General features: G+C 65.3%; 54 protein-coding genes and 1 pseudogene (1 of these 55 running past the window's edge). 36 read left to right on the forward strand and 19 right to left on the reverse strand.

Going from position 1 to position 54,829, the window contains the following annotated elements; genetic code table 11:
• Window positions 1–175, reverse strand: the 5' portion of a protein-coding gene (locus THL1_RS08145; RefSeq protein ID WP_069082791.1) for a YchJ family protein. It extends 296 nt beyond the left edge of the window; only the first 175 of its 471 coding nucleotides appear in the window; its start codon is at window positions 173–175; its stop codon lies beyond the left edge, outside the window.
• Between the two features lie 3 nt (window positions 176–178).
• On the reverse strand, window positions 179–676 hold the full coding sequence (locus tag THL1_RS08150; RefSeq protein ID WP_069082792.1) for a DUF6231 family protein: 498 nt from the start codon (window positions 674–676) through the stop codon (window positions 179–181).
• A 130-nt stretch (window positions 677–806) separates the two neighbouring features.
• Here THL1_RS08150 and THL1_RS08155 point away from each other — a divergent pair, with 130 nt between their 5' ends.
• The 4 genes from THL1_RS08155 (at window position 807) to THL1_RS08165 (ending at window position 2,885) form a co-directional block, all read left to right on the forward strand.
• On the forward strand, window positions 807–1,499 hold the full coding sequence (locus THL1_RS08155) for an OmpA family protein (protein WP_069082793.1): 693 nt from the start codon (window positions 807–809) through the stop codon (window positions 1,497–1,499).
• A gap of 96 nt (window positions 1,500–1,595) precedes the next feature.
• The gene (locus tag THL1_RS30975; protein ID WP_257785018.1) at window positions 1,596–1,727 is read left to right on the forward strand and encodes a hypothetical protein; all 132 of its coding nucleotides are present in this window, start codon (window positions 1,596–1,598) and stop codon (window positions 1,725–1,727) included.
• 125 nt (window positions 1,728–1,852) lie between these two features.
• Window positions 1,853–2,131, forward strand: a complete 279-nt coding sequence (locus THL1_RS08160; RefSeq protein WP_069082794.1) for a DUF1145 domain-containing protein — start codon at window positions 1,853–1,855, stop codon at window positions 2,129–2,131.
• The gene (locus THL1_RS08165) at window positions 2,124–2,885 is read left to right on the forward strand and encodes a hypothetical protein (RefSeq protein ID WP_069082795.1); all 762 of its coding nucleotides are present in this window, start codon (window positions 2,124–2,126) and stop codon (window positions 2,883–2,885) included. Before THL1_RS08160 ends, THL1_RS08165 begins: the two co-directional genes overlap by 8 nt.
• A gap of 33 nt (window positions 2,886–2,918) precedes the next feature.
• Here the strand turns inward: THL1_RS08165 and THL1_RS08170 are convergent, their stop codons facing one another.
• Window positions 2,919–3,383: a CopD family protein gene (locus THL1_RS08170; protein WP_069082796.1), complete on the reverse strand. Its 465-nt coding sequence runs from the start codon at window positions 3,381–3,383 to the stop codon at window positions 2,919–2,921.
• Window positions 3,384–3,481: 98 nt separating this feature from the next.
• Here THL1_RS08170 and dinG point away from each other — a divergent pair, with 98 nt between their 5' ends.
• From dinG to pdxH, 5 genes and pseudogenes are all read left to right on the forward strand, one after another.
• A complete protein-coding gene (gene dinG, locus THL1_RS08175; RefSeq protein ID WP_069082797.1) occupies window positions 3,482–5,626 on the forward strand; it encodes an ATP-dependent DNA helicase DinG in 2,145 nt (714 codons plus the stop codon).
• 164 nt (window positions 5,627–5,790) lie between these two features.
• Window positions 5,791–8,082: a beta-galactosidase gene (locus THL1_RS08180; RefSeq protein WP_069082798.1), complete on the forward strand. Its 2,292-nt coding sequence runs from the start codon at window positions 5,791–5,793 to the stop codon at window positions 8,080–8,082.
• 82 nt (window positions 8,083–8,164) lie between these two features.
• Entirely contained in the window at window positions 8,165–9,313 is a 1,149-nt protein-coding gene (locus tag THL1_RS08185; RefSeq protein ID WP_069082799.1) for a serine hydrolase domain-containing protein, read from the forward strand.
• A 191-nt stretch (window positions 9,314–9,504) separates the two neighbouring features.
• Window positions 9,505–10,164: pseudogene (locus THL1_RS08190) on the forward strand (OmpA family protein); the annotation flags it as partial.
• Between the two features lie 51 nt (window positions 10,165–10,215).
• Window positions 10,216–10,863 (forward strand): pyridoxamine 5'-phosphate oxidase, encoded by a 648-nt coding sequence (gene pdxH, locus THL1_RS08195; protein WP_069082801.1) that lies wholly within the window; start codon window positions 10,216–10,218, stop codon window positions 10,861–10,863.
• A 6-nt stretch (window positions 10,864–10,869) separates the two neighbouring features.
• Here the strand turns inward: pdxH and THL1_RS08200 are convergent, their stop codons facing one another.
• Window positions 10,870–11,109 (reverse strand): hypothetical protein, encoded by a 240-nt coding sequence (locus THL1_RS08200; protein ID WP_069082802.1) that lies wholly within the window; start codon window positions 11,107–11,109, stop codon window positions 10,870–10,872.
• Between the two features lie 160 nt (window positions 11,110–11,269).
• Between THL1_RS08200 and THL1_RS08205 the strand changes: the two genes are divergently transcribed.
• The 8 genes from THL1_RS08205 (at window position 11,270) to THL1_RS08240 (ending at window position 18,681) form a co-directional block, all read left to right on the forward strand.
• A complete protein-coding gene (locus tag THL1_RS08205) occupies window positions 11,270–11,734 on the forward strand; it encodes a glycine zipper 2TM domain-containing protein (protein ID WP_069082803.1) in 465 nt (154 codons plus the stop codon).
• A gap of 232 nt (window positions 11,735–11,966) precedes the next feature.
• Window positions 11,967–14,762, forward strand: coding sequence for a monovalent cation/H+ antiporter subunit A (locus tag THL1_RS08210; RefSeq protein WP_069082804.1), 2,796 nt, complete (start codon window positions 11,967–11,969; stop codon window positions 14,760–14,762).
• Window positions 14,762–15,097 (forward strand): Na+/H+ antiporter subunit C, encoded by a 336-nt coding sequence (locus THL1_RS08215; RefSeq protein WP_069082805.1) that lies wholly within the window; start codon window positions 14,762–14,764, stop codon window positions 15,095–15,097. The genes THL1_RS08210 and THL1_RS08215 overlap by 1 nt, the downstream gene beginning before the upstream one ends.
• The gene (locus tag THL1_RS08220) at window positions 15,094–16,593 is read left to right on the forward strand and encodes a monovalent cation/H+ antiporter subunit D (RefSeq protein ID WP_069082806.1); all 1,500 of its coding nucleotides are present in this window, start codon (window positions 15,094–15,096) and stop codon (window positions 16,591–16,593) included. The genes THL1_RS08215 and THL1_RS08220 overlap by 4 nt, the downstream gene beginning before the upstream one ends.
• Complete coding sequence (locus THL1_RS08225; RefSeq protein WP_069082807.1) at window positions 16,590–17,090, forward strand: Na+/H+ antiporter subunit E; 501 nt, start codon at window positions 16,590–16,592, stop codon at window positions 17,088–17,090. Before THL1_RS08220 ends, THL1_RS08225 begins: the two co-directional genes overlap by 4 nt.
• Window positions 17,075–17,344: a K+/H+ antiporter subunit F gene (locus THL1_RS08230; RefSeq protein ID WP_069082808.1), complete on the forward strand. Its 270-nt coding sequence runs from the start codon at window positions 17,075–17,077 to the stop codon at window positions 17,342–17,344. The genes THL1_RS08225 and THL1_RS08230 overlap by 16 nt, the downstream gene beginning before the upstream one ends.
• Window positions 17,341–17,688 (forward strand): Na+/H+ antiporter subunit G, encoded by a 348-nt coding sequence (locus THL1_RS08235; RefSeq protein WP_083245846.1) that lies wholly within the window; start codon window positions 17,341–17,343, stop codon window positions 17,686–17,688. The genes THL1_RS08230 and THL1_RS08235 overlap by 4 nt, the downstream gene beginning before the upstream one ends.
• A gap of 87 nt (window positions 17,689–17,775) precedes the next feature.
• Entirely contained in the window at window positions 17,776–18,681 is a 906-nt protein-coding gene (locus tag THL1_RS08240; RefSeq protein ID WP_069082809.1) for a DMT family transporter, read from the forward strand.
• Window positions 18,682–18,762: 81 nt separating this feature from the next.
• Here the strand turns inward: THL1_RS08240 and gap are convergent, their stop codons facing one another.
• Complete coding sequence (gene gap / locus THL1_RS08245; RefSeq protein WP_069082810.1) at window positions 18,763–19,761, reverse strand: type I glyceraldehyde-3-phosphate dehydrogenase; 999 nt, start codon at window positions 19,759–19,761, stop codon at window positions 18,763–18,765.
• A gap of 71 nt (window positions 19,762–19,832) precedes the next feature.
• On the reverse strand, window positions 19,833–20,504 hold the full coding sequence (locus tag THL1_RS08250; RefSeq protein WP_069082811.1) for a COG3650 family protein: 672 nt from the start codon (window positions 20,502–20,504) through the stop codon (window positions 19,833–19,835).
• Between the two features lie 69 nt (window positions 20,505–20,573).
• Between THL1_RS08250 and THL1_RS08255 the strand changes: the two genes are divergently transcribed.
• Entirely contained in the window at window positions 20,574–20,969 is a 396-nt protein-coding gene (locus tag THL1_RS08255) for a DUF488 domain-containing protein (RefSeq protein ID WP_069082812.1), read from the forward strand.
• 7 nt (window positions 20,970–20,976) lie between these two features.
• On the opposite strand, the gene THL1_RS08260 is transcribed toward THL1_RS08255, so the two are convergent.
• A complete protein-coding gene (locus THL1_RS08260; protein ID WP_069082813.1) occupies window positions 20,977–21,576 on the reverse strand; it encodes a short chain dehydrogenase in 600 nt (199 codons plus the stop codon).
• Between the two features lie 120 nt (window positions 21,577–21,696).
• On the opposite strand from THL1_RS08260, the gene THL1_RS08265 reads away from it, so the two are divergent.
• On the forward strand, window positions 21,697–22,611 hold the full coding sequence (locus tag THL1_RS08265; RefSeq protein ID WP_069082814.1) for a LysR family transcriptional regulator: 915 nt from the start codon (window positions 21,697–21,699) through the stop codon (window positions 22,609–22,611).
• Window positions 22,612–22,863: 252 nt separating this feature from the next.
• Here THL1_RS08265 and THL1_RS08270 read toward each other — a convergent pair whose 3' ends face one another.
• Window positions 22,864–23,820 (reverse strand): LysR family transcriptional regulator, encoded by a 957-nt coding sequence (locus tag THL1_RS08270; RefSeq protein WP_069082815.1) that lies wholly within the window; start codon window positions 23,818–23,820, stop codon window positions 22,864–22,866.
• 179 nt (window positions 23,821–23,999) lie between these two features.
• Here THL1_RS08270 and THL1_RS08275 point away from each other — a divergent pair, with 179 nt between their 5' ends.
• The 5 genes from THL1_RS08275 (at window position 24,000) to THL1_RS08295 (ending at window position 29,288) form a co-directional block, all read left to right on the forward strand.
• Window positions 24,000–25,508: an efflux transporter outer membrane subunit gene (locus THL1_RS08275; RefSeq protein ID WP_069082816.1), complete on the forward strand. Its 1,509-nt coding sequence runs from the start codon at window positions 24,000–24,002 to the stop codon at window positions 25,506–25,508.
• Window positions 25,509–25,517: 9 nt separating this feature from the next.
• Window positions 25,518–27,737: an FUSC family protein gene (locus tag THL1_RS08280; RefSeq protein ID WP_069082817.1), complete on the forward strand. Its 2,220-nt coding sequence runs from the start codon at window positions 25,518–25,520 to the stop codon at window positions 27,735–27,737.
• Complete coding sequence (locus THL1_RS08285; protein WP_069082818.1) at window positions 27,727–27,927, forward strand: DUF1656 domain-containing protein; 201 nt, start codon at window positions 27,727–27,729, stop codon at window positions 27,925–27,927. The genes THL1_RS08280 and THL1_RS08285 overlap by 11 nt, the downstream gene beginning before the upstream one ends.
• Window positions 27,928–27,934: 7 nt before the next feature.
• Window positions 27,935–28,846 carry an HlyD family secretion protein gene (locus THL1_RS08290; protein WP_069082819.1) on the forward strand — a complete coding sequence of 304 codons (912 nt, stop codon included), beginning with the start codon at window positions 27,935–27,937 and terminating at the stop codon, window positions 28,844–28,846.
• Window positions 28,847–29,024: 178 nt separating this feature from the next.
• On the forward strand, window positions 29,025–29,288 hold the full coding sequence (locus THL1_RS08295) for a DUF2790 domain-containing protein (RefSeq protein WP_069082820.1): 264 nt from the start codon (window positions 29,025–29,027) through the stop codon (window positions 29,286–29,288).
• 371 nt (window positions 29,289–29,659) lie between these two features.
• On the opposite strand, the gene THL1_RS08300 is transcribed toward THL1_RS08295, so the two are convergent.
• Window positions 29,660–30,448, reverse strand: a complete 789-nt coding sequence (locus tag THL1_RS08300; protein WP_069082821.1) for a helix-turn-helix transcriptional regulator — start codon at window positions 30,446–30,448, stop codon at window positions 29,660–29,662.
• Between the two features lie 134 nt (window positions 30,449–30,582).
• On the opposite strand from THL1_RS08300, the gene THL1_RS08305 reads away from it, so the two are divergent.
• Both THL1_RS08305 and THL1_RS08310 read left to right on the forward strand, forming a co-directional pair.
• Entirely contained in the window at window positions 30,583–31,398 is an 816-nt protein-coding gene (locus THL1_RS08305) for a carbon-nitrogen hydrolase family protein (RefSeq protein WP_069082822.1), read from the forward strand.
• Window positions 31,399–31,485: 87 nt separating this feature from the next.
• Window positions 31,486–32,808 (forward strand): APC family permease, encoded by a 1,323-nt coding sequence (locus THL1_RS08310; protein ID WP_069082823.1) that lies wholly within the window; start codon window positions 31,486–31,488, stop codon window positions 32,806–32,808.
• A 40-nt stretch (window positions 32,809–32,848) separates the two neighbouring features.
• Here the strand turns inward: THL1_RS08310 and cra are convergent, their stop codons facing one another.
• Window positions 32,849–33,829, reverse strand: a complete 981-nt coding sequence (cra, locus tag THL1_RS08315; protein ID WP_069082824.1) for a catabolite repressor/activator — start codon at window positions 33,827–33,829, stop codon at window positions 32,849–32,851.
• 204 nt (window positions 33,830–34,033) lie between these two features.
• Between cra and ptsP the strand changes: the two genes are divergently transcribed.
• From ptsP to arfB, 4 genes are all read left to right on the forward strand, one after another.
• On the forward strand, window positions 34,034–36,895 hold the full coding sequence (ptsP, locus tag THL1_RS08320; RefSeq protein ID WP_069082825.1) for a phosphoenolpyruvate--protein phosphotransferase: 2,862 nt from the start codon (window positions 34,034–34,036) through the stop codon (window positions 36,893–36,895).
• Complete coding sequence (gene pfkB / locus THL1_RS08325) at window positions 36,895–37,851, forward strand: 1-phosphofructokinase (protein ID WP_069082826.1); 957 nt, start codon at window positions 36,895–36,897, stop codon at window positions 37,849–37,851. The genes ptsP and pfkB overlap by 1 nt, the downstream gene beginning before the upstream one ends.
• Window positions 37,848–39,593, forward strand: coding sequence for a PTS fructose-like transporter subunit IIB (locus tag THL1_RS08330; RefSeq protein ID WP_069082827.1), 1,746 nt, complete (start codon window positions 37,848–37,850; stop codon window positions 39,591–39,593). Before pfkB ends, THL1_RS08330 begins: the two co-directional genes overlap by 4 nt.
• A gap of 119 nt (window positions 39,594–39,712) precedes the next feature.
• Window positions 39,713–40,126, forward strand: a complete 414-nt coding sequence (arfB, locus tag THL1_RS08335; RefSeq protein WP_069082828.1) for an alternative ribosome rescue aminoacyl-tRNA hydrolase ArfB — start codon at window positions 39,713–39,715, stop codon at window positions 40,124–40,126.
• A gap of 108 nt (window positions 40,127–40,234) precedes the next feature.
• Here the strand turns inward: arfB and THL1_RS08340 are convergent, their stop codons facing one another.
• From THL1_RS08340 to phhA, 3 genes are all read right to left on the reverse strand, one after another.
• Window positions 40,235–41,428, reverse strand: a complete 1,194-nt coding sequence (locus tag THL1_RS08340; RefSeq protein ID WP_069082829.1) for an amino acid aminotransferase — start codon at window positions 41,426–41,428, stop codon at window positions 40,235–40,237.
• Window positions 41,425–41,781 (reverse strand): 4a-hydroxytetrahydrobiopterin dehydratase, encoded by a 357-nt coding sequence (locus THL1_RS08345; RefSeq protein ID WP_069082830.1) that lies wholly within the window; start codon window positions 41,779–41,781, stop codon window positions 41,425–41,427. The genes THL1_RS08340 and THL1_RS08345 overlap by 4 nt, the downstream gene beginning before the upstream one ends.
• Window positions 41,782–41,901: 120 nt before the next feature.
• Complete coding sequence (phhA, locus tag THL1_RS08350) at window positions 41,902–42,693, reverse strand: phenylalanine 4-monooxygenase (RefSeq protein WP_069082831.1); 792 nt, start codon at window positions 42,691–42,693, stop codon at window positions 41,902–41,904.
• Between the two features lie 259 nt (window positions 42,694–42,952).
• Between phhA and THL1_RS08355 the strand changes: the two genes are divergently transcribed.
• Window positions 42,953–44,512 carry a sigma-54-dependent transcriptional regulator gene (locus THL1_RS08355; RefSeq protein WP_069082832.1) on the forward strand — a complete coding sequence of 520 codons (1,560 nt, stop codon included), beginning with the start codon at window positions 42,953–42,955 and terminating at the stop codon, window positions 44,510–44,512.
• 268 nt (window positions 44,513–44,780) lie between these two features.
• Here the strand turns inward: THL1_RS08355 and mdtI are convergent, their stop codons facing one another.
• The 3 genes from mdtI to THL1_RS08370 all read right to left on the reverse strand — a co-directional run bounded on the left by mdtI (window position 44,781) and on the right by THL1_RS08370 (window position 46,758).
• The gene (mdtI, locus tag THL1_RS08360) at window positions 44,781–45,110 is read right to left on the reverse strand and encodes a multidrug/spermidine efflux SMR transporter subunit MdtI (protein WP_069082833.1); all 330 of its coding nucleotides are present in this window, start codon (window positions 45,108–45,110) and stop codon (window positions 44,781–44,783) included.
• Window positions 45,107–45,463 (reverse strand): multidrug/spermidine efflux SMR transporter subunit MdtJ, encoded by a 357-nt coding sequence (locus THL1_RS08365; RefSeq protein WP_069082834.1) that lies wholly within the window; start codon window positions 45,461–45,463, stop codon window positions 45,107–45,109. The genes mdtI and THL1_RS08365 overlap by 4 nt, the downstream gene beginning before the upstream one ends.
• Window positions 45,464–45,876: 413 nt before the next feature.
• Window positions 45,877–46,758 (reverse strand): LysR substrate-binding domain-containing protein, encoded by an 882-nt coding sequence (locus THL1_RS08370; protein ID WP_069082835.1) that lies wholly within the window; start codon window positions 46,756–46,758, stop codon window positions 45,877–45,879.
• Between the two features lie 139 nt (window positions 46,759–46,897).
• On the opposite strand from THL1_RS08370, the gene THL1_RS08375 reads away from it, so the two are divergent.
• The gene (locus tag THL1_RS08375; RefSeq protein WP_069082836.1) at window positions 46,898–47,536 is read left to right on the forward strand and encodes an FMN-dependent NADH-azoreductase; all 639 of its coding nucleotides are present in this window, start codon (window positions 46,898–46,900) and stop codon (window positions 47,534–47,536) included.
• A 10-nt stretch (window positions 47,537–47,546) separates the two neighbouring features.
• Window positions 47,547–47,852, forward strand: a complete 306-nt coding sequence (locus tag THL1_RS08380) for a DMT family transporter (RefSeq protein WP_069082837.1) — start codon at window positions 47,547–47,549, stop codon at window positions 47,850–47,852.
• 148 nt (window positions 47,853–48,000) lie between these two features.
• On the opposite strand, the gene THL1_RS08385 is transcribed toward THL1_RS08380, so the two are convergent.
• Window positions 48,001–51,105: a transglycosylase domain-containing protein gene (locus THL1_RS08385; protein ID WP_083245847.1), complete on the reverse strand. Its 3,105-nt coding sequence runs from the start codon at window positions 51,103–51,105 to the stop codon at window positions 48,001–48,003.
• Between the two features lie 96 nt (window positions 51,106–51,201).
• On the opposite strand from THL1_RS08385, the gene THL1_RS30285 reads away from it, so the two are divergent.
• The 3 genes from THL1_RS30285 (at window position 51,202) to THL1_RS08400 (ending at window position 52,762) form a co-directional block, all read left to right on the forward strand.
• Complete coding sequence (locus tag THL1_RS30285) at window positions 51,202–51,441, forward strand: hypothetical protein (protein WP_069082838.1); 240 nt, start codon at window positions 51,202–51,204, stop codon at window positions 51,439–51,441.
• Window positions 51,442–51,455: 14 nt separating this feature from the next.
• The gene (locus tag THL1_RS08395; protein WP_083246049.1) at window positions 51,456–51,863 is read left to right on the forward strand and encodes a VOC family protein; all 408 of its coding nucleotides are present in this window, start codon (window positions 51,456–51,458) and stop codon (window positions 51,861–51,863) included.
• 77 nt (window positions 51,864–51,940) lie between these two features.
• The gene (locus THL1_RS08400; RefSeq protein ID WP_069082840.1) at window positions 51,941–52,762 is read left to right on the forward strand and encodes an aldo/keto reductase; all 822 of its coding nucleotides are present in this window, start codon (window positions 51,941–51,943) and stop codon (window positions 52,760–52,762) included.
• Between the two features lie 126 nt (window positions 52,763–52,888).
• Here THL1_RS08400 and THL1_RS08405 read toward each other — a convergent pair whose 3' ends face one another.
• Together THL1_RS08405 and THL1_RS08410 are read right to left on the reverse strand one after the other, a co-directional pair.
• Complete coding sequence (locus tag THL1_RS08405) at window positions 52,889–53,116, reverse strand: hypothetical protein (RefSeq protein WP_069082841.1); 228 nt, start codon at window positions 53,114–53,116, stop codon at window positions 52,889–52,891.
• A gap of 235 nt (window positions 53,117–53,351) precedes the next feature.
• Window positions 53,352–54,791: a multiheme c-type cytochrome gene (locus THL1_RS08410; RefSeq protein WP_069082842.1), complete on the reverse strand. Its 1,440-nt coding sequence runs from the start codon at window positions 54,789–54,791 to the stop codon at window positions 53,352–53,354.
• Between the last annotated feature and the right edge of the window lie 38 nt (window positions 54,792–54,829).

Raw genomic sequence — 54,829 nt, forward strand, 5'->3', positions numbered from 1 at the left:
CGCGCTGGGCGGGCAGTGTGGTTTCCACCAGATAGTCCACCAACCCCAGCACGTAGGCGCAGTAGCGGGAGCGCATCAGGGCTTCGGCGCTGGCGGCAGGGTGACCAGCGTGATGACGGCCGCAGCACACCTCCAGGAGATTGCCGCTACCGCAGGGACAGATTGCAGTGCTCATGGCTTACCACCAGTACTTGCCGAAGTTTTCCGGGTTGGCCCAGAACTTGGCGTTCAGCCAGTCGGGGACCTGCTTGTACTCGCGCAGGTCGTAGGTGAACAGGGTCAGGGTCTGCTGGTCGCGGTGGAAGCGTTCGCTGGCCTGCAGCGCCAGAGAGAAGAAGTCGGTGTCTTGCCAGCCGCAGGCCCCGAGGTCAGCCAGCACCGCTACCCGGCTGGCGTTGAGGTTGCGGATACCACCCAGCAGTTCAAGGCCGGTGCGCTTGGGCAGGTGTTCCAGGCAGTCCGCCAGCAGCGCGAGGTCGAAGCGGCGTGCGGCTTGCTCCGCCGGCAACGGCCCGGCAGGGACTTGCACCACCTGGCTGGCAGGGTGTGCGGCGGCGAAGGCTTCCAGCGCCGGGAGCGGGCTATTGCCGACCAATAGCAGGCTTTGCGGAGCGGAGCGTTCGAGCAGGGCGGCCAGTGCCTGCTGAGGTGTGCGTGAAGAGAAGCTGTCAGTCATCGAAAATCCTCGAACAAGTGGGTCAAGACTAGCCTGAAGGCGAGACATGGCCTAGTGCTGGCGGTTTCCGGGGCTGGCGTCTTTACTCCCTAGTTGTCGGTATGGGCCGATTCTAAGAGGAGACTCGCTTATGAGCATTACACGGACAGCTTTACCCCTGCTTCTTGTGACCAGCTTGCTGACTGGCTGCGCCGGCCTGCAGAAGACCGACTGGCCCAAGTGTGCAGCTGTCGGGGGTGTGGTAGGTGCGGGATTGGGTGCGATTGAAAGCAGCACCTATGCGGGTTGGGGCGCCTTGATCGGTGCCGGTACGGCAGCAGCCTATTGCTGGGTACACGGCGATGGCGACGAGGATGGTGATGGCGTACCTGATAGCCGTGACAAGTGCCCCGGCACGCCGCCCGGCACGCCCGTGGACGCCGATGGCTGCCCGCCGAAGGAAGAGCCTGTGGCTGAAGAAGTCGTCGTGGTCGAGCACGAAACCATCGTGGTTCGCGACCTGCTGTTCGCATTCGATTCCGCCAAGCTTGATCCGGCCGACGAAGCCACGCTGGATAACGTTGCCAGCCGCCTGAAAAACGAAGCGCCGGATGCCAAGCTGACCGTCACCGGTCACACCGACAGTGTGGGTTCCGATGCCTATAACCAGAAACTTTCGGAGCGCCGCGCCAATGCAGTGGCCGACTACCTGGTTCGCAGTGGCATCCCGGCGTCCAACATCGTCAGTGTCGGTGGTGCAGGTGAAAGCCAGCCAGTCGCTGACAACTCCACCAAAGACGGCCGTGCGATGAACCGGCGGGTGGAAATCCAGATCGACCGCTAACCCCCGGCATACCTGCGGCGCGCGCCTTGTGCGCCGCGGGCCCCGGGTCTTTACTCCTGTGTTACCGGCCTGGCCGGTGACACAGGAGAGTCCATCATGAGCAACCAACTCCCTCGGGTTGCGATTTCCCTTCTTCTGGTCAGCAGTTTCCTTTCTGCTTGTGCGTCCACGTCCAGCGATGGCGGTCGCGCGAAGAATCGCCGGGTCGAGATCCACATCGATCGCTGAGTGATTCGATGGCCTCGCGTGCGAAGGCTGGCCTTGACCTCCGCGCATTTTCCGGCGACGCACTGGTGCGTCGCCGGGCTTCGGCGTATGTTCCGCAAAACTAGAAAAATGCCAGGAGGAGAGGCATGCGTTTATTCATGGGGCTGGGCAAGGTCATTGCCCTGTTGTTCTGGCTGGTGGTCATCGCCAACCTGCTCTCACCGTTCACCAGACCGTTTGAAATGCTGCTCAATGGCGCCGGAATCCTGCTGATCCTGGTGCATCTGCTGGAAATCATGCTGTTCAATTCGCTGCTGCGCGATCGTGCCAGTCCCTGGATGGATCGTCTGCAACTGCTCCTTTTCGGCGTCTTTCACCTGCTCAGCATTCCTCGCCACCGTACCCAGGGGGCCGGCCATGCGTAAGCTATTACTGCTGACTGCGTTGATCGCCCCTTTGGCTCTGGCAGAGGGGCAGGTCAAGGTGGATGCCCACAACTTTCTCAAGCTGCCGCATCGTACCGGCAGCCTCAGTCTCGACCACGTCGAAGTCGCCGATTACGCCACCCTGTTGATCCCGGCGGGTGTCACCGAATTGCGTATCGGTGAGCTGCGTATGGGGCGTGAGGCGCGCCTGGGCATTGCCCCGGCCGAGCAGCCATTCCGCCTGGAGGTGCAACGCGGCGAGATTGGTACCGGAAGCCACATTACTGCGTCGGGTTCGGCTGGCAGCATGAGCAGGCCGGCCAGCGGCGGGCGTCATCTTGATTTGCGCTTCGTGGATGTCCAGGTGAGCGAGATGACCCTGGACGTGCGCGGCGGCATCGGCGCGCCGGGGCGTCCGGGGCTGGATGGCGCCGATGGCGATGCTGCTGGATGCCTCTGGGGCCAGGCGGAGCGCGGTTGGGATGGTCAGTCGGGGAGCGATGGCCAGACTGGCGGTGCGGGCGGGCAGGTCCGTCTGGAGGTTCCTGAAACCTTCCCGGTCGAGCTGTTGCGCGTTCGTCTGGACGGTGGCGCTGGCGGTGCCGCAGGCGAGGGCGGAGCCGGCGGCCTTGGCGGTTCCGGCAAGGGCTGCCTGATTTATCGGGCCGACGGCGCGAAGGAAGGCCGCGCTGGCCAACCCGGCTTGCCTGGTGCTGCCGGTAGCGCCGGCAGCCTCAAGGTCGTGCGTTTCTGATCAGCCAGGGACGCACAGGGATGTGCGTCCGATTCAGAAGCTGGGTCGGATGGCGACGATAGTCACCAACGCCATCCCGATCAGCAGGTTGAACCCCACCACACGACGGATGCGACCCAGCACCGCGCCACCTTCTGGCCAGTTCTCCGCGTTTACCGCGGCCCGCAGTTGCGGCAGCAGCAGCGCGCTGACCCGCAGGAACAGCGCAAGCATGGCCACATAAAGGCCAATCATCATGTGCACGTAGCGCGGCGCCGCCTCCATGCTGGCGTATGACAGGTGCAGCATGCCGACCCCGGTGAAGGGCAGTACCAACACTGCCGGCCACACCCACAGGAAGAAGCGACGAAACACATCCAGCCACAGGCGCAGCCGGGCGGGTGGTTCCAGAACCTGCACAGCAGCTGGCCTCAGGATCATCCAGGCGAAGAACATGCCGCCGACCCAGATCAGGGCGGCCAGCAGGTGCAGGGCATAAAGGGCGGCGTGGGCAGTCATCCGGTCAGCTCCATTCGGCGGGTAAAAGAAGGCGCGCTATCATAGCCGTCCTGTTAAAGTACTGAAAATTTATCCAGCTATTCCCGCCGCAATCACCCATGCTCAGCACCGAACTCAAGTCCCAGATCCAGGGCGCCTACAGCCGTTTCCTCGAAGCCAAGGGGCTCAAGGCCCGTTATGGCCAGCGCCTGATGATCGCCGAGGTGGCCAAGGTCCTGGGCGCCATTCCCGTGGATGACGAAGGGCACCGCGAAGGCGAGCCTGCTGTCGTGGCGGTGGAGGCGGGCACCGGTACCGGCAAGACGGTGGCCTACAGCCTGGCGACCATTCCCGCGGCCAAGGCCGCCGGCAAGCGTCTGGTGATCGCGACCGCCACCGTGGCGCTGCAGGAGCAGATCGTTCACAAGGACCTGCCGGACCTGATGCGTAACAGCGGGCTCAACTTCAGCTTCGCCCTGGCCAAGGGCCGTGGTCGCTACCTGTGCCTGTCCAAGCTCGACATGCTTTTGCAGGAAGGCCAGGCGCAGAGCGCTACTGCCCAGTTGTTCGCCGACGAAGGCTTCAACATCACGGTCGATGAGAATGGGCAGAAACTGCTCAACCAGATGATCGAACGCCTGGCCGGCAACCGCTGGGATGGCGACCGCGACTCCTGGCCCGAAGCCATCGAGGACCAGGACTGGGCCCGTGTCACCACCGATCACAGCCAGTGCACCAAGCGCCACTGCCCTAACTTCCAGCAATGCGCTTTCTATAAAGCGCGGGAAGGCATGACCAAGGTGGACGTCATCGTCACCAACCACGACATGGTGCTGGCCGACTTGGCGCTGGGCGGCGGCGCCGTGCTGCCTGACCCGCGCGATACCCTCTACGTCTTCGACGAAGGCCACCATCTGCCGGACAAGGCCATCGGCCACTTCGCCCATTACACCCGCCTGCGCTCTACCGCTGACTGGCTGGAACAGGTGGCCAAGAACCTGACCAAACTGCTGGCGCAAAACCCCTTGCCGGGTGATTTCGGACGCCTGGTCGAGGGCGTGCCCGAGCTGGCGCGGGAAATTCGCACCCAGCAGCAGTTCATGTTCAACGCCTGCGAAGAGATCGCTGATTTCCGTGCCGGTGAAGACATGGAAGGGCGTGACCGTCCCCGCCACCGTTTCGAGGCAGGTGTGATTCCCGAGCACCTGCGGGAGCTGGGCATCGAGCTGAAGAAGGGTTTCTCCAGACTTCATGACGTTTTCACCCGTCTTACCGAACTGCTCAAGGAAGCGATGGACGGGGAGGGCAGCATTGGCATCGCCGGCCACCAGGCGGAAGAGTGGTACCCGCTGTTCGGCAGCCTGCTGACCCGTGCCCAGGGCAACTGGGAACTGTGGACTGCCTTCACCACCGAAGACCCGGAGAACAGCCCGCCTATGGCGCGCTGGCTGACCCTGGCGGAAAGCGGCGCGCTGCACGATATCGAAGTCAACGCCAGCCCGATCCTGGCCGCCGAGACCTTGCGCCGCAATTTGTGGAACGTCGCCTACGGCGCGCTGGTGACTTCCGCGACCCTGACCGCCCTCGGCAAGTTCGACCGTTTCCGCATGCGCGCCGGCCTGCCGAAGATCGCCGTTACCGCCGTGGTGCCCAGCCCCTTCCATCATGCGGACGCCGGCCTGCTGCGCGTGCCGGACCTCAAGGCCGATCCTCGCGACGCGGCTGCCCATACCGCAGCCATCGTGCGTGAGCTGCCGGGCCTGGTAGAAGGCGCGCGCGGTACCCTGGTGCTGTTCGCCTCGCGCCGGCAGATGCAGGACGTGTTCGAGGGCCTGGAGCGCGACTGGCGCAAGCGTGTGCTGATCCAGGGCAACCTGTCCAAGCAGGAAACCCTGAACAAACACAAGGCGCGGGTGGACGACGGCGAGGCGAGCGTGCTCTTCGGTCTGGCCAGTTTTGCCGAGGGCGTCGACTTGCCGGGCGCCTACTGCGAACACGTGGTGATCGCCAAGATTCCCTTTGCCGTACCGGACGACCCGGTGGAGGCCGCGCTGTCCGACTGGATTGAAGCCCGAGGCGGCAATCCCTTCATGGAAATCGCCGTGCCCGACGCCTCCCTGCGCCTGGTGCAGGCCTGCGGTCGCCTGCTGCGTACCGAAGCCGACCGCGGCACCATCACCCTGCTGGACCGACGCGTGGTGACCCAGCGTTATGGGCGCGCCATCCTCGATGCGCTCCCGCCCTTCCGTCGCGAGATCGCCTGACACAGTACTGCCCTTGACGCTGTGCGCCCCCCATCTGCGATGATGCCGGGGTTTATGCGGGTGCCCACCGCCCCCGCCTTGTCCCGCTTCGTTTTGTCGCACCTTTGGCGAGATACGAATTTTTTGCGGTCTATGCACAGCATTCTCTTGGGAACTCCGGTCCGATGCTTTCGACACCCAAACGCCCCCTCGTCCTGGCCATCCTCCTCGGGATGTCGGGAATCCCCCTGGCTGCGCAGGCAGAGACCCTGTTCAACTTCGTCCGCCCGCTGGACGCCGTGCAGGTGGTGACCCAGGACGCCAACCTGCCGAGCGTGACCGCCGAATCCACCGCCAATGGCGAAATCCTTCGCCGGCTCACCTTCAATGCCGCCGAGAAGCCCAGCCTGCGCCTGACCCCGCAGTCGGGAAGCTGGGACTGGTCCAAGGCCGAGGCCATGAGCCTGCGCATCCAGAGCGCGCAGGATTGGGCCATTACCCTGGATGTCGCCATCGAAAGCACCGACGGCAAGGTCCTGACCACGCAAGTGGCGCTGCCGGCCGGTCCGGCCCAGACAGTGCTGATTCCCCTGGCTGCAACATCGCCCAACGTCCACGGCATGCGTGCAGCGCCGCCTGTGCCCTGGACCCGTGACGGCAAGCGCTGGCTGCCGGCCACGCTGGTGAACGGCGAACTGGATCGCAGCAAGGTCGCCTCCGTGACCCTTTCGCTGAACCAGCCGAGCGCGGCCCAGAACGTGCTGCTCGGTCGCTTCGGCACTGAACAGGATGATCAGCAGGAGGCGCTTTACGACGGCCTGATGGACGCTTACGGCCAGTACGCCCGTGCTGACTGGCCGGGCAAGGTGAAGAACGACGCGCAACTGAAAAGGGGCGCCGAGGATGAGGCGAAGCAAGTCGCCGGCTGGATGGCCAAGTTGCCGCAGCAGGACACCTATGGTGGCTGGCTGGGCGGCGAGACCTTCGAGGCCAGTGGCTTCTTCCGCACCGAGAAACGCAACGGCCGCTGGTTCCTCGTGACCCCCGAGGGCCATCCATTCTTCTCTTTGGGCGTCAACGCGGTGACACCCGGCCTGAGCCAGACCTACGTCGAAGGCCGCGAGGCGATGTTCAAGGCCCTGCCCAAGGACAACGAGCCCCTGGCTACTCACTTCGGCAAGGGCGACGACCGTGCCGACACGGATGCCAACCAGGGTCGCGCATTCAACCAGGGCCGCTGGTACGACTTCTACGGCGCCAACATCGAGCGCACCTACGGTAGTAACGATCCGCAGCGCTGGGTCAGCCACAGCCTGGATCGCCTGAAAGCCTGGGGCTTCAATACCGTCGGCAACTGGAGCGATGCGGCCTTCAATTCCAGCCAGCGCATGCCCTATACCTTGCCGCTGTCCATTCATGGTGACTACGCCACCATCAAGACCGGCTTCGACTGGTGGGGCGGCATGCCCGACCCCTTCGACCCACGCTTCGCCATGGCGGCGGAAAGGGCTATCGCCATTGCTGCCCGCGACCACCGTGACGACCCCTGGCTACTCGGCTTCTTCGCCGATAACGAACTCGCCTGGGGTGGCCATGGCGAGGACCCGAAAGCCCGCTATGCGCTGGCCTACGGCACCCTGCGCCTGACCACCGATGTGCCGGCCAAGCGCGCCTTCCTCAAGCAGTTGCGCGACAAGTACCGCAACCAGCAAGGGCTCTCCAAGGCCTGGGGCATTGAGTTGCAGGCCTGGGAACTGATGGAAGACCCCGGCTTCGAACCGCCGCAGCCGAGCCCCGAATACCCGGCCATCGAGGAAGACTTCAAACGCTTCCAGCGCTTCTATGCCGACACCTATTTCAAGACCATTGCCGACTCGATGAAGTGGCATGCGCCCAACCACATGCTGCTGGGGGGGCGCTTCGCCGCCACCGTGCCAGAGGCCATTGAGTCCTGCGCGCAGTACTGCGACGTGATCAGCTTCAACCGTTATACCCGCGAGCCGCAGCATGGGCTGGACATGGACCTGCTGCGCCGCCTGGACAAGCCGTTGATGATTACCGAGTACCACTTCGGCTCTCGTGATCGCGGCCCGTTCTGGGGTGGCGTGTCGGAGGTGTACAAGGAGGAAGAGCGTGGTCCGGCCTACGCCAACTTCGTGAAAAAGGCTGCCGAGGAACCGCTGATCGTCGGCGCTCACTGGTTCCAGTACCTCGACCAGCCTGCCACTGGCCGCCTGCTCGACGGCGAGAACGGTCATCTGGGGCTGGTGGGCATCACCGACCGCCCATGGCAAGGCTTCGTCGACGCGGTGCGCAAGGCAAACCTGAGCCTGGCGGCGGACATCAACAAGCCGCAGGAGTCCGGGGCGCCGGCTAAGCCTCAGCCCAAGGAAGCCGGCAAGCCAGCGGCTCAGCCCGAGGAGGGGGAAGCCGACCAGCCTGCCGCTGTGCAGCAGGAGGAAACCGGGAAGCCCTGATGGGCGACCCGTCTTCGGCACGGTTCACAAGGGGCGGCAAGGCTGGAACAATGCCGCCTCCATTTTCATCAGGAGCACGCCGGTGCAGACCCAGGGCTATTTCGACTTGCGCTTCGAGGCGGCCAGAGACGCGTTCGCCGACCTCTTCGCCGATCCCCAGGAGCGCGGTGCCGCGCTCTGCGTACAAGTCGGCGGGGAAACCGTGCTCGACCTCTGGGCCGGCGTGTCAGACAAGGATGGCCAGGAAGCCTGGCACAGCGACACCATTCTCAACCTCTTCTCCTGCACCAAGCCCTTTGCGTCGGTGACCCTGCTGCAACTGGTGGGGGAGGGCAAGCTGGACCTCGACGCGCCCGTGGCACGTTATTGGCCGGAGTTCGCCGCCGCCGGTAAGGCGCGCATCAGCGTTCGGCAATTGCTTTGCCACCGGGCCGGCCTGCCGGCGATTCGCGCCACGCTGCCGGCGGAGGCCCTCTACGACTGGGACGCGATGACCGCCGCCCTGGCGGCTGAGGAACCCTGGTGGACGCCCGGTGAGGCGCATGGCTATGCGCCGATCACCTACGGTTGGCTGGTAGGCGAGCTCATTCGCCGGGCCGATGGCCGTGGTCCGGGCGAGGCCATCGCGGCCCGCGTCGCCAAGCCCCTCGGACTGGATTTCCATGTCGGCCTGGATGACGCCGAGTTCCACCGGGTCGCCCACATCGCCCGCGCCAAGGGCAACATGGGCGATGCTGCTGCGCAGCGTCTGCTCAAGAGCATGATGACCGAGCCGAACTCGCTCAGTACCCGTTCCTTCACCAATCCACCGTCGATCATGACCAGCACCAACAAGCCGGAATGGCGGCGCATGCAGCAACCAGCGGCCAATGGCCACGGCAATGCGCGCAGCCTGGCCGGTTTCTATGCCGGCCTGCTGGAAGGCCAGGTGCTGGATTCGGAACTGCTCGGCGAGCTGACGCGCGAACACGCCCGGGGCGAGGACCTCACCTTGCTCACGGCCACCCGCTTTGGCCTGGGCTGCATGCTTGACCAGCCGGACGTGGCCAACGCCACCTATGGCCTGGGGCGCCATGCCTTCGGCCATCCTGGCGCAGGCGGCTCCAGCGGATTCGCCGATCCCGAGCGGGAGCTGGCCTTCGGCTTCGTTACCAACACCCTCGGCCCTTACGTATTGATGGACCCTCGCGCGCAGAAACTGGCGAGAGTGGTCAAGCAATGCCTGGGCTGAGCCACTCGTCAGATGCACAGATTTTTTCTTTGCTGATTAAAGGCTTGCCGCCAGAATTTAAGCTCGATTGTGAAATTAGATCGCCATCATTCTGGTGCTGGCGCGCGGCCCTCAGCGACTACGGAACCCTGCCCATGAAGCTGTTCAAGATCTCTACCTTGATCCTCTGCATGACTGCGTCCGGCTGCAGCATGCTTGGCCACCAGAAGGCCGAGGCCCCCGCCAAACCCGTGAAAACCGCTTCCGCAAGCCACTGGTGGTGGCCCTTCGGCGGCGAAGAAAAAGCCAAGGCGGCCAAGGTTGCCAAGGTTGACGTCAAGGCCACCCAGGCCTGGCTCGACCAGTACGAGCCGCGCCTGCGCGAAGCCGCGAAGGGCAGCAAGCTGGAAGTGGAACGCCGTGAGAATGTCCTGGTGGTGATCCTGCCGGTGGACCCGTCGTTCAACCCGGATCGCCCGAGTATGTTGCTGCCCATCACCCTGGGCCCCATTACGCGGGTGGCCAAGCTGGTGGAAGGCGATACCAAGACCGCCGTGCTGGTACTGGGTCATGCCGATTCATCGGGCAAGGCTGACCTCAACCGCAAACTCAGCCAGGAACGCGCCCAGTCCGTCGCGGCCATCTTCCGCCTGAGTGGCCTGCAGCGTGATCGCCTGTCCCTCAAGGGCCTGGGTTCGGACATGCCGCGCGCGGCCAACGACAGCCAGCAGGGCCGGGCGCTCAACCGCCGTGTCGAGCTGATCCTGACCCCTCAGGACACGCTGGTGGCGCTGCTCGCCCAGTACAACAAGCCGGCCAAGCCGGAGCAGGCTGGCAAGGCCGTGCAGGTGGTTGCGGCAGATCAAACCAAGTAGGCCTGGCTTGGGTAAGCTATTGGCTTTCCGAACACAGGACCGCTAATCATGACCCAGACCCTGGCCGATATGCGCCGTGACTACACCCGTGACGGGCTCAGCGAGGACCACGCGCCTGCCGAGCCCTTCAGCCTCTTCCGGCGCTGGTTCGGCGACGCGGTGAAGACTGAGCAACTGCCGGTCGAGCCCAACGCCATGACCCTCGCCACGGTGGACTCCCAGGGCCGTCCGCATTGCCGTGTACTGCTGCTCAAGGGCCTGGACGAATGCGGCTTCACCTTCTTCAGCAACTATGACAGCGCCAAGGGCGAGCAGCTCGCCGCCAACCCCTTCGCGGCCATGACCTTCTTCTGGCCGGCGCTGGAGCGCCAGGTGCGTATCGAAGGACGGGTGGAGCGAGTGACTCCGGGCGAATCCGACGCTTATTACCAGGTCCGCCCGCTGGGCAGCCGTCTGGGGGCCTGGGCTTCACCCCAGAGCCGGGTGATCCGTGATCGCGCGGAACTGGAGAGCCTGCTGGTGCAAACCGAACAGCGCTTCCTCGACCAGGCGCCCGCTTGTCCGCCGCATTGGGGCGGTTATCGCCTGCTGCCTGAGCGCATCGAGTTCTGGCAGGGGCGCTCGAGCCGCTTGCACGATCGCCTCAACTATCGCCTGCAGGATGGCGCCTGGGTTCGCGAGCGCCTGGCGCCCTGAGCCCCGTCAGTCCTGTGTCCGATACCCCTCGGCTGCCTGGCGCAGCCAATCGGGGAGTTGGCGCCGCTTGACGCCGGCCTCCCGCGCCCGCGCCAACTGCTCCAGCATGAATGCCTGCTTCGCCTTGTTGCCGTCGGCCAGTGACAGCGCCAGGTCACGATCCATCCAGCGTTTGATGCGCACGTAAAGCCACCAGTGGAAGTACAAGCCGGCGGCGGTAGTAATGACGATGATGAAATAGTCCATGGGCTAACCTAGGAGTACAGGATGGTCGTAGGAGCTTTCCTTGATCACTGTCAGAAAGCTGAATTCTGGCTGAATGAACACTGAGTACTTCGGCCCTTCAGGTGACAGCCTCCGCTGCGCGGAGTCTAATGGACAGGTACTTAATTCTGGAGGTAATGCTATGCGTAAACCCGTCTTGCTGGTGGCCTCTTTCACGGCAGTGGCACTGGCGCTGGGTGGCTGTCAGTCGAGCCTGACCGGTGACACCTACTCCCGTGACGAGGCTCGTCAAGTACAGACCGTGCGCATGGGCACCATCGAATCCCTGCGCCCGGTGAAGATCGAAGGCACCAAGACTCCGATCGGCGCCGGTGCCGGTGCGGTGGTCGGCGGTATTGGCGGCAGCACCATCGGCGGTGGTCGCGGCAGCGCGGTCGCAGCGGTGATCGGTGCGGTAGCCGGTGGCCTGCTGGGCGCAGCAGCCGAAGAAGGCATCACCCGGACCCAGGGTGTGGAAATCACGGTGCGCGAGGACGATGGCTCGATGCGCGCCTACGTCCAGGAAGTCCAACCCAACGAAATCTTCCGCGTGGGCGAGCGTGTGCGCATCATGACGGTCAGCGGCACCAGCCGCGTCAGCCACTGAAGCTAAGCTGTCCCGATCGGGACAGCTTTCTTTTTCCGTCTGAATCCAGTCCAAGCTGGCGGTAGCGCTTCGAGCCTGCCGGGCTCTGGGCTGGACGTTCTCCGGCGCTGCTAGCGTTTTGAAATAATTCAATCTATCGCGATAAATCGATAGTAATGGATAATCGAAGGGTTTTTTCGCTTGCCATTTCCAGTACTTGGAAGGAGATGGCGCTGACCTAGGGGAGTTATGGATGATACTGGCGCTCATCGTCGCGCTGCCCTTTCTCGGGGCCTTTCTTCCACCGCTGGCCGAGCGCCTTGGCCGTTCAGTTTGCGCAGCTGTTGCCGGGCTGGTACCACTGACGGGCCTCATCCTGCTGCTGGCTCAGGCCGATAGCGTATTTGCCGGGCACACCCTGAAGCTGCTCCTGCCCTGGCTTCCGGGTTTCGGTCTCAACTTCAGCCTGCGCCTCGATGGCCTTGGCTTCCTTTTTGCCCTGCTGATTCTCGGCATCGGCCTGCTGGTCATCCTGTACGCCCGCTATTACCTGTCCAAAGACGAGCCCATGGGGCGTTTCTTTGCGTTCCTGTTGCTGTTCATGGGCGCGATGCTGGGCGTGGTGCTGTCCGAGAACCTGCTGTTGATGCTGGTGTTCTGGGAAATGACCAGCCTGTCATCCTTCCTGCTCATTGGCTTCTGGGGACATCGTTCAGATGCGCGCAAGGGTGCCCGCATGGCCCTGGTGGTTACCGGTGGCGGTGGCCTGGCACTATTCGCCGGGATACTGCTGGTGGGGCATATCGCGGGCAGCTACGAGCTGAGCCAGGTCCTCGCCGCTGGCGAGCAGATTCGCGCCCACGGTCTGTACCCGGTGGCCCTGTTGCTGGTCCTGCTGGGCGTCTTCACCAAGTCCGCGCAGTTCCCGTTCCATTTCTGGCTACCCCACGCCATGGCGGCACCGACGCCGGTGTCCGCCTACCTGCACTCGGCCACCATGGTGAAGGCCGGTGTGTTCCTGCTGGCGCGCCTGTACCCGGCGCTCGCCGGCTCCGACCTCTGGTTCTACCTGGTCAGCCTGAGCGGGCTGGCGACGCTGTTGATCGGTGCCGGCATGGCGCTGTTCCAGCATGACCTCAAGGGCTTGCTGGCCTACTCGACCATCAGCCACCTGGGCCTGATTACCCTGCTGTTCGGCCTGGATTCGCAGCTGTCCAACGTCGCGGCGGTGTTCCACATCATCAACCACGCCACGTTCAAAGCCTCGCTCTTCATGGCGGCCGGGATCATCGACCACGAGACCGGCAGCCGCGACATGCGCCTGATCAACGGGCTATGGAAGTACATGCCGCACACGGCGGTGCTGGCCATGGTGGCGTCCCTCGCCATGGCCGGGGTGCCCTTGCTGAACGGCTTCCTGAGCAAGGAAATGTTCTTCGGCGAGACCTTGCAGCAGGACCTGCTGGGCAGTTTCAGCTGGGTGGTGCCTGCGGCGGCGACCCTCGCGGCGGTGTTCTCGGTGGCCTATTCGCTGCGCTTCGTTCACGACGTGTTCTTCAACGGCGAACCGACGTCCCTGACCAAGTTCCCGCCCCACGAGCCGCCGCGCTATATGAAAGTGCCGGTCGAGATCCTGGTGTCCCTCTGCCTGTTGGTGGGCGTGCTGCCCGGCATTACCGTCGGCCCGCTGCTGGCGGCTGCGGCCTCTGCCAGCCTCGGCGGCGAACTGCCGAAATACAGCCTGGCCATCTGGCACGGTTTCAACCTGCCGCTGGCCATGAGCCTGGTCGCCCTGGTGTGCGGCGTACTGGTGTATGTCCTGCGCAAGCCACTGTTCAGCTGGTATGCCGGCCTGCCCGACACCGATGCGAAGGACGTCTTCGAGCAACAGGTGCAACGTTTCACCGCAGCAGCCCGCTGGCTCACCGGCCATCTGGAGAACGGCTCCCTGCAGCGCTATCTGGCCTTGTTGCTGGGGAGCGCCATGGTGCTGGTGGCCCTGTCACTGGCGCCATTGCCGCAGATCGCCGGAGCGCGCCCGCTGACGCCGCTCGATGGTATTACCACCCTGGGGCTCGTGGTGCTGGCGCTGTCCGGTGTGCTGACGGCGATCTTCCATCGCCAACGCCTCATCTCGCTGATGGTCCTCGGCGTCGCCGGGTTGCTGGTGGCCCTGGCCTTTGCGCGCTTCTCCGCCCCCGACCTGGCGTTGACGCAGTTGGTGGTGGAGGTGGTAACCCTGGTGCTGCTGATGCTGGCGCTGTATTACCTGCCGTCCCGCACGCCGGGTGAAAGCTCCAGCCTGCGCGGCCTGCGCGACTTCGTCCTGGCGTGTGGCGTCGGTGTGATGGTGGCCTTGCTGGCCTATGCGGTGCTGACCCGTCCTTACAGCGGCATCGCCGACTTCTTCCTCGCCAACGCCCTTTCCGGTGGCGGCGGTACCAACGTGGTGAATGTCATACTGGTTGACTTCCGAGGTTTCGATACGTTGGGCGAAATCACAGTCCTGGCCGTCGCCGCCGTCGGTATCTTCGCGATGCTGTCGGGGCTGCGCATGACCACCCCGACTTGCGATCCACAAGGGCGCAACTGGGCTCGCGCCAAGCACCCATTGATTCTCGAAACCCTGTCGCGCCTGATCCTGCCCCTGGCGCTGCTGATCTCGGTGTTCGTCTTCCTGCGTGGTCACAACCTGCCGGGCGGCGGCTTCATCGCCGGCCTCATCACGGCCGTGGCGCTGGTGCTGCAGTACATCGCCAGCGGCGTTGCCTGGGTGGAACAGCGCCTGTCGCTGAATTACCAGCGAGTGGCCGGTGCCGGGGTGCTGATCGCCGCGCTGACCGGTCTTGGCAGCTGGGTCTTCGGGCGCAATTTCCTCACCACCGCCTTCGGCCATTTCGAGCTGCCGCTGGTGGGTGAGTTCGAACTGGCCACCGCCATGCTGTTCGACCTTGGCGTGTACCTCGCCGTAGTCGGTGCCACGCTGCTGGTGCTGGTCAACCTGGGCCGTGTGAGCCTGTTCCCCGTCGCGACGAAGGAGATTCACTGATGGAGGCGCTGTTCGCCGTGACACTCGGCCTGCTCACCGCCAGCGGTGTCTACCTGCTGCTGCGCGGACGGACTTTCCCGGTGGTGCTGGGACTGACGCTGCTGTCCTATGCCGTCAACCTCTTCCTTTTCGCTATGGGGCGTCTGGCTGGCGAAGCGGCCGTGCTCGGGCGCGACGTCCAGTACGCTGACCCGGTTCCCCAGGCGCTGGTGCTGACGGCCATCGTCATCGGCTTCGCCATGACCGCCTTCGTGGTGGTACTGGCGCTGCGTGGTGTGAGCGAGTTGGGTACCGACCATGTGGACGGGCTCTCTGGCGAGGAGGGCGCTGCGTGAACCACCTGTCGATCCTGCCGATCCTGGTCCCATTGTTCACCGGCGGCCTGCTGCTGGTCCTGCCGTCCAACGAACGCCTGAAACGCACGCTCTCGGTACTGGCCACGCTGGTGCTGGTACCGCTGGCACTGCTCCTGATGCAGCAAGCCGGCGATGGCCAGCTGCGCGTCTACGCACTGGGCAGTTGGCAGCCGCCTTTCGGCATCGTGCTGATGCTCGATCGCCTCGCCGCCCTGATGCTGCTGGCCACCGCCGTGCTGGCCAGTGGCGTGGTGCTTTACGCCGTGCGTGGCGACGACCGCATCGGCTTGCGCTTCCATGCGTTGCTCCAGTTCCAGCTGCTGGGGATCAACGGCGCCTTCCTCACGGGTGACCTGTTCAACCTGTTCGTGTTCTTCGAGATCCTGCTGATTGCCTCGTACGCCTTGCTGTTGCATGGCGGCGGTGCGGATCGGGTGAAGGCCGGCCTGCACTACGTGATCCTCAACCTTGCCGGTTCGGCGCTGTTCCTGATCGCCGTGGGCACCCTCTATGGCATCACCGGCACCCTGAACATGGCCGATATGGCACGCCGGGTAGCCGCCGCCGACCCCGCCGAGGCGCCCGTGCTGGCCGCTGCCGGGCTGGTATTGCTGCTGGTGTTCGCCCTCAAGGCGGCGCTGCTGCCACTCTACTTCTGGCTGCCGCGCGCCTACGCTTCGGCCAGCGCGCCGGTCGCTGCGCTGTTCGCAATCATGACCAAGGTGGGGATCTACTCCATCCTGCGGGTCTACAGCCTGATCTTCGGACCCGAGGCGGGGGAACTGGCCAATCTGGCACAACCCTGGCTCTGGCCCCTGGCCCTGGCGACGGTGATTCTTGGTGCGCTGGGCGCACTGGCCGCGACCACGCTGCAAGGGCTGCTGGCCTACCTGGTGGTGGTCTCTGCCGGTACTCTGCTGGCCGCCATCGCCCTGGGCACCCCCGAGGCACAGGGAGCGGCGCTGTTCTACCTGCTGCACAGCACCTGGGTGGCCGGAGCGTTATTCCTGCTCGCCGACCTGATCAGCCGCCAGCGCGGCGAGAAAGCGGGCCACCTGGTGCAAGGGCCGGCGCTGCAGAACCCGCACATCCTCGGTGCGGCCTTCTTCTTCGGTGCCATCGCCGTTGCCGGCCTGCCGCCGCTCTCGGGGTTCTTCGCCAAGCTCCTGCTGCTCCAGGCGGTTCCGCCGGGCGGCGGTGCGCTGCCGTTATGGAGCGCGTTGCTGATGGGGGGCTTCGTCAGCCTGATGGCCCTGAGCCGCGCCGGCAGTACCTTGTTCTGGCGTACCGGCCATCAAGTGCTTGGCAGCGCCGAGCTGGATGCTGGCCGACTGTTCGCCACCCTGCTGCTGTTGATCGGCAGCCTGCTGCTGGTGGTCTTCGCCCAGCCACTGCAGGACTACGCCCAGGCCAGCGCGGCGCAGTTGCATGACCCGGCTCTCTATCGGGCTATCCTCGGGGAGGCCGGCGCATGATGCGACGCATCTTTCCCCATCCGGCCGAAAGCCTGCTGCTGCTCTTCGTCTGGCTGCTGCTGGTGGATTCCTTCGCCTTCGGCCACTGGTTGCTGGGCGCCTTCCTCGGCTGGTTGATTCCGTTCTGCTTCCAGCCGCTGCTGATCGAGCGACCGAAACGCTGGCACCCGCTGAAGCTGATGCGCTTCCTGCTGATGGTGGTCTGGGACGTGCTGGTGGCCAACTTCCTGGTGGCGCGGCTGACCCTGGGCCGTGTCGAGGCACTGCGACCGGCCTTCGTCGAGGTGCCGATCGACCTGGATAACGAACTGGCTATCAGCGTACTGGTGAGCGTGGTGTCCCTGACCCCGGGCTCGCTGGCCGCCGACCTCAGCGCCGACCGCCGGACCCTGCTGGTGCACGGCCTGGATGTACCGGACAAGGTGGCCATGGTGGCCGAGATCAAGGCGCGCTATGAGGCACCGCTGAAGGAGATCTTCCCATGCTCGCCTACGTGATTCCCCTCTGCCTGGCCATGCTCGGCCTGGCGCTGGTGCTGACCCTGGCCCGTCTCATCAAGGGCCCCAGCCTGCCGGACCGGGTGCTGGCGCTGGACACCCTCTACATCAATGCCATCGCCATGCTGGTGCTCTACGGCATCTGGAAGGGTAGCGACCTGTTCTTCGAAGTGGCGCTGCTGATTGCCGTGCTTGGCTTCGTCAGCACCGTTGCGGTGGCCAAGTACATGCTGCGGGGAGACATCATCGAATGACCGGCGCGCCCTTGCCCCTTTGGGCGGAAATCATCGTCTCGGCTCTGCTGATCCTCGGCAGCGCCTTCGTGCTGGTCGGCGCCATCGGCCTGTATCGGCTGCCTGATTTCTTCATGCGCCTGCACGGCCCGACCAAGGCCACGACGCTGGGGGTGGGCGGTGTGGTGATGGCGTCCCTGGTGTTCTTCTCCACCGACGCCGACGGTCTCAGCCTGCACGAGCTGCTGATCAGCCTGTTCCTGTTCATCAGTGCGCCGGTCAGTGCCTACATGCTCGCCAAGGCCGCCGTGCTGCAGCAGTTGCCGCTGGACCAGCGCACGCGCGGCAAGCCATGGAACCAGTGAACGGCACAGTTTTTCCGTCCCGCTGTGCCTGTCTGAGGCCGGGAATGTCCACCTAGACTGGCGCTCCTTTTCCTCCGGAGGTCATCCATGGCGCAGCAAGGTCGACTGGTGGCGGTGGCCTGCCTGGTGCTCGCCATGGCGCTGTGGGGCAGTTCCTTCATCGCCCTCAAGCTGGCCTTCCAGGAGGTCGCGCCGCATTGGGTGATCTTTGCCCGTATGGCCCTCGGAAGCGTGATTTTCCTGCTGGCCTGGCGCTGGCGGGGTGCCCTCGATTACCGCCCCGGCGACTGGAAGTACCTGCTCGGCCTCGCCGCCTGCGAGCCCTGCCTCTACTTCATCTTCGAAGCCCTGGCGCTGCAGCGCACCAGCGCCTCCCAGGCCGGCATGATCACCGCGCTTCTGCCACTACTGGTGGCCGTGGGTGCCTACGCTCTGCTGCACGAACGGATTACCCGCAGCACCATGGCGGGCTTCCTGCTGGCGGTCGTCGGCGCGGTCTGGTTGAGCCTGGCCGGCGAATCAGACGGCCATGCGCCGCAACCGCTGCTGGGCAACTTCTACGAATTCCTCGCCATGCTCTGCGCCACCGGCTACACCCTGCTGCTCAAGCACCTGTCTTCGCGTTATTCAGCCTTCTTCCTCACGGCCATGCAGGCCTTCATCGGCAGCCTGTTCTTCCTGCCGCTGGCCTGGGTGACCTCGCCCCTGCCGGAGTCCGTCAGCTCGCTGGGCATCGGCGCGATGATCTACCTCGGCACCGTCGTCACCGTGGGCGCCTATGGCCTCTACAACTTCGGTGTGTCGCGCCTGCCTGCCAGCCAGGCCACCGGATTCATCAACTTGATTCCGGTGTTCACCCTGGCCTTCGCCTGGGTGTTTCTCGGTGAGCGACTGAACGGCGAACAACTGCTGGCCGCCGGGCTGGTATTTGTCGGGGTGGCGCTGAGCCAGTGGCGCAGCACGGTGCCGGCGCCGGCCGGCGTCCTGGACTGAGCTGGAACCCCCGGCCGGCCGACGACGTCCGCGCGCACCTCGATGGCATTGCCGAGGGCTCAGTGGGCGCGAGGCCGGCCCTCAGGGCGCCAGCCAGGTCAGCACGACATCCAGCATGCGGTTGGCGAAGGCCCATTCGTTGTCGTACCAGGCCAGCACCTTCACCAGATCCCCCTGTACGCGCGTGTGATTGAGGTCGACCACGCAGGAAATCGGGTGACCGTTGAAGTCGCTGGACACCAGCGGCAGGGCGTTGCACTCCATCACCCCTGGCAGCAGATCGGGGGCGCCGGCCTCCAGCGCCGCGTTGATCGCCTCGCGGCTGGTCGGGCGTTCGGCAATGAACGACAGGTCCAGCAGCGAAACATTGGGTGTCGGCACCCGCACCGCCAGCCCGTCCAGGCGGCCGGCCAGTTCCGGCAGGACCAGGCCGATGGCCTTGGCCGCGCCGGTACTGGTGGGGATCATCGAGACGGCAGCCGCCCGCGCCCGGTAGAGATCGCCGTGGCTCTTGTCCAGCAGGTTCTGGTCATTGGTGTAGGCATGCACTGTGGTCACCAGGCCGCTGCGGATGCCCACCTCGCGGTGCAGCAGCATGGCCAGCGGTGCCAGGCAGTTGGTGGTGCAGGACGCGTTGGAGACGATCTGCTGGCTGCCCAGTTGCTCGTGGTTGACCCCGTAGACCACCGTCAGGTCGGCGCTGTCCAGCGGGTGGGACAGCAGTACGCGCGGCGCGCCAGCGGTGAGGTGCTGTTCCACCTGCGCGCGTTTCTTCATCTTCCCCGAGCATTCCAGCACCAGGTCCACGCCCAGTTGATCCCAGGGCAGGTTGACCGGGTCACGCTCGCGCAGCAGGTGGATGGCCTGGCCGTTCACCTGCAGGCGATCGTCGTGCAGGTGAACGTGGCCGGGGAAGCGGCCGAAGGTGGAATCGAAACGGGTGAGGTGGGCCAGCGATTCGAAATCGCCGAGGTCATTGATGGCTTCGATGCGCAGGCGCTGATCGAGACCCCGCTCGAACAACGCACGAACCAGAGCGCGACCGATGCGCCCATATCCATTCAGGGCGATACGCAGCATGGTGTTCTCCTTTCTCTGTTCCTTCACTCAGCGTAGCGATGAAGGAGAGGAAGGGCCTCTGCTGCGCAGTATTAGTCGTCGCGGGCGCCACCAAAGGAGGCGCAGCCGCGCTGGGGCTTGCCGTCCAGGCGCAATTCGGCGGTCAGGTGCTGGACGGTGCCACTCATGCTGTCGACGCAGCGCTGGGGCGCCACCCACAACTCCAGCCGCTGGTCATTGGCTTCGCTGGACAGGTTGAAGCGACCGTCAGGCAGCTGTTCTTCCATGTAGGGCAGGGCGAGGGAGGGTTGACCGGGTCGGTCGAGAATCAGGCCCTTGCCGCTGACACTGACGCTCCAGTCCGGTTCATGGCCGCCGGCGCGCAGCAGCAGGCGCTTGAAATTGAGGTCCTGGCAGCCGTGGCCCTCGCGTTGCAGGCGGTAGAGGGTATGCAGGTTCAGCTGGCCGTCGGCGCCCGGCATTTTCGTTGCGCCCATGCTCGCGCGGATGTCGGCGAACAGGGTGCCGGGGCCGTCCACCGAGAGGTTGGCCGCTTCGGGGAGCAGGCCGGTGGCGCCGCTGTCCACCAGGGTGAAACGGCGTTTTTCGCCACAAGGGCTGAACATCACCTGGCCTGCGTCTACGCTCAGCTCACCCTGCAGGCGCACCAGGTTGGCGGCAGGGGCGGGGGCTTTCTCGGCGAACATCTGGCAGGCGCCGAAGAGGGGCAAGAGGCTGAACAGCAAGGGGCGGGCGAGGCGCATCAGGGGTCTCCTTCAGGGAGCGGCCACGTTACCGGTGCAGGCAGCCCAGCTCAAGCGCGGAAGGTGCGGATGATCCAGTACAAGCGTGTCTACGAACCCACGGATGTTGACGAGGGCCATCGGGTGCTGGTGGATCGGCTATGGCCACGGGGCTGTCGCAAGGATGCCCTCGGGCGGGCGGCCTGGCTGCGTGAGGTGGCGCCGTCCGATGGCCTGCGCAAACAGTTCTGCCACGACCCAGCACTGTTCAACGAGTTCCGCCTGCTCTACCGCGCCGAGCTGGCGGCTCACCCGGAGCATTGGCAAGGGTTGCTGGAGATGGCCCGCAAGGGCAACCTGACGCTGCTCTACGCCGCCAGGGACGAGGTGCATAACAATGCCGTCGTGCTGGCGGAGTTCCTCGAAGAGGAACTGGAGCGCAACGACCCGCCCAGCTCGCCGGTGTGTTACGCCGGCGAGCTGTAGCCGCTGATTACCACACGCGATAGGTCTGCCCGGTCTGCGCGCCTTCCGCGCTCTTGGCGTAGGCCAGCGCCGCCTCGGCCGCCGGCACCGCCTTGTAGCCACGGAAGAAGGGCGCATAGCCCGGCAGCGCTTCTTCAATCACCGTCGGGCTGACGCTGTTGATACGCATGCCGCGCGGCAGTTCCAGGGCAGCGCTGCGCACGAAGGCATCGATGGCGCCGTTGACCAGGCTGGCCGAGGCGCCATAGCGGATCGGGTCGTCGCTCAGCACCCCCGAGGTCAGGGTGAAGGACGCGCCGTCGTTGGCGAACTCGCGGCCGATCAGCACCAGGTTGACCTGGCCCATCAGCTTGTCCTTGAGGCCGATGGCGAACTCGGCTTCGCCCATTTCCGCCAGCGCGCCGAAATGGACCTTGCCCACCGCGCTGATCAGCGCGTCAAAGGGGCCGGCTTCCTCGAACATGCGGCGGATCGACGCCGAATCGGTGATGTTCACCCGCAGCGTGCCGCTGCTGTGGCCGACACGAATAATTTCATGGCGCTCCTTCAGTTCGTTGTCGATGGCTCTGCCGATGGTGCCGCTGGCACCGACGAGGATGATTTTCATGGGATGGCTCCAGGGTTGTCCGATTGCTTCCCGATAAGTGTAGAGTGCCGTCTGTGGTTAATAATCCATGCAATTGGAAAACTTTGGTTTTTATTTGGAAACAATGAGACGGCATAGCCCATGAGCGAACTGGACGATCTGGCAGCCTTCGCGGTGTTGATGGAGGCTGGCAGCTTCACCGCCGCAGCGGAACGGCTGGGCTGCAGCAAGGGCCAACTCTCCAAGCGTATCCGTCTATTGGAGCAGGAACTGGGCGCTTCGCTGCTGCACCGCACGACTCGCCGCCTGGACCTGACCGCTGCTGGCGCGGCGCTGTTGCCGGAAGCCCAGGCATTGGCCGCCCAGGCCGAGCGGGCGCGGCAGTCGGTAAGGCGATTGCAGGAGGAATTGGCTGGTTGCGCGCGGTTGACGGTGCCGGTGTCCCTGGGGGAGACCTTCTTCGATGCGTTGTTGCTGGACTTCACCCGGCAGTACCCGCAGATCCGCATCGAGCTGGACCTGCACAACGGCTACCGCGACCTGGTGGCTGAAGGCTTCGACCTGGCCATTCGTTCCGGCATGGACGTGGATGAGCGCCTGGTGGCCCGGCCCCTGTTCTCCCTGCAGGAAATCACCTGCGCCACCCCGGCCTACCTCGCGGCCCACGGCGAGCCCCGGCAGCCGTCGGACCTCGCCCTGCACCAGTGCCTGCTGAACACCCACTACAGTGGCTTCGAGGAGTGGCTCTACCACCGCCAGCACCGGCTGGAGCGGGTCAAGGTGGCGGGGGCGCTGGCCAGCAACCACTACAGCCTGTTGAAAAAGGCTGCCCTGTCCGGTGCCGGCATTGCGCGGCTGCCGTCCTACATGATCTACGACGAACTGGCTGCCGGCCGCCTGGTGTGGCTGCTGCGCGACTACCAGACGCGCCAGACTCCAGTGTTCCTGGTGCACCCCTCGCAAGGGGGATTGCCCCGGCGTACCCAGGTGCTGGCGGACTATCTACTGGCCTGGTTCGAACGCAGCCGGCAGATGCTGGACAAGGCAGGGGAATAGGGCGCGAGCTTTGCTTTTCCGGTGGGGGCGAATTCATTCGCCAAGGGCAGCGCAGCTGCCCCGTAGGTTGGCGCTGAGGAACGAAGCCCAACATGACGCGCGAAGCGCTTCCCGATCGTTGGGCTTCGCCGAGCTCAGCCACAACCTACGAACTACAGGTGATGGAGGCCGCCCCCTCGCCTGGAAACCCAAGGGCAGCCCTTCGGCCTGCTTGGCGAATGAATTCGCCCCTGCAAGGGTGTTCCCCAAAAATCAGGTGCGTGGTGCGCCCAGCCTCAGGCTGAACTCCGCCACCGCCTCTTCATCCGCCGCAACCCGCTCCGGCAGGAACTCGCGGAGGAACTCCACCCAGGTGCGGATCTTCGCATCGAGGAACTGGCGCGACGGGTAGAGCGCGTAGATACCCAGTGGAAAGAGGCTGTGATTGGGCAGTACGCGCACCAGGCTGCCGTCCTTCAGGCCGCTGATGGCCGAGTAGACCGGCAGCACCCCCACGCCTATCCCGGCCTTGATGGCTTCGGTCATGGCGTCGGCGGTGTTCACCTGGAAGGGCGTCTGGTTGACGCTGACCATCTCCTGGCCGTCCGGGCCTTCGAACAGCCATTTGTCCAGGGACATCACATTGTTCACCAGGCGCAGGCAGCGGTGCTTCGAAAGCTCCGAGGGCAGGCGCGCCGCGCCGTTCTTCTCGATGTAGCCGGGGGATGCGCAGAGCACGCTGTAGGTGGTGCCCAACTGCTTGGAGATGAACCCTGAATCCGGCAGCTCCTGGGCGATCACCACCGAGATGTCGTAGCCCTCGTCGAGGATGTCGGTGGTGCGGTTGGCCAGGGTCAGGTCGAAGCTCACGTCCGGGTACTTCTCGCTGTACTGGGCGATGGCCTTGATCAGGTAGTGCTGGCCGATGCCGGTCATGGCGTGGACTTTCAGGTTGCCCACCGGGCGCGCGTGGGCTTCGCTGGCCTCGGCTTCGGCCTCCTCGATGTAGCCGAGGATCTGCTCGCAGCGCAGCAGATAGCGCTGGCCGGCTTCGGTCAGGGCAATGCGGCGGGTGGTGCGATGCAGCAGGCGGGTACGCAGGTGGGTTTCGAGCGTGGCCACCGCGCGGGAAATGTACGAGGTGGTGAGGTCCATGCGCTGGGCGGCGGCGGTGAAACTGCCGGTCTCCGCCACGCAGACGAACGCGCGCATGTTGAAGAGGATGTCCATGTAGGGTCCTGGCCCGGGAGGGGACGCAAATTTTGTCACGAACTATGTCGGTGGATTATGGCTGATTCAGTACACAATCCTTCATCTATCCGTCGTCTTATCGCATTTGAATCCCGGCCCTAGAATCGCCGCCGATCCAGGCCCCATGCCTGGCTACCCAGCATTCAGGATATGCCGCAGTGCACCGCAATCCTTGGCCCGGCGTCGCCCGGGCCAGTCTGTTCGCCGTCGTTTCGCTCCTCTCCGCCTGTATCGATAGTCAGGGCATAGCGCCCCGGGCCGAACGCCTGGATGCCACCCAACTGGACCCCGGCCCGGCCATTCGCCGCGCCGAGCGTGACGCCGCCTGGCCCGATGCCCAGTGGTGGCGTGCCTATGGCGACCCGCAGCTGGATACCTGGATGCATCAGGCGCTGGTCAACAGCCCCAGCCTGGCCATGGCCGCAGCCCGCGTACGCCAGGCGCGAGCCCTGGCCGGGGTGGTCGAGTCCGCCGAGCAGCCGCAGGTCAGCCTCGATGCCAACCTGCAGCGCAAGCGCTGGCCGGATGATTACTTCTACGGCCCCGGCGAACTCGCTCGCACCACGAGCTGGAACAACACCAGCCTGCTGGGCTTTTCCTACGACCTCGACCTCTGGGGGCGCGAGCGCAGCCGCAGCCACCAGGCCCTCGACCAGGCCCAGGTCGCCGTGACCGAAGCGCGCATGGCCGCGCTCGAGCTGCAAGGCAACCTGGTGCGCAGTTACATCCGCCTGGCGCTGCTGCATGCGGAGAAGGACATCGCCCAGTCCAGCCTTGCACAGCAGGAACAAATCCTTGCCCTGGCGCAGCAGCGCCTGCGTGATGGCATCGGGACCCGGCTGGACGTCAGCCGCGCCGAAGCCCCCTTGCCGGAAAGCCATCGACAGATCGATGCCTTGAACGAATCCATCGCCTTGAGCCGTAACCAGCTGGCGGCCCTGGCCGGCAAGGGGCCGGGGGAGGGCGAGCGGCTGCAGCGGCCAACCCTGGACCTGCAGCACCTGCCGGGATTGCCGGCGCAATTGCCGTTGGAGCTGCTTGGCCGCCGACCGGACCTGGTCGCCAGGCGCTGGCAGGTAGCGGCTCAGGCGCGCGGTATCGAAGCCGCCAAGGCCGGCTTCTACCCCAACGTCAACCTGCTGGGGGGCATTGGCTCCAACGCTACCCAGGGCGGCGTATTGGATTTCCTCCGTTACGACACGCTCACCTACGGCCTGGGTCCGGCCCTCAGCCTGCCGGTGTTCGACGGCGGCCTGCGCCGTGGCGAACTGGGCGCCGCTGCTGCCGGGTACGACGTTGCGGTGGAGCAGTACAACCAGGCGCTGATCGGCGCTTTGCAGCAGGTGGCCGATGCCCTGGTACGCATCCAGTCGCTTCGCCAGCAGCAGGACCTGGCCGCCGAAGCGGTGGCCGCCGCGCAGAAGACCTGCGACCTCGCGCTGCTGGCCCAGCAGCGCGGCCTCACCGGCTTCGATGCGGTGCTGGACACCCAACCGGCCCTGTTCCAGCGCCAACGCCAGCAACAGCAGGTGCGTGCGGCGCTGCTCGGTGCCCAGGCCGACCTGCTGCTGGCCCTGGGCGGCGGCGTGCTGCCCGTGCCTGCCGGTCCTAGCGATGCCGGCCTGGCACCGCAGGAACTGCGCCTGCGCTTTCTCCCCAAGCCCTGAGGAATCCCCATGGTGCAAACCTTCAACCGCGCGCTGGCCGAGTGGGCGCGCAGTGACGGCCTGACCTGGGCCTTCATCTTCAAGGCGCTGCTCACCGCCTTCCTCGCCCTCTGGCTGGCCTACCGCCTGGAGCTGCCGCAGCCGGGTACGGTGCTGGTGACCGTGTTCATTGTCATGCAGCCGCAAAGCGGCCAGGTCCTGGCCAAGAGCTTCTACCGCATCATCGGCACCCTGCTGGGGCTGACCGTGATGGTGGCCTTGATCGCCCTGTTCAATCAGGAACGGGTGCTGTTCATGCTCTGCCTGGCCATCTGGATCGGCCTCTGTACCGCCGGTGCTACGCGCTATCGCGACTTTCGCGGCTACGCCTGCGTGCTGGCCGGCTATACGGCGGTGATGATCGGCCTGCCGGCCACCACCCACCCGGACGACGCTTTCATGCTCGCGCTCTGGCGGGTGCTGGAGATCAGCCTGGGCATCCTCTGCACCGGTCTGGTCAACGGCCTGATCCTGCCGCAAACCACCCGCCGCGACCTGCGCAACACCCTGCACACGCGCTTCCGCGATTTCGCCGCCTTCGCCTGCGAGGGCCTGGCCGGCGGCCTGGATACCTCGCGCTTCGATGCCAGCAATGCGCGCTTCGCGGCCGCCGCAGTGAGCCTGGAAAACATGCGCAGCGCCACCGCCTTCGAAGACCCGCATATGCGCATGCGCAGCGGGCGCCTGGCGCGGTTGAACAACGAGTTCATGGTGCTTTCCACCCGCTTCCATGGCTTGCACCAGTTGCTCCGCCGCCTGGCGGTAGGAGCGAGCTCTGCTCGCGAAGGCTCGGAGCCGGAAGCGTTCGCCAGCAGAGCTGGCTCCTACGGGGGCATAGTGCTGGAGGCTTTAAAGCCGTGCCTCGCGGAAGTGTCACGACTGCTGGCGCCACTGCGCGACCGTCTCAGCAGCGAGGCGGACGCGGCACAACTGGCGTTGCGCCTGGAGGCCTGCAAGCAGGAATTGATGCAGCTGATTCGCTCTGGCCGCGCACAACTGGCCATGCAGCAGCCCAGCGAAGCGCAGACCCTGGATTACGACACCGCCGCCGAACTGCTCTATCGCTTCGCCGATGACCTGCACAACTATGCACAAACCCACGCCTCACTGCTGGACGACCACCATGCCCGCGAACAGTGGAAGGAGAGCTTCCGGCCCCGCGCGAATGCCGTTGCCGCTGCCGTGGCGGGCCTGCGCAGCAGCCTGCTGATCCTGCTGCTGAGCGTGTTCTGGATGGCCACCGCCTGGCCCAGTGGCGGCACCTTCGCCATGACCATCGGCATGGTGTCGGCCCTGGCATCCTCCTCGTCGAATCCCCGGCGGCTGTCATTGCAGCTCACGCTGGGCGCTGCCTCGGGCGCTTTGCTCGGCATGCTCATGACCTTCCGGGTATTGCCGGAACTGGACAGCTTTGCGCTGCTCTGCTGCGCCCTGGCGCCGGTGGTCGCGCTGGGTGCCTACCTATTGGCACGGCCGCAACTGGCGGGTGCCGGGCTGGGCCTGCTGGTGTGGTTCGCGATGACCTCCATGCCGGCCAACCAGACCCTGTTCGACCCGCACTGGGTGCTGAACGAATACCTCGCTTCCGTCCTCTCCATGGCGCTGGCCACTGCCGCTGCCGCCGTGCTTCTGCCCCCCAACCGCCCCTGGCTGTGGCGACGGCTGGAGCGCGACCTGCGCATGTGCGTGGTGCGCGCCGTGAGCGGCCGGATGAAGGGCCTGGTGTCCGGCTTCGAAAGCGGTACCCGCGACCTGCTGAACCAGGCCTACCTGTACTCCGCCAGGCGACCGGACGTGCAGCGCCAACTGCTGCGCTGGATGTTCCTGGTGCAGGAGATCGGCCACGCGGTGATCGAACTGCGCCTGGAGCAGGCACGCCTGCCGGCGCTGTCCTGCTATGCCGAGTCCATGCCCTGGCGCAATGCCATCCGCGCCATGGGACGAGCCCTGGTGCGGCTGTTCATCCAGCCGTCGGAAGCCAACCGCCAACGCGCGCTGGTTGCCGTGGAGCAGGCCATCGACAGCGTGCGCAACACTGCAGAGCCCTGTGCGCCGCAGTTCGAAACCTCGCCACTGCGCCGCTTGCAGAGCTACCTGCACTTCATCCGCACCTCGTTGCTGGACCCGCAGAACCCGCTGGCTGGCGATGAGGCGCCCGCCCACCTGCAAGGAGTTGCCCATGCCGCGTGAGATCGCCCTGCACGGCGTCTACATGCCGAGCCTGACCCTGCTGTTCCTGGTGGCCTTCCTGCTGGGCTGGGCGCTGGACCGTCTGTTCGCCTGGTGTGGTCTGTACCGCCACGCCTGGCACCCGGCGCTGCTGCGGGTCGGCCTGTTCACCTGCTTGTATGGCGCCCTGGCGCTGACCATTTACCGTTGAGGCTCCCATGTCCCTGAAACGAATCATCAGTGTCGGCGCGACCCTGCTTATCCTCGCGCTGGCGGTCGTGCTGGTGCGCACCCTCTGGCAGCACTACATGGACTCGCCCTGGACCCGCGATGGCCGTGTGCGCGCCGACGTGATCAACATCGCCCCGGATGTGGCGGGGCTGGTGGTGGACGTACCGGCGCGCGACAACCAGCAGGTCAAGGCCGGTGACCTGCTGCTGCGCATCGACCCGTCCCACTACGAAGTGGCGGTGAAGCAGGCTGAAGCCCTGGTGGCTGCGCGTAAGGCCGCGCTGGATATGCGCAAGGTCAACGCCGACCGCCGCGCCGACATGGACGACCTGGTGGTTTCCCGCGAGAGCCGCGAAGACGCGGGTCACCTGGCCGCGGCCGCCCTGGCCGAGTACCAGGCCGCCGTTGCCGCGCTGGATGCCGCCAAGCTCAACCTGGCCCGTACCGAAGTGCGTGCACCGGTGGCCGGACACATCACCAACCTCAACGTCTACAAGGGCGATTACGCGGAGCGCGGCGAAGCCAGCATGGCGCTGGTGGATGACCAGTCCTTCTACGTCAACGGCTACTTCGAAGAGACGCGTCTGCCGCACATCCGGGTGGGCGACCGCGCCGAGCTGCGACTGATGAGTGGCGAGCGCATCCTCGGCCATGTGGACAGCATTGCTCGCGGCATCTACGACCGCGACAACCCGGAAAGCCGCGAACTGATCGCCGATGTGAATCCCACCTTCAACTGGGTGCGGCTGGCCCAGCGGGTGCCGGTGCGTATCCACCTGGACGAGGTGCCGGAGGGCGTGCTGCTGGCCGCCGGCATGACCTGCACCGTAGTGGTCGGCGAGCAGGGCACGGAGCCGGAAACCTCGGGTTTTCTCAATGGATTGTTGTTTGCCCAGTAAATAGTCCTTGTTGCAACTGGCGCTGTTTCGAAAGTTTTCCGGCCAATAAAATTATCCCGCCTCCCACGACGAGGCGCTTGCTGCCGTAAACATCACCGAAAGGTGTTGCGCTGTACCTTCGACCAGTTCGTGGAGAGCTGGTCGAAGTTTCAACTTCAAAGCACTCGGGAACTATCCAATGAAAGCTCTTGCCTTGCTGGCGCTTGCCGGCATGTCTGCCTTCGCCCTGGCTGAAGAGCAGGCGGAACCTGCTGTCGCCGGTAAGCTCGTTATCGAGCAGTATCACTACGGAATGGAACTGGATATCGCCAGGGTTATTTCCCGCAGTGAAATACCCGATGTCTGTGGCGTGGTTCCGGCGTATATGACGTACGAAGATCACCAGGGCAACATTCATCGCCTGGAATATGTTGTTTTTGGCCAGGGTTGCAGTAACGGCTGATTGATAATTTAAGGTTGTTTCGATGGAATGCCTGGCTGTTGAAAGTCGGGCATTTTCGTTTCTGGATGATGGCGTTATCGCGGAGATGTTCAGGTGGCAAATCCCTGTGGGGGCGAATTCATTTGAACTTGGGAAACCACGTCCTGAGGACGCGGTCATGAGTCACCGGCTCTGCCTGTGACGATTCGAATGCCCGGGCTAGCAGGATGAAGCCGATCCGGTAGGGTGCGCTGTGCGCACCGGCGGTTTGACGTGGTGCCGACGCCGATCCCGGAATCGGTGCGCGTAGCGCACCCTACGGTCCAGACCTGGCGAAAGGGGGCGGCCTTGTGCACGGGGGAGAATTCGCCCCCACAGAAAAGCGAACTCCCTCACCCCTTCTGCGCCTTCAGGAACAGGCTGAACAGCTCCGACTGGGACTTGATCCCGAGCTTGCTGTACATGTGCTTGCGGTGGACTTTCACCGTCTCCGCGGAAATATCCAGCTTGCGCGCGATCTCCTTGCTGGAGCAGCCGCTCAGCATCAGGCGGCCGACTTCCAGTTCGCGGGCGGTGAGGGCGGTTTCCACCTTCTGCCCGGCTGATTCCAACTGATCCTCCCAGGCCGGCGCCGGGGGCGGCGGGCTGGCCATGAGTTCTTTTTCGAAGGTCAGGCGCTGGCGCATCAACCCGGCGACCCAGGGCTGGATCAGGCCGAGCAGGGCGAGTTGCTCCGGCGTGAACGGCTGGCGCGAACCGAGGGACAGGCAGAGGGTGCGATCCAGCGCCAGCGGTATGTTGAGCTGCACTTCGTCGGCCACCACATTGAGGCGGAAGTAGCGCTGGTAGTAGTCGGTCTGTTCGAAGCATTCGGGGGCCACGTCAGCCAGGCGGAACAGTCCGCCGGCGTTGTGCTCGCGGCTGGCGATGTAGAACGGGTCGAGCTGGTAGAGCCCGTGCAGGTAGTCCTGGAACAGCGGGTCGGGCCCACCATCAGCGCCGGGGCACTCGGCGAAGACCTGCGGGCGGCCATCGCTGAAGAGCAGGGCGACCCAGCTGTCGAAGGGCACATACTGTTCCAGCAGGCGCACCAGGGCGAGCCAGAAACCGGGGCGGTCGAGCTGTTCGACCAGCCGCCCGATGGCCTGGTGCCAGGCGATGTCCTGCAAGGTTGGATTCATGTTTCTACCCCCGATGGGTTACCACGCCCGCGTAATTACTCCAGGCCCCGGCACATTCCATACTCCGGACATGCCAGGGCGGGTGCCGAGCATTGTGACGCTTGCCCGCCCGCTGACAAGAACCAGGAGCACCCATGAAGGTCGAACTCGTCCAACTCGCCGGCCGTGACGGCGACACTGCCTACAACCTCGAACGCACCCTTCGGGCCATTGCCGCCTGTGCACCGGATACGGACCTTGTGGTTTTCCCGGAAACCCAGCTGATGGGCTTTCCCACCGAAGAGAACGTCGCCGCCGTTGCCGAGCCGCTGGACGGCCCCAGCGTGCAGGCCGTGCAGCGCGCCGCACGTGAGCGCAACGTGGCGGTGGTGGTCGGTGTAGCCGAGAACGACGCCGGCACCTTCTACAACACCACGCTGCTGATCACCCCCGAAGGCATTGCACTGCGCTACCGCAAGACCCACCTCTGGGCTTCGGATCGCGGCATTTTCACCCCCGGGGACCGCTACGCCACGGCGCTGTGGAAAGGTGTCCGCGTCGGCATCCTGATCTGCTTCGATATCGAGTTCCCCGAGAGCGCCCGAGCCCTCGGCCAACTGGGCGCCGAACTGATCCTGGTGACCAACGGCAACATGGACCCCTATGGCCCCACCCACCGCACCGCGATCATGGCCCGTGCCATGGAAAACCAGGCCTACGCGGTGATGGTGAACCGCGTGGGCGAGGGGGATGGTGGCCTCGTATTCGCTGGCGGCAGCGCGGTGGTCGACCCCTTCGGCCAACTGCTCTGCGAGGCCGGGCGCGAAGAGTGCCGGCAGATCGTCGAGCTGGACATGACCCGCCTCGACGCGGCCCGACGTGACTACCGCTACCTGGACGAGCGCCGCTTGGTGCTGCCGGGCGAGCGCATCGACCACGCCGACGGCCGTCGCGAGTTGCTGATTTCCTGATGTCTGTCCGGCCGCCCCCTACGCAGGGCGGCCGCTTCATGCCGACTTCGGCTCTGCCACAACAACCAACAATTCGGAGTAGCAGTAATGGCTCATCTTCAGCGCACCTTGTCGCTGGGGTCGGTGGTGCTTTTCGGCATCGCCTACATGACCCCGATCATTGTCCTGGGTACCTTCGGCATCCTCGCCGACACCACCGGCGGCGCGGTGCCGGCCGCCTATCTGGCTGCGTCGGTGGCCATGCTGTTCACGGCGTTGAGTTATGCGCGGATGGCCGCGGCCTTCCCGGTAGCCGGCTCGGCCTACAGCTACGTGCGCAAGGCGATCAACCCCAAGCTGGGCTTCCTCGCCGGCTGGGCGGTGTTGCTGGATTACCTGTTCCTGCCCATGGCCATCTGGCTGATCGGTTCCGCTTACCTGCACTCGGCGTTCCCGGCCGTGCCCCAGGCCCTCTGGGTGCTGGCCTTCATCGGCGTAACCACGGTCATCAACGTGGTCGGTCTGCGCCTGGCGAAAAACATCAACGGTGCGCTGATGCTGGTGCAGTTCCTGGTGCTGGTGGCCTTCGTCGTACTGTGTGTGCACTACGTGCTGGGCGATGCGAGCACGCCGCTTTGGTCCCTGGAACCCTTCCTCAAGGAAGGCATGCAGTTGCCGTTGATCATGAGCGGCGCGGCCATCGCCTGTTATTCCTTCCTCGGCTTCGATGCGGTCAGCACCCTGACCGAAGAAACCCACGACCCGCGGCGCACCATTCCGCGTGCCATCCTGCTGATCACGCTGGTCGGCGGCCTGATCTTCATTGCCACCTCCTACTTCGTGCAGCTGGCCCACCCGTCCACCGAATTCCAGAGCGCCGATTCGGCCGCCTATGAAATCGCCCGCAATATTGGCGGCGATGTGTTCGTGTCGATCTTCCTCATCGGCCTGATCGTCGGCCAGTTCACCTCGGGCCTGTCGGCACAGGCCAGCGCGTCGCGCCTGCTGTTTGCCATGGGCCGCGACGGCGTGCTGCCGCAATCGCTGTTCGGCCGCCTGAGCGAGCGTTTCGGCACACCGGTGGGCAGCATCGTCCTCTGCGGCGCGGTGGCTCTGCTGGCGCTGCATATGGACGTGACCACCTCGACCTCGTTCATCAACTTCGGCGCCTTCCTGGCCTTCACCCTGGTCAACCTCTCGGTGATCTTCCATTACTGGCTGAACGGTGAACGCCGTGGGCCGCGCGAGCTGGTGCAGTTCCTGCTGTTCCCCCTGGCGGGCATGTTGGCGACCCTCTGGCTGATGGTCAGCCTGGACCACCTGGCCATCCTCCTCGGCCTGTCCTGGCTGGCGCTTGGTGTGATCTACCTCGGCTGGATCACCGGCGGGTTCCGTCGCCAACCGCCGGAACTGAGCTTCGAAGAGGCCTGATCGGCCTCCGCCCTCTCCCGTCTTCGGGGGGAGGGCAATGTCAGCGCTCCTTGAGTTTGCGCGCGACGCCTATCACCCCCGGCTCATACAGTTCCTGCTCCACCGCCCTGATCGCCAGCCCCAGCACCTGATCGGCGATCAACTCGTGCTGCTGGTACATGGAGTTCACCGGCAACGGCAGGAAGTCCAGCAGTTGCGTATCGCCGAAGGTGCCCACGCGCATCCGCTCGGGCCAGCTGCCTTGTTCGCGCAATGCGTCCAGCACGCCGGCCAGCAACACGTAGGCGGTGGTGATCAGCACATCCGGCAGCTCCCCTTGCTGCAGCAGCTCGGCCATCAGGCGCTGGCCGCATTCGCGGCTGAAGTCTTCGCCCTGGAGTTCCAGCACGTCGCAATCGAGGCCTTTCAGGGCGTCATGAAAGCCCGCGCTGCGTTCGGCGCTGATGGGCAGGTCGGGTCGTGCGCCGAGCAGTGCAATACGCCGTGGCGTGGGCTGCAGCAGGCTGAGGGTGAGTTGCAGGCTGGCCTGGCGATCGTCGCTGACCACCGCGCAGAAGCGCTGTGGGCTACGCACCCGGTCGACGGCGATCACCGGCAGGCCTTCGTCCAGCAACTGTTCCAGGCTGTCGTCTTCCGGCGGCAGGCAGCTGGCAACGATCAGCGCATCGCAGCGCCGTGCGCGGAACAGCTTGAGCAGTTGCCGTTCGCTGTCCGGCTCGTCGTCGGAGCTGGCGATCAGCAACTGATAACCCCGCGCTCGCGCGCCCTGTTCCAGCAGCTTGGCCAGGCGGGCGTAGCTGGGGTTTTCCAGGTCCGGAAGGATGAAACCCAGGGTGCGCGTCTGCCGGCTGCGCAGGCCGGCGGCCTGGGGGTTGGGCTTGAAACCATGCTCGTCCACCACGGCCTGGACGCGTTCCACGGTCGCCGGGCTGATGCGCTTCTGCGCGGCCTTGCCGTTGATCACGTAGCTGGCGGTGGTCACCGAAACACCGGCCAGGCGGGCGATATCGCTGAGTTTCAAGTTGACGACTCCTGTTATACGGATCTGTTTCATCGGGCGGGCTTCAAGAATCGAAGATTATCGAGTAACGTGCCTGCTCAGTTTAGTGAAACGTTTCAGCAGGCGCTCTGTCTACGCTTTAGCCAATTGTTAAGACGATTGGTCGGCGCCGCTGATGGCAAGTGACAACGATAAGAAGGGCGCAAGGCCCGGAGAGGTGATGCGATGCTCGAACTGACCGCAGGGCAGATTTCCATGGGCCTGGTTGCGGCGGACAAGGCGTCCGCGTTGCGGATGCTTGCCGAGCGGCTGGAGGGCGATGGGCTGGTGGCATCGGGTTACCTGGCTGGTCTGGAGGCTCGCGAAGCCCAGGGCGCCACCTACCTTGGCCAGGGCATCGCCATTCCCCACGGCACCCCGCAGACCCGTGACCTGGTGTTCACCACCGGCGTGCGCCTGATGCAGTTCCCCGACGGCGTGGACTGGGGTGACGGGCAGCTCGTCTACCTGGCCATCGGCATTGCTGCCAAATCCGATGAACACCTGCGCCTTCTGCAGATACTCACCCGTGCCCTCGGCGAGGCGGACCTTGGCTGTGAACTGCGCCGTGCCGAAACCCCGGAAGACATCCTCAAACTGCTGCAGAGTGCGCCCCAGGAGCTGGCCCTGGACGACCAACTGATCGGCCTCGGCGTAGCCGTGGAAGACTATGACGAGCTGGTGCTGCAAGGCGCCCGCCTGCTGCGCCGTGCCGAATGCGTGGGCGGCGGTTTTGCCGCCGCCTTGTTGCAGGGCGAACCGCTGCCGCTCGGGGACGGCCTCTGGTGGCTGCACAGTGACCAGGCCGTGCAACGCCCGGGGCTGGCCTACCTCACCCCGGAAAAGCCGCTGCGCTACCTCGACCAGCCGCTCAATGGCCTGTTCTGCCTGGCCAGTCTGGGCGATACCCACCTCGCCCTGCTGGAGCGGCTCTGCGCATTGCTCATTGAAGGCCGTGGCCGCGAGCTGGCCCGTGCTACCCAGCGGCGCGCCGTGCTGGAAGCCCTGGGCGGCGAAATCCAGCCTGACTGGCCCAGCCTGCGCCTGGCGCTGGCCAACGCCCATGGCTTGCACGCGCGGCCGGCCAAGGAGCTGGCACTGCTGGCCAAAACCTTCGACGGCGACATTCGCCTGCGGATCGCCGACAGTGGCGCGGCCGCTGTTTCCGCCAAGAGCCTGAGCAAGTTGCTGAGCCTGGGCATTCGTCGTGGCCAGGTGCTGGAAATCCTCGCCGAGCCGGCCATAGCCGAAGCCGCGCTGCCGGCGCTCAAGGCGGCCATCGAGCAAGGCCTGGGCGAAGAGATCGAACCCCTGCCGGTGAGCGACGTGCAGGTGGTGGACGATGAACCGCAAGACCTGCCCCCCACCGCCCCGGCGCAGGGTAGCCAGGTCCTGGCTGTGCCCGCCGCCCCCGGCATTGCCGTTGGCCCGGCGCATATCCACCTGCACAAGGAATTCGACTATCCGCTGCGTGGCGAGTCGCCCGGTGTCGAGCGTGAGCGCCTGCAACAGGCCATCGGCCATGTGCGTGGCGAGATCGAGGCGCTGGTGCTGCGTAGCGAAGCCAAGGCCATCCGCGAGATCTTCATCACCCACCTGGAAATGCTCGCCGACCCGGAGCTGGGTGACGAGGTGGACGCCCGCCTCAAGCAGGGTGAAAGCGCCGCCGCCGCCTGGATGACGGTGGTGGAAAGCGCCGCCGCCCAGCAGGAGAGCCTGCACGATGCGTTGCTGGCCGAGCGCGCCGCCGACCTGCGCGACATCGGCCGCCGTGTGCTGGCGCAGCTCTGTGGCGCGGAAGATGCGCCCGAGCCGGACGAGCCCTACATCCTGGTCATGGACGAGATGGCGCCTTCGGACGTTGCGCGCCTCGATCGCAATCGCGTTGCCGGTATTCTCACTGCCCGTGGAGGTGCCACCTCCCACAGCGCCATCGTCGCGCGCGCCCTGGGCATTCCGGCGCTGGTGGGCGCCGGTGCCGGCGTACTGTTGCTGGAGCCGCGCACGCGGCTGCTGCTGGATGGCCAGCGTGGTCGCCTGATCGTGACCCCGGATACCGAGCAACTGGAACGTGCCCGCCAGGAGCAGGAGGGCCGCCAGCGCCGTCTGCAATTGGCCGATGCCCACAAGCTGGAGCCGGCACTGACCCGCGACGGTCTGCGGGTGGAAATCTGCGCGAACCTGGGCGATAGCACCGGTGCCGCCAAAGCCGTGGCGCAGGGTGCCGAAGGCGTCGGCCTGCTGCGTACCGAATTCATCTTCATGGCGCATCCGCAGGCGCCGGACCTGGCCACCCAGGAGGCCGAATATCGCCGCGTGTTCGACGCCCTCGAGGGGCGCCCGCTGGTGGCCCGCACCCTGGATGTCGGCGGTGACAAACCCTTGCCCTACTGGCCGGTTCCGGATGAGGAAAACCCCTTTCTCGGTGTGCGTGGCGTACGTCTGACCCTGCAACGGCCACACCTGATGGAAACCCAGTTGCGCGCCCTGATGCGCGCCAGCGAAGGCCGTCCTCTGCGCATCATGTTCCCGATGATCGGCACCGTTGAAGAGTGGCGGCAGGCGCGCGACATGGCGTTGAAGGTGGCGGCGGAGATTCCCCAGGCCGACCTGCAACTGGGGATCATGGTCGAGGTGCCTTCGGCGGCGCTGATCGCCCCGGTGCTCGCGCGTGAAGTGGACTTCTTCAGCATCGGCACCAACGACCTGACCCAATACACCCTGGCCATCGACCGTGGTCACCCGACGCTCTCTGCCCAGGCCGACGGCCTGCACCCGGCGGTGCTGCAACTGATCGACCTCACCGTGCGCGCGGCCCATGGCCAGGGCAAATGGGTGGGGGTCTGCGGCGAGCTGGCCGGTGATCCGCTGGCGGTGCCGTTGCTGGTGGGGCTGGGAGTGGACGAGTTGAGCTTGTCCGCTGGCGGCATTGCCGAGGTCAAGGCGCGGGTGCGCGAGTTCACTCTCACCGCTGCCCGTGAACTGGCCGACCAGGCGCTGGCCCTGGAAAGCGCAGCGGCCGTGCGTGAACTGGCGGAGCGCTTCTGATGGCCCGAATCCTCACCCTCACCCTGAACCCGGCGCTGGACCTCACCCTGCGCCTGGAACGCCTCGACGCCGGCCAGGTGAACCGCTGCCTGGAACAGGCCAGCCACGCTGCCGGCAAGGGGCTGAATGTCGCCCAGGTGCTTGCCGATCTCGGCCACGAACTGACGGTGTCCGGTTTTCTCGGCGCTGACAATGCCGCAGCCTTCGAGGCGCTGTTCGCCCGCCGCGGCTTCGTCGACGGCTTCGTCCGCGTGCCGGGGGAAACCCGCAGCAATATCAAGCTGGCGGAAGCCGACGGTCGGATGACCGATATCAATGGTCCCGGCCCGGCGGTAGGCGCGGTTGCCCAGGCCGAGCTGCTGTTCAGGCTGGACAGCCTCGCGCCGGGGCACGACCTGGTCGTGGTGGCCGGCAGCCTGCCCCGGGGTGTCGAACCGCACTTTCTCACCGACCTGATCACGCGGCTCAAGGGCCATGGTCTCAAGGTTGCCCTGGACACCAGCGGCGAAGCGCTGCGCGCCGGCCTGCTTGCCGCTCCCTGGCTGATCAAGCCGAATACCGACGAGCTCGCCGAAATCGGTCGACGTGCCCTGGCCAGCGTGGAGGCCCAGCACGAGGAAACCCGTCAATTGCTGGCGATCGGCATCGAGCACATCGTCATTTCGCAGGGCGCTGACGGGGTGAACTGGTTCGGCCCCGGCATCGCCCTGCATGCCCAGCCTCCGCAGGTCACCGTGGCCAGCACGGTGGGCGCGGGTGATTCCCTGCTGGCCGGCATGGTTCACGGCCTGCTCAGCGGTTGGCCGACGCTGCATACCCTGCGCCACGCCACTGCCATCGCCGCCCAGGCGGTGACTCAGGTGGGCTTCGGCATCAACGACGCCATGCAACTGCAACAGCTCGAAAGCGCCGTTTTGGTCCAGGCGCTGCCAGAACAACAAGAGGTGCCCCGATGAAACTTGCCATAGTCACCGCCTGCCCCAGTGGCATGGTCACCAGCGTGCTCTGTGCGCGCCTGCTGGATGCCGCCGCCCAACGCCTGGGCTGGAGCACCAGCGTCGAAGTCGTGGACCCGCAACATCCGGAGAGCCAGCTTTCCACCACCACCCTGGACGCCGCCGACTGGGTTCTGGTGGTGCGCAGCGGCGAGCTGGACCTGTCGCGCTTCGCCGGCAAGCGCCTGTTCATCGCCACGCCCAGCGAAGCCTTGCGCGATAGCGAAGCCTTCCTGCTGCGCGCCGCCGTAGAGGCGAAGGAACACGTGAACGAGGCGCCGGCGGCTGCACCCGCGGCTGGCGCACGTCCGCGAATCGTCGCCGTCACCGCTTGCCCGACCGGGGTGGCCCACACCTTCATGGCCGCCGAAGCGCTGAAGCAGGCGGCCCAACGCCAGGGCATCGACCTGCAGGTGGAAACCCAGGGCTCGGTGGGCGCCCGCGACCCGCTCAGCCCGGAAGCCATCGCCGCTGCCGATGCCGTGTTGCTGGCCACCGATATCGAAGTGGACACGGCCCGCTTCGCCGGCAAGAAGGTCTACCGCTGTGGCACCGGCGTTGCGCTCAAACAGTCCGAGGCAACCCTGAAGCGCGCCCTGAGCGAGGGCCAGGTACTGCAACTCAGGGCGGGCGGCGACAGCCCGGCGGGCAAGGCCAAGGCTGAACCCAAGGGCGCCTACAAGCATCTGCTGACCGGGGTTTCCTACATGCTGCCGATGGTGGTGGCGGGCGGCTTGCTGATCGCCCTGTCCTTCGTCTTCGGCATCGAGGCGTTCAAGGAGGAGGGCACCCTGGCTGCCGCGCTGATGCAGATCGGCGGCGAGGCGGCGTTCAAGCTGATGGTGCCGCTGCTGGCGGGCTACATCGCCTACTCCATCGCCGACCGTCCCGGCCTGGCGCCGGGCATGATCGGCGGCCTGCTGGCCAGCACCCTCGGGGCGGGTTTCATCGGCGGCATAGTCGCGGGTTTCCTCGCGGGTTACTCGGCGAGGGCCATCAACCGCCATCTGACGCTGCCGCCCAGCGTCGAGGCGCTCAAGCCGATCCTCATCATCCCGCTGCTCTCCAGCCTGTTCACCGGCCTGGTGATGATCTACATCGTCGGCAAGCCGGTAGCCGGCATGCTCGCCAGCCTTACCCATTTCCTCGACAACATGGGCACCTCCAACGCCATCCTCCTCGGCCTGCTGCTGGGCGGGATGATGTGCGTGGACCTCGGCGGCCCCATCAACAAGGCCGCCTATGCCTTCTCCGTGGGCCTGCTGGCGTCCCAGAGCTACGCGCCCATGGCCGCCACCATGGCCGCCGGCATGGTGCCGCCGATCGGCATGGGCATCGCCACGCTGCTGATGCGCCGCAAGTTCGCCCAGAGCGAGCGCGAAGCGGGCAAGGCCGCGCTGGTGCTGGGATTGTGCTTCATCTCCGAGGGCGCCATTCCCTTCGCCGCCAAGGACCCGCTGCGGGTGATCCCCGCCAGCATCGCGGGCGGTGCGCTGACCGGCGCGCTGTCCATGTACTTCGGCTGCAAACTGATGGCGCCCCACGGCGGCCTGTTCGTGCTGCTGATCCCCAACGCCATCAACCATGCGCTGCTCTACCTGCTGGCGATAGTCGCCGGCAGCCTGGTGACCGGCGTGCTCTACGCGCTGCTCAAGCGCGGTGCTGAGCAGGAGATGGTGCTGGAGTCGCAACGGGCCGTCTGAGGCGGCGGGCGCGGGCTTCGTAGGGTGCGCTGCGCGCACCGCGACCCGCTGCGGGGTTGCTGGTGCACACGGCGCACCCTACGTATGCTTTGAATTCCTGCATCCCGGTTGTTTGTCCCATGCTGCTGATCCCCAACAGCGTCCACCTGCCCGAAGACGAGATCGAACTGTCCGCCATCCGCGCCCAGGGTGCCGGCGGGCAGAACGTCAACAAAGTGTCCAGCGCAGTACACCTGCGCTTCGATATCAATGCCTCCTCCCTGCCGGAGTTCTACAAGGGACGCCTGCTGGAACTGCGCGACAGCCGCATCACCAGCGAAGGCGTAATCGTCATCAAGGCCCAGCAGTACCGCACCCAGGAACAGAACCGCGCCGACGCCTTGGAGCGCCTGGCGGAACTGATCCGCAGCGTGACGAAAGTACAGAAGGCGCGACGGCCGACCAAGCCCACCCTGGGTTCGAAGAAGCGGCGGCTGGAAGGCAAGGCCAAGCGCGGAGCGATCAAGGCGGGGAGGGGGAAGGTGGATTATTGAATCGGTTGTGGTCCCAAGGGTGGATCGCGCGCTTCTATCCACCTTTCGGTGCCAGACTTGGCACCGTCTGGTGGACATGAAAAGCGATGTCCACCCTTGGGAGGCCTTTCAGCACACCTTGGCAATCGCCTTGGCCAAGTCGCCGATGCGGCTGAAGTCCAGCCCGGCGATGTTGGCGCGCCCGGTGCTCACCATGTACACGCTGAATTCCGCGCGCAGTCGTGCCACCTGCTCTGGCGAGAGTCCGGTGTAGGAGAACATGCCGCGTTGTTCGCCGATGTGGGCGAAGCGCTCGGCAAGGCCATGAGGCTGCAGGGCTTCCACCAGGCCGCGACGCAGGTCGGCGACGCGTGAACGCATGCCTTCCAGTTCCGACACCCACTGGGTCTTGAGGGCGGCGTCACCGAGGATGGTGGCGACCACTGCGGCGCCATGGGCGGGCGGGGTGGACCAGAGGTTACGGGCGAGGAAGGCCAGCTGGCTGCGCACATCGGTCAGCTTCTCCGCATCGGCGGCGCAGACGATCAGGGCGCCGGTGCGTTCGCGGTAGAGGCCGAAGTTCTTCGAGCAGGAGCTGGTGACCAGCAGTTCCGGCAGGGCCTCGGCGAACAGGCGCACAGCCCAGGCATCCTGTTCCAGGCCATCACCGAAGCCCTGGTAGGCGAAGTCGATCAGTGGCAGCAGTTCGCGCGCCTTGACCACCTCCAGCACCTTGCGCCAGTCGTCCTGGGAAAGGTCGAAACCGGTGGGGTTGTGGCAGCAGGCGTGCAGCAGCACCACGTCGCCGCTGGGCACCTGTTCCAGGGCGGCAAGCATGGCGTTTACATCCAGGCGGTTGGCCGCATCCACGTAGGGATAGTGGCTGACCTCGATGCCGGCGCCAGCGAAGATGGTTTCGTGGATCGGCCAGGTCGGATCGCTCAGACACACGCCGCGGCCGGGCAGGTTGCGGGCGATAAACTCCGCCGCCAGACGCAGGGCGCCGGTGCCGCCTGGTGTCTGGGTAGCGCCAGCGCGGCCGGCCGCTGCCAGGGCATTGCCGGTGCCCAGTACCAGGTCCAGCAGCAGTTGGCCGAAGGCCGCATCACCGTGGCCGCCGACATAGGTCTTGGTGGTTTCGATGTCCACCAGGCGCTGCTCGGCCAGCTTCACCGCACGGGGAATCGGTGTCAGGCCTTTTGCGTCCTTGTACACGCCCACGCCCAAGTCGAGCTTGGCCGGGTTGGGGTCCAGGCGGTAGGCGTCCATCAACCCGAGGATGGGGTCGCCGGGCACTCGGCCCACCTTGGCGAAATGGCTCATTTACGGCCCTCGGCGGTCTCCGCCACCTGGTCGGTACGGGCGGACATGATGAAGTCGTTGCGGTGCAGGCCCTTGGCCTCGTGGCTCCACCAGGTCACGGTGACCTTGCCCCATTCGGTGAGCAGGGCAGGGTGATGGCCTTCTTCCTCGGCAATCGCGCCGACGGCATTGGTGAAGGCCAGGGCATAGCGGAAGTTCTTGAAGCGGAATTCCTTCTCCAGCTGCATCACGCCGTCGCGGACTTCGATGTTCCAGTCGGGGATCTGCTTGATCAGCACGGCCAGTTCTTCGTCGGACACCATCGGGGCATCGGCACGGCAGGCTTCGCAGTGGGCTTGGGACAGGGCGGTCATGAGGGTTCTCCAGGTAATGGGTTCTGTAGGTTGGCGCCGAGCCTGCGAGGCCCAACGAGCGGGGCCAGCAAGCCGGCAATGTTGGGCTTCGCTCCGCTCTGCACCAACCTACGAAGAAAGTCAGGCCGCCTTCGGCTTCGGCGGGAATTTCGGTGCATGCAGGCCCATGGTCATGGCCTTGTGCACCAGCGCCATGATGTCTTCGTGGGCCAGGTCGAACAGGCGCTTGAGGTCCGGCAGCACGAAGTACAGCGGCTGCAGGATGTCGATGCGGTACGGCGTACGCATGCATTCCAGCGGGTCGAAGGCCTGATGCTCGGGCTCTCCCGAGAGAGCGTAGACGGTCTCCTTCGGCGAGGAGAGGATGCCGCCGCCATAGATGCGCCGGCCCTGCGGGGTGTCCATCAGGCCGAACTCGATGGTCATCCAGTACAGGCGGGCGAGGTAGACGCGCTCTTCCTTGGTGGCCTTGAGGCCGAGCTTGCCGTAGGTGTGGGTGAACTCGGCGAACCAGGGGTTGGTCAGCAGCGGACAGTGGCCAAATATCTCGTGGAAGATGTCCGGCTCTTGCAGGTAGTCCAGCTCTTCCGGGGTGCGGATGAAGGTGGCCACCGGGAATTGCTGGCTGGCCAGCAGTTCGAAGAAGGTCTGGAAGGGGATCAGCGCCGGTACGCGGGCAACGCGCCAGCCGGTGGTGGCTTCGAGTACCTTGTTGATCTCGCCCAGTTGCGGGATGCGGTCATGGGGCAGACCGAGCTGCTCGATACCGTCGACGTATTCCTGACATGCGCGGCCCTCGATCACCTTCAGCTGACGGGTGATCAGGGTGTTCCACACCTGATGCTCGGTTTCCGGGTAGTGGATGAAACCGTTGGCATCGGGTTCACGGGCCACGTATTGCGTCGCTTTCATTCGGCCTCCTGGAGATGGGGCTTCGTTGTTGTGTTGCTTTATCGATAGCGCAGTCCGGGCTGCAACGCAGCAGGGGCGGGGCCCGTGTAGGCATCTGTACAGCACTGAAAGCGTAAGGAAAACGTTACGGATGTGGCGGGGCGGCCAGATACCGCCTTGTCGAGATTCTGATTTGTCACATATTCTTGACGGAAAAATAGGGTCGAGAACGGATTCTTTCGTCCACAACCCAAGGAAAAGCGCGACCCAGGGGTGCCTGATGCGTATCAAAGTCCATTGCCAGAACCGCGTAGGAATCCTGCGCGACATCCTCAACCTGCTCGTCGATTACGGCATCAACGTCAATCGCGGCGAAGTGGGCGGAGACCAGGGCAACGCCATTTACCTGCTCTGCCCGAACCTGATCAATTTGCAGCTGCAATCCCTGCGGCCGAAGCTGGAAGCCATTCCCGGCGTGTTCGGCGTCAAGCGCGTCGGCCTGATGCCCAGCGAGCGCCGTCATCTGGAGTTGAACGCATTGCTGGGCGCGCTCGATTTTCCGGTGCTGTCCATCGATATGGGGGGCTCCATAGTTGCTGCCAACCGCGCGGCTGCCCAACTGCTCGGCGTGCGGGTGGACGAGGTGCCGGGCATCCCGCTGGCGCGTTATGTCGAGGATTTCGACCTGCCGGAGTTGGTACGCGCCAATAAGGCGCGGATCAATGGCCTGCGCATCAAGGTCAAGGGCGACACCTTCCTCGCCGACATCGCGCCGCTGCAGTCCGAGCATGACGAGAGCGAAGCATTGGCGGGCGCCGTGCTCACGCTGCACCGCGCCGACCGCGTGGGCGAGCGTATCTATAACGTGCGCAAGCACGAGCTGCGCGGCTTCGACAGCATTTTCCAGAGTTCCCGGGTGATGGCTGCGGTGGTGCGTGAAGCCCGGCGCATGGCGCCGCTGGATGCGCCGCTACTGATCGAGGGCGAGACCGGCACCGGCAAGGAACTGCTGGCCCGCGCCTGCCACCTGGCCAGCCCGCGCGGCCAGTCACCGTTCATGGCGCTGAACTGCGCCGGCCTGCCGGAATCCATGGCTGAGACCGAGCTGTTCGGTTACGGCCCCGGCGCCTTCGAGGGCGCCCGCCCGGAAGGCAAGCTGGGCCTGCTGGAACTCACCGCCGGCGGCACCCTGTTCCTCGATGGCGTCGGCGAGATGAGTCCGCGCTTGCAGGCCAAGCTGCTGCGTTTCCTGCAGGACGGCTGTTTCCGTCGCGTGGGCAGTGATGAGGAGGTCTACCTCGACGTGCGGGTCATCTGCGCCACTCAGGTCGACCTGTCCGAACTCTGCGCCAAGGGCGAATTCCGCCAGGACCTCTACCACCGCCTCAATGTGCTGTCGCTGCACATCCCGCCACTGCGCGAGTGCCTGGACGGACTGCCGCCGCTGGTGGAGCACTTCCTCGACTCGGCCAGCCGGCAGATCGGCTGCAGCTTGCCGAAGCTGGCGCCTCCGGTGCTGGACAAGCTTGGGCATTACCACTGGCCGGGCAATGTGCGGCAGTTGGAGAACGTGCTGTTCCAGGCGGTGTCCCTGTGCGATGGCGGCACCGTTCGCCCCGAACACATCCGTCTGCCGGACTACGGTGCGCCGCAGCCATTGGGGGACTTCTCCCTGGACGGTGGGCTGGACGTGATCATCGGCCGCTTCGAAAAAGCCGTGCTGGAGCGGCTTTACGCCGAGCATCCGAGCAGTCGCCTGCTGGGCAAGCGGCTTGGGGTTTCCCATACCACCATCGCCAACAAGCTGAAGCTGCACGGGCTGGGGAAGGAGGAGAGTTAGACCATCGTTGAATGGTTCGGGGGAGGGAGGGCGCGTAAAAAGGGTCCTGTCTGAATCTTGCGTGATGCGGACACAAGCGTTTCTGACATTCCTCTCCCGGAATGATTGGGCGGGCGACCAGATGGTCGCCCATTTTTTTGCCTGCGATTTTTGAGCGGCGCGCTCTAGCGGCCGGGCTGTGGGGGCGATTTCAATCGCTATGCGGACCGTAGGTTGGGTAGAGGAACGAAACCCAACGAGCGGGGCTGCGGCCTCGTGCTCTATGCCATTAGGCCAGCTTCAACATCCCCATCCCCGCCAGCAGCAACGCCAGCCCCAGCCAGCCCTTCCAGGCCAGTCGCTGGCCGAACAGCGTCCAGCCCACCGCCACTGTGGCGAGGATGCCGAAGCCGCCCCAGATGGCGTACGCCAGAGACAGGTCGATGCCGCGCACTGCCTGCGCCAGGGCGGTGAAAGCCGCGAGGATGCAGAGGATCGAGACGGCCCCCAGCAGCCGACGGCGGAAGCCGTCGGAATACTTCAGCAGCACGTTGGCCAGCACTTCCAGCGCAATGGCCGCGCCGAGCCAGGCGAAGTGAATCCAGGTCACGTTGTTCATACCAGCACCTCCAGCTCGCGGGCCTTGGGTGCGGCACGGGTACCGGACTTGATCAGCAGGATGCCGGCGATCATCACGGTCAGGCCCAGGGCCTTGTAGAGACCGATGCTTTCGCCCAGCCAGGTGACGCTGACTGCGGTGATCAGCACGATGCCGATGCCTTCCCAAAGGGCGTAGGCAACCCCCACCGGAACCCGCTTGATCGCCAGCGAGAGGAAGAAATACGAGAGACCGATCAGGCCGTACATCAACAGGTGGCCGAGCACAGGGGCGTGTTCGGCAGCAAATTTCATCGAGGTGGTGCCGACGACTTCGAAGAGGATCGCGGCCAACAGATAGAACCAGGAACGCATGGTGCCCTCCCTTGGGCATGCAGAGTCCTTCACCCGGAGGTAAATGACGTGATTGCAGAAAATCCTGGCCGTGGAATTACGGGGCGTGCCCGATGCTTCCACGGCAATGAGGAAAAGGGAGGGGCTACAGGTCGCCGGTCCAGTGGCGCTTACGGGAGGCCAGGCGGGCGAAGTGGAAGGGGTGAAGCGATGTGTTCAACATAATGAACACAATATTAGCCGTTCGTACTACCGGAAGGCAAACAGATCGGTGTGGCAGCTTGTCGCGGGAAAGTGCGATGGCTGGCGTGTGTTCGTTATTTTGTTCGCTTTGCGATTGCCGGGCGCCGCCCTGCCATGATGGCGCCGGGACCGCTTTGCGCTCCTTTCGCGAATGAATTCGCTCCCACGAGAGGCCGGATCATGTGTACCGCTCACCCCACTTCCCGGCTCAGCCAGTCGAAGAACGCCTTTACCGGTGGATGCCGCTCCCGGCCCGGTACGCAAAGGGTGGAATAGCCCGCGCCGGTCACGCGGATCTCCGGCCGGTAGGGCACCAGCAGGCCGCTGGCGAGGCTTTCCGACACCAGGATGGAGCTGGCCAGTACCAGACCCTGGCCGGCGATGGCGGCCTGCAGGGCGTAGTGTTCCTCGTCGTACTCCCGCTGGGGTGCCTGCTCCAGTAATTGTTCCTCGCCCGCTGCCTGGCACCAGGCTTTCCAGCCCAGTTCGTACAGCACGACGTTGCGCCAGCGAACGGTGATCAGCGTCGGTATCCGCTGCCCCAGGCCGGCGACCAGTGCCGGTGCCCCGTAGACGCCGAAACATTCGTCCAGCAGGCACTGGTTGTGCAGGTTGGGATACGCGCCCATGCCATAACGGATCACGCAATCGACGCTGGCGTCCTGGTGCAAGTCGATCAGCGCATTGCGGGTGTCCAGGCGCAGGTTGATCTCCGGGTGTTCGGCATAGAAGCGACCGAGCCGTGGGATCAGCCAGAGCGCGGCGAAGGCCGGGGTGGTGGAAAGGGTCAGGTTGCCGCTGCTGCGTTGTGGGCGGAGTTGGTCGAGGGTCTGGGTTACTTCCAGCAGGGCACCGTGAAGGCTGCCGAACAGGCGCTGGCCACAGGCGGTAAGGCGCACGCTGCGGGGGAGGCGGTCGAACAGCGGAACCCCGAGCCAGCTTTCCAGGCCGCGAATCTGGTGGGATACGGCGGTGGGGGTAACCGCGAGCTCTTCGGCCGCCGCCTTGAAACTGGCCAGGCGAGCGGCGGATTCGAAGGTGCGCAGGGCGGTCAGGGGCAGGTTAGAGAACATGGGGTCACTCTATGGCTGAATTGAATTCATCCTGATGAACAAATGCTCATTTGTCCGAGGTGGAGGCTGTGACTAGCTTAGACCCTGAGTTTCAGGCGGTCAGCGTGCTTTTGGAAGCACGAACATCAAGGAGATTGAGATGAGTACGATTCTTTCTGTGCAAGGCAGCCCCCGTGGCGAGCGCTCCCACTCCCGCCGTCTGCAGGAGTCATTCCTCGAGGCCTGGCAGGCTCGCCAGGACAGGGGGCGGGTTCTGCGTCGCGAGGTCGGGCGGGTGGCCATTCCGGCGGTCACCGAGGGCTGGATCGCCGCAGCCTTCCACCCCGAGCCGGAGGCCCGCAGTGAAGTGATGAAGGCCGATCTCACGGTCAGCGACCTGCTGGTGGACGAGCTGTTTTCCGCCGACCGCCTGGTGATTTCCGCGCCCATGTACAACTTTGGCGTACCCAGCGGGGTGAAGGCGTGGGTCGACCAGATCGTGCGTATTCGCCGTACCTTTGACTTCGACCCGAACAGGCAGGGCAACCCCTACACGCCGCTGGTGCTGGGCCGCAAGGCGCTGATCATCACCACCCGTGGCGACCACGGCTACGGTCCCGGCGGTGCGAATGCCCATATGAATCACGCCGACGTTTACCTGCGCACGGTGCTGGGCTACATCGGCATCACCGACGTAACGGTGGTGGCGGTGGAGAACGATGAGTTCGGTGGCAAGGCCTTCGAGCAGTCCTACCAGCGCGCCGAGCGAACCCTGGCGGACTTGGCGGAAACCTTCTGAGGAGATGGCCATGGCCTGGGTATTCCTGCTGGTTGCGGCGTGCTTCGAGGTGCTTTTCGCCATGGGTATGAAGTACGCCGAGGGCTTCACCCGGCCCGGGCCCAGCCTGCTGGTGGTGGTGGCCGCAGTGGCCGGGATCTATTTCCTGACCCTTGCCATGCGTGTACTGCCGGTGAGCATCGCCTACCCCATCTGGACCGCCATCGGGACATTGGGCACGGTGTTGCTGGGCTTCCTCCTGCTGGGGGAGGCGTTGACGCCGGCCAAGCTGGTGTCGGTGGGGTTGATCGTCGCGGGAGTGGCGGGGCTCCGGTAGGTTGGTGCGGAGCGAAGCGAAGCCCAACGCATCGGGGTTTCGGTCGAGCGCCTATGTTGGGCCGCGCTGCGCTTGGCACCAACCTGCGTTTAGCCTTGCTGCCCGATCGCGAATGAATTCGCCCCCCCCCCCCCGGGGTGAGGGTCTACTAACGCCTGCTCACTTGCACCGCCGGCGCCAGGTCCTGGCATTGGGTGTTCAGGCCCGGTGCGAGGTAGGGCTGGAGGATGGGGGCCATGCCTTTGAGGACTTGCACGGGCAGGGCGGAGGTGAAGCTGAATTTGTCGGCCTGGCTGCCTTCGACGAAGGCGGTGAGGGTGCCGAAGTGGCGCGGGCCCAGATAGAAAACGAAGGTGGCGGTTCGGTTCATCGCCTTGGAGCTCTTCACGGCGCCGTAGCGGGTTACGGTCTGGATTCGGTTGTCGCCGGTGCCGGTCTTGCCGCCCAGCACCAGGGGCTGGCCGTCGGGCAGGGTGAAGCTGCCTTGCAGGCGCCGTGCGGTGCCGCCTTCCACGACTTTCGAGAGCGAGTCACGCAGGGTGGCGGCCACTTCCGAGGTCATTACCCGCTTGCCTTCGCTCATCGGGTGCCCCACCAGGGTCTCATAGGGCGTTTCGGCGGCGAAGTGCAGTTGGTCGATGCGCAGGGTGGATTGGCGGACGCCATCGTTGAGGATGATGCCCATGAGTTCGGCCAGGGCCGCCGGGCGATCCCCGGAGCTGCCCAGCGCGGTGGCGAGAGACGGCACCAGGTGGTCGAAGGGGTAGCCCAGGGACTTCCAGTGCTCGTGGATGTCGAGGAAGGCCTCCACCTCCAGCATGATGCGGATGCGCTTGTCGCGAGCGTATTTGCGCTTGGATTTGAACAGCCAGCCGTAGACCTCGCGTCGCTCGTCGCTGCTGGCTTCCACCGCTTCGCGGTAGCTGGCGTTGGGGTTCTGTTGCAGGTAGCCGAGCAACCAGAGTTCCAGCGGGTGAACGCGAGCCACGTAGCCCTGGTCGTTGAGGTCGAAAGCGCCCGGCCCGTAGCGGGTGTAAAGGTCTTCGATACGTTTGTCGGTGAGCGGCGGGTTGGCCTTGGGTACACGCTCGCGCATGAACGCGGCGAAGGTGGCGAGGTCGGCCTTGGGTTGCAGGTAGCGGTGGATGGCGGCCATTCGCGCGCCCCAGGGGTTGAGGCCGTCGAGGAAGGTGGACAGGCGCTGGTCCGCGTCCTTGGCCTGGTACTTGTTCCAGAAGCGGCGCAGGTAGGTCTGGCTCTCGCGTGAGACGAACAGGTCCAGGTAACCCTGGCGGCGCGGGTCCTTGTCGTCGGAAAGCAGCTGCATCTTGCCGCCGTCGGGGCGGTACATGTCGTGCCGCACCAGATCGCGCAGCAGGCGCACGAAGGGCAGGTTGATCGATTCGCGCAGGGCATCGCGCAGGGTCGGCCGGCGGCCGTTGTCTTCCTTGCGGAAGTTGTTGAAGGCGTGCAGCCCGCCGCCGGTGAAGAAGCTTTCGTAAGGGCTGGCCGAGTAGGTGCGGTCCATCGCGGCCTGGAGCATGGCCATGAGGTCGCGGTCCTTGGTCTGGATCAGGTAGTCGATCGCCCAGCGGCTGATGAAGTCCAGCGGGTCCACGGGCACCTTGCGCAGCTCCGCGACGGGCAGCCCGGCATAACGCTGGTGCAGGGTGGCGACGTTTTCCAGGTAGGTCGCCAGCACGCGCAACTTGGCGGTGGAGCCCAGTTCCAGTTTGCTGCCTTCGTTGATGTCGAAGGGCTGGTCGGTGTTGTCGGTCTGCACCCGCACGCGGTTGCCGGACGGGGTGCGCTCGAAGAGGGTGAAGCTGTAGCGCACTTCGCGGGTTTTTTCCGGCGACAGCAGGCGTTCGCCATACAGCCCGACCTGCTCGGCGAACGCCGGGTCCGCCAGGTGCCGCAGGTACTCGGTGACCGCATTCTGCAAATCGCTATGCAGGGTGCTGTTGGCGGTGAGGTCGAGACGGTCGAGGTCATAGAGCGGCATTTTCAGCATGCCGGAGAGGCGGCCGCGGGCGACGCTGATGCCCTTGTTGGATTCCACGGCCTGAAGCGCTGGCTCTTCCACCCAGTTGCGGAAGCGCAGCTTGGCGGAGAGGGCGGCATCGCGCAGCGGCGGATCGATGATTCCGGCGCTGGCCAGTACCCGGATGTGGCTGTCGGTCAGCGTATTCAGTTCTTCATGGGCACTGGACAGGTAATAGGAAGGACGGCGCTGAGCGATGAACAGTGAGAGCACCTGGCGCATGGCCAGGCCGCGTTCGGCCAGGCCACTGTTCTTGTCGGCCAGTGTGCGGTTGAGCGTGTTGAAATCGGCGCCGTACCAGACCCGCACGCCATCGGCGATGCCATGCACTTCGCCGTGCCCCGGCGCCGCCGAGAGCGGCACGCTGTTGAGGTAGTCCATGACGATGCGTTCGCGTGCGGGCAGGGTTTCCGGGCCGCCCTGGTAGGCTCGCACGCTGGCGGAAACCATCTGGCGGATCTTCTCGCTGGCCGAAGCGGTACGCCCGAACGGCGAGTGGCGGTACTTCTCCAACTGGGTCGCCAGGGTGCTGCCACCGGCGGACTGCCCATCCAGGTCGATGGCCTTGCCGACCTGGGTCAGCGCTGCCTTGGAAAAGCGCGGCCAGTCCACCGCCGGGTTGGCCAGCGGTTCGTTGCGGTCCAGCAGTTTGCGGTTCTCGATGAACAGCAGGCTGCTGACCAGCAGCGGCGGAATGCTGGCGAAGTCCGGGTAGCGCTGTTGCGGGTAGCTGAACTGGTAGAAGGGGCGGCCACGGCAGTCGCAGATGCTGATGCCGGCCTGGACCTTTTCCCGGTACGGCGGGAAGAGGCCGTGCTCGGCGTAGTTGACCAGCGCCGGGGAGAATCGGGTCTGCTGCTGGATGGCGTAGCCACGTTTTTCCAGACGGTCGAGCATCTGCGGCAGGAAGGCATAGCCAAGGCGGCGGTCGAAGGGGCCGTCGCCGGGGTAGCGGATGCTGTTGCTCGGCCCGTCGCCCAGGCGGTAGTTCAGGGTGGCGGCGTAGCGGCTGATTTCCCGCGCCTGGAGCTTGGAGGTGCGCATTTCGTGGGTGGCGGCGACACCGACAATACCGAGTGTCAGTGTCAACACGCTCCAGAACAGGAGGCGATGCTTGCGGCGGGTTTTTTTCGGGGGAACGGCGGGGTCATTGAGATGACCGTGGGGTACCTCTTTCCTGGTTTCGTCAGATTGCCAAATTGCACCCATAGTCCACCGGCCTGGCCTGTCACCGCTCTTGCTTGCAATCTTAGTAGGTCGTCGGCGGGCTGCATGGTGGAGTGGCCGCAAAACAGGAGCGATTCAATGACAGGCGACAATCGGAAGCAACTCGACCGCAGCTGGCGCGCCAACGCCCTGGGTTGGACACGCGCGGTGCGGGAAAGTCGCATCGAAAACAGGCAATTGGCCACTGACCGGGCCATTCTCGAAGCCCTACCGGCCATTGCCCAGCGCGGGTGCGTCACTGAGATCGCCGTTGCTGTGGTGACCATCGGCCCTGCGCGCGGCGGCAGGGCGTCTAGGCTGAACCCATCCGTTTCTTGATGGAGGTCATCGCCATGGCGGGTTCCAGTGTCATTTCCTGTCTGCGTTACCGCGATGCGCCTGCCGCCATCGCCTGGCTCTGCCACACCTTCGGCTTTGTCGAGCACCTGGTGGTGCCCGAGGCGGATGGCAGCATCGCCCACGCCCAACTCAACCTCGGCGGCGGCATGGTCATGCTCGGCTCGGTGCGCAACAACGACTACGGTCGCCTGCTGCGTCAGCCCGATGAAACCGGCGGCCTGGGTACCCAGGCCGTCTACCTGGTAGTGGCCGACGCGGATGCCGTGCATGCGCGTGCGGTGGCCGGCGGTGCCACCATCGTTCTGCCACTGAAGGATGAGGAGTACGGAGGTCGCGGATTTACCTGCCGCGACCCGGAAGGCCACCTGTGGAGCATCGGCACCTACGATCCCTGGGCTTGAGCCGAACGGTCCATTGCCGGAACATCGCGCCCAGCTGCCGGCAATCCCGACTGAACGGACTTTCCGAGGAACACGCCATGCAAAGCATCACCTTCCCCGACGGCACCCGCGTGCCCGCCATTGGCCAGGGCACCTGGCACATGGGCGAGAACCGCCACGAGCGAGCGCGCGAAGTCGCGGCATTGCGCCAGGGGCTGGAACTGGGACTGAAACTGATCGATACCGCCGAGATGTACGCCGAAGGCGGTGCCGAGGAGGTGGTGGGGGAAGCCATCGCCGGCCTGCGCCAGCAGGTCTTCCTGGTCAGCAAGGTTTACCCCTGGAACGCCAGCCGCAGCGGCACCGCCCTTGCTTGTGAGCGCAGCCTGAAGCGCCTGGGAACCGACCACCTTGACCTTTACCTGCTGCACTGGCGCGGTGAACACCCGTTGGAGGAAACGGTAGAGGCCCTGGAGCGTTTGCGAAGCCAGGGCAAGATCGCCCGCTGGGGCGTCTCCAATCTCGATCTGGATGACCTCCATGAACTGCCGGACGGTTGCGCCGCCAACCAGGTGCTGTACAACCCCGAGGCGCGTGGCATCGAGTTCGACCTGCTGCCGTTCCAGCAGCAACGGCGCATGCCGCTCATGGCTTACTGTCCAGTGGGGCAGGGCGGCAAGCTGTTGCGCAGCGCCACCCTCCAGGAAATCGCCCGCCACCATGACGCCAGCCCCGCCCAGGTAGCCCTGGCCTGGGCGTTGCGCCAGGAAGGGGTCATCGTCATTCCCAAAGCGGTGGGCCCACTGCACCTCAAGCAGAACGCCGAAGCCCACAAGCTCCGGCTCAGCGCCGACGACCTCGCCCTGATCGACCATAGCTTCCCGCCGCCACGGCGCAAGCGACCGCTGGAAATGGTCTGAGGCCCGAGAGTGCTCCCACGGGGTTGGTTCGTAGGTTGGCATAGAGCGAAGCGAAACCCAACGAAGGTGCTTGGCCTGTCGGGCTTTGCCGAGCCCAGCGGTGCGCTGCCCGACCCAGCCTACGGACTAATGGGCATGTCCTTCCGCATGCTCATGCCCATCGCTGCCGGCGACCCGCTGGCGATAGTCGTCTGAGCCCAGCTCCGGTAGCCGTCGGAGGAAGGCGACCATGCCCCGGATGTGCTCGTCGCCCATGCTCTTGCCCCAGGCCGCCATGCCGGTGTAAGCCACGCCGCTCATGCCGGCGGCGACCACCAGGACAGCAAGGCCCAGGGTTTTTATTGTTCTTTTCATGGTTAGGGGTTCAGAGCCAGAAGCGGATACCGGCGACGAAGCGGGCGGGCAGGGCGGAAATTGACCGGGGACCTGATAAAGGATTCCCCGGCTGCACGCGAATCCATTCAGGCTGCTGACCCCGCAGCCGGTCAGACGCCGAGCCGGAGCAGGCCACGGGGACTACCGTCGGTCCGGCTCCTTGGCTGCAGACGCGGGATCGACTCGCGCCCAAGCGGGTCGACGCAACCCTGAGTCAGCGTCCAGCCGGACGGTTCGCTACCCTGGTCTCGCTTCCGGAGGGCATGGGCGACAGGCTCATTTGCCCCACCACCTGCGTCATCCGGGTGATTTCCACTTTCAGTTGGTCCTTGCCCAGCAGGTAGTCCACGAGCCGCTGCGGGAAGGGCCAGTAGTTCAGGTCGGCGGTCAGGGTGATTGGGCCCACGGCATCCGCCGGCACCTGGAAGGAGAACTCGCGGACGTCATAGCCCATGGGCAGGATGCGGTTGTCCGAGAGGATCTGGGTGGCGTTCCACACTTCGATATCCAGCTCCTTGCCATCCTTGTCGCCCAGATGGACCTTGAAGTTGCGTGTCCCCGGTTCGGTGGCACCCTCCTTGATCGCCCCCAGGCGGTAGAGTTCGCGCCCCGTCGCGTCCACCGCGCGGAAGTCGATCCACACCTCGCGTCCCTCCGGGAACCCCGTGGGCAGTTTGTGCCCGGCGCCGATATTGGCCACCTTCACCTGCACGGCGGCCGTTTGCCCGGGCGCCACGTTTTGCGGAAGCTGCTGGAACCCGATCTGCGCCGCCCGCTGCAACGACTCCCGCGCACGTTGTGCGGCTTCGGGCTGTCCGAGGTAGTCCAGCACCGCGGCATTGGCGCCGCTAAACCAGTGGGACGCCACATCCTCGCGGTCCGGTCCCATGATCGCCGCCTTGCCGGCAAAGCCTGGCATATGGCAGCTCTGGCAGGTCTGGCCATTGAGGCTGTAGGGGCTCTCCAGCCACTCGTCGTAGGTGCGTTCCACTGCCACGGAGCTGAACGGGTGGGTCACGTTGTGGCAGGTGGCGCAAAAGTCCGAGCGGGTGTGCAGTTCGGAGTACACCGTGTCGTGGTAGGGCGACACCGCATCGCGGCGCGGGCCGAACTTGGTCGGCCTGCCATTGGTCCTGGGGCTGAGCACGTAGGAACCGTTGTCCAGCCCGGTCCGTGCGCTGATGTTGTGGCAGGTCTCGCAGTCCACCCCGGGCATCGGGTTGTGTTCGGCGGTGAACGCTACGGATGCGCGGTTCACCTCCGAGTTGATCTTCCCTGTGGTCAAGCCGATCGGCGTGTGGCAGCCGGTGCAGAAGTTGTCCACCCGCCCGTCGGTAGCCTCGCTGGCATGCCTGAGCAGTGCTCGGTAGATGGGCTCTTCCCAGGAATTGGCCATCATCGAGGTGCGCCACTGCCGATAGATCTCCGTATGGCAGGCACCACACACTTGCGCATCGTCGAAGTCGCCGGTGCGGAGCAGGGCGTTATCCGGTGTGTTGGCCCGATGGGGGAAGAACGGCAGCCCGTTCTTGTTTTCCATCAACCTGGAGCGCGCTGGCTCCAGCCACTTGTCGTTGCCGTGGGGGGCTTCCTCCGCAGCCACCTGCGTAGCCAGCAGGCAGGTGAACAGCCAGGCGATGCGCCGGGAGACCATGAAGCCGTGGATTGCGCGAACCGAAGAAACCGCTGACC

Source organism: Pseudomonas sp. TCU-HL1, from assembly GCF_001708505.1.
GTDB lineage: Bacteria > Pseudomonadota > Gammaproteobacteria > Pseudomonadales > Pseudomonadaceae > Metapseudomonas.

What these genes read in the sequence shown, in the direction of transcription:
- THL1_RS08205 (WP_069082803.1), top strand. Translation starts at nt 11,270, where the DNA reads ATGCGTAAACCCGTCTTGCTGGTGGCCTCTTTCACGGCAGTGGCACTG.
- arfB (WP_069082828.1), top strand. Translation starts at nt 39,713, where the DNA reads ATGCTGCTGATCCCCAACAGCGTCCACCTGCCCGAAGACGAGATCGAA.
- pdxH (WP_069082801.1), top strand. Translation starts at nt 10,216, where the DNA reads ATGACCCAGACCCTGGCCGATATGCGCCGTGACTACACCCGTGACGGG.
- THL1_RS08380 (WP_069082837.1), top strand. Translation starts at nt 47,547, where the DNA reads ATGGCCTGGGTATTCCTGCTGGTTGCGGCGTGCTTCGAGGTGCTTTTC.
- THL1_RS08160 (WP_069082794.1), top strand. Translation starts at nt 1,853, where the DNA reads ATGCGTTTATTCATGGGGCTGGGCAAGGTCATTGCCCTGTTGTTCTGG.
- THL1_RS08155 (WP_069082793.1), top strand. Translation starts at nt 807, where the DNA reads ATGAGCATTACACGGACAGCTTTACCCCTGCTTCTTGTGACCAGCTTG.
- gap (WP_069082810.1), bottom strand. Translation starts at nt 19,761, where the DNA reads ATGCTGCGTATCGCCCTGAATGGATATGGGCGCATCGGTCGCGCTCTG.
- THL1_RS08395 (WP_083246049.1), top strand. Translation starts at nt 51,456, where the DNA reads ATGGCGGGTTCCAGTGTCATTTCCTGTCTGCGTTACCGCGATGCGCCT.
- THL1_RS08405 (WP_069082841.1), bottom strand. Translation starts at nt 53,116, where the DNA reads ATGAAAAGAACAATAAAAACCCTGGGCCTTGCTGTCCTGGTGGTCGCC.
- THL1_RS08410 (WP_069082842.1), bottom strand. Translation starts at nt 54,791, where the DNA reads ATGGTCTCCCGGCGCATCGCCTGGCTGTTCACCTGCCTGCTGGCTACG.
- THL1_RS08270 (WP_069082815.1), bottom strand. Translation starts at nt 23,820, where the DNA reads ATGGACATCCTCTTCAACATGCGCGCGTTCGTCTGCGTGGCGGAGACC.
- THL1_RS08375 (WP_069082836.1), top strand. Translation starts at nt 46,898, where the DNA reads ATGAGTACGATTCTTTCTGTGCAAGGCAGCCCCCGTGGCGAGCGCTCC.
- THL1_RS08170 (WP_069082796.1), bottom strand. Translation starts at nt 3,383, where the DNA reads ATGACTGCCCACGCCGCCCTTTATGCCCTGCACCTGCTGGCCGCCCTG.
- THL1_RS08235 (WP_083245846.1), top strand. Translation starts at nt 17,341, where the DNA reads ATGACCGGCGCGCCCTTGCCCCTTTGGGCGGAAATCATCGTCTCGGCT.
- pfkB (WP_069082826.1), top strand. Translation starts at nt 36,895, where the DNA reads ATGGCCCGAATCCTCACCCTCACCCTGAACCCGGCGCTGGACCTCACC.
- THL1_RS08255 (WP_069082812.1), top strand. Translation starts at nt 20,574, where the DNA reads ATGATCCAGTACAAGCGTGTCTACGAACCCACGGATGTTGACGAGGGC.
- THL1_RS08345 (WP_069082830.1), bottom strand. Translation starts at nt 41,781, where the DNA reads ATGACCGCCCTGTCCCAAGCCCACTGCGAAGCCTGCCGTGCCGATGCC.
- THL1_RS08265 (WP_069082814.1), top strand. Translation starts at nt 21,697, where the DNA reads ATGAGCGAACTGGACGATCTGGCAGCCTTCGCGGTGTTGATGGAGGCT.
- THL1_RS08150 (WP_069082792.1), bottom strand. Translation starts at nt 676, where the DNA reads ATGACTGACAGCTTCTCTTCACGCACACCTCAGCAGGCACTGGCCGCC.
- THL1_RS08370 (WP_069082835.1), bottom strand. Translation starts at nt 46,758, where the DNA reads ATGTTCTCTAACCTGCCCCTGACCGCCCTGCGCACCTTCGAATCCGCC.
- THL1_RS08300 (WP_069082821.1), bottom strand. Translation starts at nt 30,448, where the DNA reads ATGAATCCAACCTTGCAGGACATCGCCTGGCACCAGGCCATCGGGCGG.
- THL1_RS08400 (WP_069082840.1), top strand. Translation starts at nt 51,941, where the DNA reads ATGCAAAGCATCACCTTCCCCGACGGCACCCGCGTGCCCGCCATTGGC.
- THL1_RS08330 (WP_069082827.1), top strand. Translation starts at nt 37,848, where the DNA reads ATGAAACTTGCCATAGTCACCGCCTGCCCCAGTGGCATGGTCACCAGC.
- THL1_RS08310 (WP_069082823.1), top strand. Translation starts at nt 31,486, where the DNA reads ATGGCTCATCTTCAGCGCACCTTGTCGCTGGGGTCGGTGGTGCTTTTC.
- ptsP (WP_069082825.1), top strand. Translation starts at nt 34,034, where the DNA reads ATGCTCGAACTGACCGCAGGGCAGATTTCCATGGGCCTGGTTGCGGCG.
- THL1_RS08290 (WP_069082819.1), top strand. Translation starts at nt 27,935, where the DNA reads ATGTCCCTGAAACGAATCATCAGTGTCGGCGCGACCCTGCTTATCCTC.
- THL1_RS08210 (WP_069082804.1), top strand. Translation starts at nt 11,967, where the DNA reads ATGATACTGGCGCTCATCGTCGCGCTGCCCTTTCTCGGGGCCTTTCTT.
- dinG (WP_069082797.1), top strand. Translation starts at nt 3,482, where the DNA reads ATGCTCAGCACCGAACTCAAGTCCCAGATCCAGGGCGCCTACAGCCGT.
- THL1_RS30285 (WP_069082838.1), top strand. Translation starts at nt 51,202, where the DNA reads ATGACAGGCGACAATCGGAAGCAACTCGACCGCAGCTGGCGCGCCAAC.
- THL1_RS08180 (WP_069082798.1), top strand. Translation starts at nt 5,791, where the DNA reads ATGCTTTCGACACCCAAACGCCCCCTCGTCCTGGCCATCCTCCTCGGG.
- THL1_RS08340 (WP_069082829.1), bottom strand. Translation starts at nt 41,428, where the DNA reads ATGAGCCATTTCGCCAAGGTGGGCCGAGTGCCCGGCGACCCCATCCTC.
- THL1_RS08285 (WP_069082818.1), top strand. Translation starts at nt 27,727, where the DNA reads ATGCCGCGTGAGATCGCCCTGCACGGCGTCTACATGCCGAGCCTGACC.
- THL1_RS08365 (WP_069082834.1), bottom strand. Translation starts at nt 45,463, where the DNA reads ATGCGTTCCTGGTTCTATCTGTTGGCCGCGATCCTCTTCGAAGTCGTC.
- THL1_RS08280 (WP_069082817.1), top strand. Translation starts at nt 25,518, where the DNA reads ATGGTGCAAACCTTCAACCGCGCGCTGGCCGAGTGGGCGCGCAGTGAC.
- THL1_RS08355 (WP_069082832.1), top strand. Translation starts at nt 42,953, where the DNA reads ATGCGTATCAAAGTCCATTGCCAGAACCGCGTAGGAATCCTGCGCGAC.
- THL1_RS08305 (WP_069082822.1), top strand. Translation starts at nt 30,583, where the DNA reads ATGAAGGTCGAACTCGTCCAACTCGCCGGCCGTGACGGCGACACTGCC.
- THL1_RS30975 (WP_257785018.1), top strand. Translation starts at nt 1,596, where the DNA reads ATGAGCAACCAACTCCCTCGGGTTGCGATTTCCCTTCTTCTGGTCAGC.
- THL1_RS08230 (WP_069082808.1), top strand. Translation starts at nt 17,075, where the DNA reads ATGCTCGCCTACGTGATTCCCCTCTGCCTGGCCATGCTCGGCCTGGCG.
- mdtI (WP_069082833.1), bottom strand. Translation starts at nt 45,110, where the DNA reads ATGAACAACGTGACCTGGATTCACTTCGCCTGGCTCGGCGCGGCCATT.
- THL1_RS08200 (WP_069082802.1), bottom strand. Translation starts at nt 11,109, where the DNA reads ATGGACTATTTCATCATCGTCATTACTACCGCCGCCGGCTTGTACTTC.
- THL1_RS08385 (WP_083245847.1), bottom strand. Translation starts at nt 51,105, where the DNA reads ATGGGTGCAATTTGGCAATCTGACGAAACCAGGAAAGAGGTACCCCAC.
- THL1_RS08240 (WP_069082809.1), top strand. Translation starts at nt 17,776, where the DNA reads ATGGCGCAGCAAGGTCGACTGGTGGCGGTGGCCTGCCTGGTGCTCGCC.
- THL1_RS08215 (WP_069082805.1), top strand. Translation starts at nt 14,762, where the DNA reads ATGGAGGCGCTGTTCGCCGTGACACTCGGCCTGCTCACCGCCAGCGGT.
- THL1_RS08225 (WP_069082807.1), top strand. Translation starts at nt 16,590, where the DNA reads ATGATGCGACGCATCTTTCCCCATCCGGCCGAAAGCCTGCTGCTGCTC.
- THL1_RS08295 (WP_069082820.1), top strand. Translation starts at nt 29,025, where the DNA reads ATGAAAGCTCTTGCCTTGCTGGCGCTTGCCGGCATGTCTGCCTTCGCC.
- phhA (WP_069082831.1), bottom strand. Translation starts at nt 42,693, where the DNA reads ATGAAAGCGACGCAATACGTGGCCCGTGAACCCGATGCCAACGGTTTC.
- THL1_RS08165 (WP_069082795.1), top strand. Translation starts at nt 2,124, where the DNA reads ATGCGTAAGCTATTACTGCTGACTGCGTTGATCGCCCCTTTGGCTCTG.
- THL1_RS08260 (WP_069082813.1), bottom strand. Translation starts at nt 21,576, where the DNA reads ATGAAAATCATCCTCGTCGGTGCCAGCGGCACCATCGGCAGAGCCATC.
- THL1_RS08250 (WP_069082811.1), bottom strand. Translation starts at nt 20,504, where the DNA reads ATGCGCCTCGCCCGCCCCTTGCTGTTCAGCCTCTTGCCCCTCTTCGGC.